Source organism: Hymenobacter miniatus, from assembly GCF_016427455.1.
Classification (GTDB): Bacteria; Bacteroidota; Bacteroidia; order Cytophagales; family Hymenobacteraceae; genus Hymenobacter; species Hymenobacter armeniacus.
In genome coordinates, this window is sequence record NZ_JAELXR010000008.1 from 230,687 (window position 1) to 287,145 (window position 56,459).

A 56,459-nucleotide genomic window follows, 5' to 3' on the forward strand; every position below is an offset into this window, starting at 1 on the left:
TCGAAGGCCAACTGCTGGAAGTGCATGCGCACTTCTTCCACCACTTGGTTGCTTAGGCGCAGGCGCACGTCGTACATCGTGAGCAGGATGCCTTCGATTTCGAGGTCGGTGTTGAGGCGGCTCTGGATGATTTTGATGGTGTTCAGGAGCTTGCCGAGGCCTTCGAGGGCAAAATACTCGCACTGCACCGGGATGATGACCGAGTGCGCGGCCGTGAGGGCGTTGACCGTGATGAGGCCCAGCGAGGGTGAGCAGTCGATGATGATGTAGTCGTACTGCTCGGCGAGGGGGCGCAGGGCCTCCTTCATTTTCTCTTCGCGGTTGGGCAGGTTTATCATCTCCACCTCGGCGCCCACCAGGTCGATGTGGGAGGGCATGAGGTCGAGGTGGGGCAGGATGTTGGTGGGCAGGATGATGTCCTGGGCGTTGATGCCGTCCACCATGCACTCGTAGATGCTGTTCTGGATGTCCTTGGGGTCGTAGCCCACGCCGGAAGTGGCGTTGGCCTGGGGGTCGGCGTCGACGAGCAGGGTCCGGTAGTCCAGGGCGGCCAGGGACGCCGCGAGGTTGATGGAAGTAGTGGTTTTGCCCACCCCGCCTTTTTGATTGGCTACCGCAATGATTTTTCCCATGAGTCTCTCTAGTTGTCAGTTGTTCGTTGTCAGTTGTTAGTGGTTTGTTGCTTCATCGTCAGGTAGTGGGCTTTTTAAGGGCCTTTCAACTAACAACTGACAACGAGCAACCGACAGCTAAAAACTAATAACTTTTGCCGTAGCATTGCACAAAGATACATTCTTTCCCTGTTCGCATGGCCCCTTTTTTGGCTCGTTGGGCTGGCTTCTCGGCTAACTGGTTTGGACTTTCGCTGGGCTTGCTAACGCTGGCCGGCTGCCACGACGCGGCCCGCCCGGCCGCCGACGAGCGCCGCGTGTTTCGCTACAACCAGCCCGAAGCCCTCTCGTCGCTCGACCCCGCTTTTGCCCGCAACCAGGCCAACTGGTGGGCGGTAGGCCAGCTCTACAGCGGGCTGGTGGAGCTGGATTCGACCCTGCTGCCCGCTCCGGCGCTGGCCCGGCGCTATAGCATTTCGCCCGACGGCCGCCTCTACACCTTCGTGCTGCGCAAGGGCGTGCGCTTTCACGACAGCGACGTTTTTCCGGGCGGCAAAGGCCGCGAAGTGGAAGCGCAGGACTTCGTTTACAGCTTCAAGCGCATTCTGGACGCGGCCACGGCCAGCACCGGCGGCTGGATTTTTCGGGGCAAAATCCTGGAAAATCCCGACGGCTCGCCCAGCGACACGGCCTTCGTGGCGGCCAACGACTCCACGCTGCGCATCCATTTGAAGGAGCCGTTTGTGCCGTTTTTGGGCATTCTGACCATGCCCTATGCCTACGTGGTGCCGCACGAAGCCGTGGCCAAGTACGGCAAAGACTTCCGCGAGCACCCGGTGGGCACGGGCCCGTTCCGGTTCAAGCTTTGGGACGAGGGCAACGTGCTGCTCTACGAGCGCAACCCCAGCTACTGGCGGCGCGACCGGCAGGGCAAAGCCTTGCCCTATCTGGACGCCGTGGCCATTAGCTTTCTGCCCGACCGCAAAACCGAATTTCTGACCTTCATGCAGGGCAAGCTGGATTTTCTGTCGGGCATCCGGGCCGGTTCGCGCGACCTGATTATGCACCCGGACGGCACGATTCGGGAGGATTTCAAGGGCAAATTCACGGTGCAGAAGGTGCCGTACCTGAACACGGAGTACCTGGGCATCCAGCTCGACTCCGCTAACCTGACGGGCGAACAGGCCGTGCAGGGCCGCGCCCTGCGCGACAAGCGCGTGCGCCAGGCCTTGAACTACGCCCTCAACAAGCCCGAAATGCTGACTTATCTGCTAAACCGGGTGGGCACGGCGGGCACGTCCGGTTTCGTGCCCAAGGCCTTGCCGTCCTTCTCGGAGAAGGAAGTGCCGGGCTACAGCTACCAGCCGCAAAAGGCCCGGCAACTGCTGCGCGCCGCGGGCTACGGCCCCGGCAAACCGCTGCGCCTGCGCCTAAGCACCGTGCTGGAACGCAAGGAGATAGGGGAGTACCTGCAAAAGCAATGGGCCGACGTGGGCGTGCAGGTCCAGATTGACATCAACCAGTCGGCCGCGCAGCAGGACCTAGTAGACAACGGCCGCGTGGCCTTTTTCGCCAAAAGCTGGCTGGGCGACTACCCCGACGCCGAAAATTACCTGGCGCTGTTCTACAGCCCCAACTTCAGCCCCGGCGGCCCCGATAAAACCCACTTCAAGAACGCGCAGTACGACAGGCTCTACGACGAAGCCCGCCGCACCCAGGACGTGGCCCGGCGCACGGCCCTCTACCAGGCCATGGACCGCATTGTGGTGGAAGAGTCGCCCGTTATCAGCCTGTATTACGACGAAGTGGTGCGCCTCACGCAGAACAACGTGCGCGGCCTCACGCCCAACCCCATGAACACGCTGCTGCTGGAGCGAGTACACAAGGACTGACCCACCTTTTCGCCTTTAATCTGACTCGTTATGCGCTTTCTCCGCCCGTCGATTCTACTGGTGCTGCTGGCCCTGCCGTGGGCGGGCGCCGTGCGTGGCCAAGCCGCTGGTGCTGCCTCCGAAGCTGCCCCGCTGGTGATGGGGCAGACGTTCACCATTGCCTCCAAGGCGCTGGGCGAAACGCGCCGCATCAACGTGTACCTGCCGGCGGGCTATGCCGAATCGACTACGCTGCAGCTGCCGGTGCTTTACATGCCGGATGGCGGCATGCAGGAGGATTTTTTGCACGTAGCCGGCTTGGTGCAAGTCTCGGTGGGCAATGGCACGATGCGGCCGTTCATCCTGGTCGGCATCGAAAACACCGAGCGGCGGCGCGACCTCACCGGGCCCACCACCAACGAGAAGGACAAGAAAATAGCCCCCCGAGTGGGCGGCTCGGCTGCTTACCGTCAATTTCTGCGCGAGGAATTGATGCCGGCCGTGAAAAAGCGCTACCGCACCACCGCCGAAACGGCCATCGTGGGCGAGTCGCTGGCGGGCTTGTTCGTGGTCGAAACGCTGCTGCTGGAGCCCGAACTGTTCAACACCTACCTAGCCTTCGACCCCAGCCTGTGGTGGAACAACGGCCAGCTGGCAAAAGAAGCCAGCAAGTTGCCTTGGTTCACGGCCAAGAGCAGCCAGCCCAAAACCGTGTTTCTGGCTACCAGCCGCGATGGCGACCCGGACGTCGTGAGCCAGCTGGCCAAGCTGCTAAACAGCAAACCGGGTGGGCGCATCACTGCCTATTCCGAGGCCATGCCGCAGGAGTCGCACGCCACCATCTACCATCCGGCGGCGCTGAAGGCGTTTCGCACGGTGTTCAAGCCCGCGCCTTCGGAAGGAAAATGAGCCGGCCCGCAGCTGGGGCACGTCTTATCTGTCGGCCGCGGTGGACTGAACCAACGGGTCGAACTGGTGCCCGAAATAGGTGACGAGCTGCCGCACGTTTTCGGGTTCGCCTTCTTCTACCCGCACCACTTTGAGCTGGCCGTTGGCCTGCCGCACGCCAATGATGGTGCTGGGCAGGTCGGTGGTGTGCTGGGTGTATTGCTCAGCAAACTGGTCGAAATGCGCTTCCTTGGCCTGGCGCAGCAAGTCGTCGACAGCGGCTTTGGACAGCCTAAGCTCTTTCTGGCCCACAAACGGCACGCCGCGCCGGCCTTCGTACAGCACGCGCCCATCGGCAAACACCTGCATGCGGTAGGCCGGACAAGTGCCGAAGCAGGGCGTCCGCTCGAAGGTGATGACCGGGCTTTCCTCGGCCGCGGGCTTGGCGGCAGCCACGGGCTTTGTGCTGCTTTTGGCCTTTTTTACCTTCACCTTCTGGGTTTTGGAGGCGACTTTTTGGGCGCAGGCGGGCAGCGCGAGGCCGAAAGCAAACAGGAACAGCAGCAGGGCGAAATGGCGCATGACGGGGGGGTATAAAAGGAATTGCCGCGTGAATGTAGGCAAACAAAAAACCGGCAGAACGAAAACCGTGCCTATGGTCTTCGTTCTGCCGGTTTTGGCCCGCCACCCATTCCGGATGACGGGAAAGATTACGACTTGCGCTTGGCCTGGGCTTCGCGCTCCTGCGCGGCCTTCATGGCTTCGGCAATGCGGCCCTGCAGGCCGCTGGGCTTCTTGTCCTTGTTCTTGATTTTGTTGGCTTCGAGCTGGGCGCGAATCTTGGTGTCATCTACCAGGCCACGGGTGATGGCCTGCTGCGCGAAAGTGATGACGTTCGACACGAAGTAGTACCAGGTGAGGCCGGCCGCAAAGCTGTTCAGCACGAACAGGAAGATGATGGGCATCAGGTAGCTGTACGTCTTCATCGGGCCCTGCATGGCCGTGTTCATCTGGTTGCTCTGCCAGGTCATCACCAGCGTGGAGGCCGTCATGAGCAGCGTGAACATGCTGATGTGGTCGCCGTACCACTTGATGTAGAAAGGCAGTTTGGCAAACACGTCGTAGGAGCTCAAGTCCTTGGCCCACAAGAAACTCTGCTGACGCAGCTCAATGGCGTTGGGGAAGAACTGGAACATGGCAAACAGGATGGGCAGCGTGAGCAGCGTGGGCACGCAGCCGCTCAGCGGGCTCACGCCGAAGGTCTGGTAGAGCTTCATGGTCTCCTGCTGCACCTTGGTCTGGTCGTCGCCGTACTTGGCCTTCAGCTCGTCGAGCTCGGGCTTCAGCACTTTCATGCGGGCCTGGCTTTCGTAGGTCTTGTAGGTCAGGGGCCAGGTCACCAGCTTGATGAGCACCACCAGCAGCAGGATGATGATGCCGTAGGAGCTGATGTATTGCTCCAGGAAATGGAACACGGGCAGCACCACGAAGCGGTTTACCCAGCGAAACAAGCCCCAGCCGAGGTACACGTTGCGGTCGAACTCCGGCGCCACTTCCTTCAGGGTGTTGAAGGCATTGGGGCCGAAATAGAAGCGGTACTGGCCGCGGCCCTGCTCCACCTCGGCCACCGGAATGGAGAGCGTGCTGCTCAGCGTTTTGATGGTTTTGGGGTCTTCCAGGTTCACGTTCGAATTGAACGCGCCGCCAGCGAAAGGCTGCTGGTCGGCAATTAGGCCGGCCACAAAAAAGTCGTGCTTGTGCGCCGCCCATTTCACCGGTCCGCCGGCTTTGAATTCCTCGGGCTTCTCGCTGGCTTCGGCCAGGGCGCCCTGGTCGCCAGCGGCAAGGTAATGGTTGATGGTGGTGTGGTTGCGGTTCTGCTTGAGGTCCTGCTCGGTCTGGCGCACCTGGTCCACGAAGCTGAAGGTGAGCGGCTCCTGGGCCACGGTGCGCTCCAAGCCCACCAGGCGCAGGTCGTACTTCACCTCAAAGCTGTTGGCGGGCAGCGAGTAGGTCTGCACAATCTGCCCCCCGGCCACGGGCGCCGTGAACGTGAGCACCGACGCGCCGTTGGCTTGCGAGGGTGCAGCCTGAAAATTCAGGTCCGAAAACTTGATGCTTTTGCCGTCGACGGTGCGGAAGCGGGTGTCCATGCGGGCGCTTTTGGCGTCGAACAAATCCAACGGCTGGCCGAAAAAGGTCTTGTACTTCAGCAGGCGCACGGCCGTCACGCGGCCGCCGCGCGTCGAGAGCGTCACGTCGAGGTTGGCGTTGGTCAGGTGCAGGTCCTGGGCCGGGCCGGCCGTGGTGTCGAGGGCGGTTTCGGGCGCCAGCGCGGCGGCGGCCGGAGCCGCGGCTGGCGTGGCCGCCGCAGTAGTGGCCGGGGGCGTTTTGCCGGCGGCTTTCTCGTCCTTCTTCGGGCTGAAGAAAAACAGGTACACGAGGAGCAAGGCCGAGATAAGGAACAGGCCGGTTGCTTGATTTCTATCCATTACGATGTTAAAGTTGCGAAGGGGCAAAGGTACGGCGGGACGCTGCGCTTAATGAAGAATGAAAAAGAGGAATAAATAATTGCAGACGCCTGTCCTCCTGAGCGCAGCGAAGAACCTTATCGCGCTTGGGTAAAAAGAATTACCACAAACCGTTTTGACGTGATAAGGTCCTTCGCTGCGTTCAGGAGGACAGGCGTCTGCAATTGCTTTGAAACCTGCCTACCCCTTGCGGTGCTGAATGGCGGCCCGCACGAAGCGCACGAACAGCGGGTGGGGCTGCTCCACGGTGCTTTTCAGCTCGGGGTGGAACTGACCGGCCACGAACCACGGGTGGCTGGGCAGCTCAATCACCTCCACCAGGCCGGTTTCGGGGTTGGTGCCGGTGGCTTGCAGGCCGGCTTCCTCGAAGCGGGGCAGGTACTGGTTGTTGAACTCGTAGCGGTGGCGGTGCCGCTCGCTGATGTGGTTGCGGCCGTAGGCTTTGGCCGCTTTCGAGCCGCGGCGCAGGTCGCAGGCGTAGGCACCCAGGCGCATGGTGCCGCCTTTCTGGGTGATGTTTTTCTGCTCCTCCATCATGGCAATGACGGGGTTGGGCGTGAGGGCGTCCATCTCGGTGGAGTTGGCGTCGAGCAGGCCCAGCACGTGGCGGGCGTATTCCACCACGGCCACCTGCATGCCCAGGCAGATGCCGAAGAAGGGAATGTTGTTTTCCCGCACGTAGCGCACGGCGGCAATCTTGCCCTCGAAGCCGCGCTCGCCGAAGCCGGGGGCCACCAGCACGCCGTCGCAGCCGTGCAGCAGGCCGGCAATGTTGTCGGGCGTCACGTGGTCGGACTGGATGCTGCGCACCGTCACCTTGCACTCGTTTTGGGCGCCGGCGTGCACAAAGGCCTCGTTGATGGACTTGTAGGCGTCGGGCAGCTCCACGTACTTGCCCACCAGGGCGATGGTCACTTCCTCGGTCGGGTTTTTCAGCTTGCCCAGAAAGTCCTTCCACGCCTCCAAATCCGGCTGCTGGGCGCCACCGGTCAGCTTCAGGCGCTTAATCACCCGCTCGTCCAGGCCCTCTTTGCGCATGAGCAGCGGCACCGAGTAGATGCTGTCGGCGTCGAGGCTTTCGATGACCGAGTTGATTTTGACGTTGCAGAACAGCGCGATTTTGCGCCGCATTTCCATCGGAATCGGGTGCTCGGAGCGGCACACCAGGATGTCGGGCTGCAGGCCGGCCTCGCGCAGGTCGCGCACCGAGTGCTGGGTGGGCTTGGTTTTAAGCTCGCCGGCGGCCTTCAGGAAAGGCAGCAGCGTAAGGTGAATGACCAGCGAATCATTCTCGGGCAGCTCCCAGCGCAGCTGGCGCACGGCCTCCACAAAAGGCAGGCTCTCGATGTCGCCGATGCAGCCGCCGATTTCGGTAATCACCACGTCGAACTGGCCGTTCTGGCCCAGCAGCAGCATGCGCCGCTTGATTTCGTCGGTGATGTGGGGCACCACTTGCACCGTTTTGCCGAGGAAGGCGCCCTCGCGCTCGCGGCGGATGACGTGGTCGTAGATGCGGCCGGTGGTGACGTTGTTGGCCTGCGAGGTGGGCGTGTTCAGGAACCGCTCGTAGTGGCCGAGGTCGAGGTCGGTTTCGGCGCCGTCGTCGGTCACGTAGCACTCGCCGTGCTCGTACGGGTTCAGCGTACCGGGGTCGATGTTGATGTAAGGGTCGAACTTCTGGATGGTGACTCGGAAGCCGCGGGCCTGCAGAAGCTTGGCCAGCGAAGCGGAAATGATTCCTTTGCCGAGTGAAGAAGTGACGCCGCCGGTAACGAAAATGTATTTCGCTGCCGACGCGCTGGGGGAGGGGTTGGAGCGTTCGGGCATGACGGGAGTCAAAAGTACGGCGCCCAAAGTTGGGATGGCGGAAAAAAATGCGCGGCCGGGCCACCAATGCCGCCGCGGCTAGCCCGTGACGGCCCGCAAAAAAGAGGCGGGTATTTCCGCAAACGATTGCAAAAGTTGCTGGGAATTAATACATTTAGTTTATGGCACATTTCATCAATCACCTCGTCCAGAGCTGGGGCCTGAGCCCGGTGCACTACTGGCACTTGCGCCTGCTCACGGCCTTGCTGCTCACGCCGTTGCTGGGCGTGCTCTACGTGGTGCTTTTCGACCGGCCCAAGCGGCCCACGGCGGGCCGCCAGCTGTGGCACCGGTAGAATAGAACGCGCCCAAGCGTTTCGTCATCCTGCTTCGTCGCGCCCGCTGAAGCACAGCGCGCTTGGGCAAGCCGTTTCGTTGGCTGGCGCGGCCGGGTGTTTCTTTGGGCTGGTAAATACAACCCGGCCCCATGTTGCACGAAACCCTGCTCCTCGTTCTCGGCCTGCTGTTCGTCGTGTTTCTGCTGGTGATGCTGGCGCAGCAGCTGCGCATTTCCTACCCCATTTTTCTGGTGTTGGGTGGGCTGGCGCTCAGCTTTGTGCCCGGCCTGCCGCGGGTGGCCATTGCGCCCGATTTAATATTCCTGATTTTCCTGCCGCCGCTGCTCTACGAGGCGGCCTGGACCACCTCCTGGAACGATTTCTGGCGCTGGCGTCGGGCCATTGGGCTGCTCGCGTTTGGGCTGGTGGCCTTTACTTCGGCCATTGTGGCCTACGTGGCGCGGGCCGTCATTCCGGGGTTTACGCTGGGGCTGGGGTTCCTGCTCGGGGGCATCATTTCGCCGCCCGATGCAGTGGCGGCCACTTCAGTGCTGCGCGGCATCAAGGTGCCGCGGCGGGTGACGGCTATTCTGGAAGGTGAGAGCCTGATTAACGACGCCAGCAGCCTGATTGTGTTTCGGTTTGCGTTGCTGGCGGTGTCGTCGGGCGTGTTTGTGTGGCAGGAGGCGGCCACCAGCTTTCTGCTGGTGAGCGGCATGGGGCTGGCGGTGGGGCTGGGCGTGGCCTACGGCTTCTACCTCATTCACAAGTACCTGCCCACCACGCCCAGCATCAACACGGTGCTCACCTTCATGGCGCCCTACGTGATGTATTTGCTGGCCGAGGAATTCCACTTTTCGGGCGTGCTGGCGGTGGTGAGCGGCGGGTTGCTGCTTTCGCACCTGTCGCACCGGGTGTTCGACGCCAACACCCGCCTGCAGGCCAACAGCGTGTGGGCCAGCGTGAGCTTCGTGCTGAATGGGCTGGTGTTCATTCTCATTGGCCTGCAGTTGCCCATTGCGGTGGAAGGGCTGGGCGAATACTCTTTGCAGCAAGGCATTGCCTACGGTTTGCTGATGAGCGGGCTGGTCATTGTCATTCGGCTGCTGTGGATGTACCCGGCGGCGTTCATTCCGCGCTATTTGAGCAAAAGCATCCGCAATGCCGAGCCCAGCCCCGGCTGGCAGGGCACGCTGGTGCTGGGCTGGGCGGGCATGCGCGGGGTGGTGTCGCTGGCCTCGGCGCTATCGGTGCCGCTGATGACCAACGACGGCCTGCAGTTCCCGCAGCGCAACCTCGTTCTGTTCATCACATTTGTGGTCATTTTGGTCACGCTGGTGCTGCAGGGGCTCACGCTGCCGGCCATCATCCGCTTCACCCGGATTGCCGAGCGCGACGACCGCATGCCCCTCGAAGAGCAGGAAGCCGGCGTGCGCCTGCACCTGCGCACCGCGGCCGTGAAGCACCTGCAGCGCCACTACGCCGCCGAAACGGAAGCCAACGAGCTGATTGCCCGCCTGCAGCAGCGCATGCAAACCGAAATCAACCTCACCACCCGCACCCTCAACGCGCTGGAAACCGACCAGGCCGGCCGCGACGCCCTGCGCCAGTACCACCTCGTGCTGCTCGATGTGCTGAACGTGGAGCGCGAGGCCCTGGCCCACCTGCGCCACCACGACAGCTTCGACGACGAAGTGCTGCGCCAGCAGGAAGCCCAACTGGACCTGGACGAGGCCAAGGTGAAGCACATTGAGCGGTAGGGGAGGGCGGCCGGCTGATAACGGAACGTCATGCAGAGCGCAGCGAAGCATCTCGCCTGCTTCAACTAATATCAATTAAATTACTACCACACGCGAGATGCTTCGCTGCGCTCTGCAGGAAGTGCTGATTATTTTTTCCACTCCCTCGCTTGCGTCGTTTCAGGCCGCCGCTATCTTTGCGGCACGCTCCCTAATCGGGGCACTTATCAAGAAAGGCGGAGGGACAGGCCCTGCGATGCCTTAGCAACCAGTAGCAATACCAGGTGCTAAATCCTGTTCTGAATCAGTTTCGGCCGGTTCAGGAGAAGATAAGTCTACAAGATGTTCCCCGACTGCAGCGGTGGTGCTCTTCTGACTTGTCGGAAGGGCTTTTTTTGTGCCCTTTCGGTAAGAAATCTTGAAAGTGCTTAGGTACCCGGGTGCGTTTTCGTCTCAGCCACAAAACGCTCATTGCCTCATGCAAGCCTCCACCCGCCTCATTCAGTCCTTTCCCGTCGACGAACAAACCGGTGCCCTCGCGGTGCCGATATACCAGACCTGTACCTTCGTGCAGGAGTCGCCGGGCGTGCACAAGGGCTACGACTACTCCCGCACCGCCAACCCCACCCGCAGCGCCCTGGAGCAGCTGCTGGCCGGCCTCGAGCACGGCCATTCGGCCTACGCCTTTGCCAGCGGCATGGCCGCCATCGATGCCGTGCTGAAGTTGCTCTCGACCGGCGACCAGATTGTGGCCATCGACGACATCTACGGCGGGGCCTTCCGCCTGTTTGAGCACGTGTACCGCCGTTTCGGCATCGACATCGTGTATTGCGACACCGCCGACCTGGCCCAGGTGCAGGCCGCCATCACCGAGCGCACCAAGCTGGTGTGGCTGGAGACGCCCTCGAACCCCACGCTCAAAGTCTCCGACATTGCCGGGCTGGCCGAGCTGGCCCACGCCGCCGGTGCCTGGCTGTGCGTCGACAACACCTTTGCTTCGCCCGTGCTGCAGCAGCCCATTCTGCTGGGCGCCGATTTGGTGGTGCACAGCGCCACCAAGTATTTGGGCGGCCATTCCGATTTGATTGCCGGCGCCGTGGTGGCAGCTACCGAAGAGCTGGGCAAGCAAATCCAGTTCATTCAAAACGCCTCGGGGGCCATACTGGGGCCGTTCGATTCGTTTTTGGTGATTCGCGGGCTCGAAACCCTGCATTTGCGCATTGCCCGGCACTGCAGCGCGGCCCTGCAGGTGGCCCGCTTCCTGCAAAGCCGCCCCGAAATCCAGGCTGTGTATTACCCCGGGCTGGAATCGCACCCCAACCACGGCCTGGCCCGGCAGCAGCAGCCCGACGGTTTTGGCGGCATCATCGCGCTGGTGCTGAAAGACGACACCGTGGACGCGGCCACGCAACTTGCCACCAGCCTGAACTACTTCAAGCTGGCCGTGAGCCTGGGCGGCGGCAAGAGCCTGGTGTGCCATTCGGCTTCGATGACGCACACGGCCATCCCGGCCGAGCAGCGCCGCGCCGCCGGCTTTGCCGACAGCCTGCTGCGCCTCTCCATTGGCCTGGAGGCCGCCGACGACCTCATTGCGGATTTGGCGCAGGCGCTCGATGGCTTGGGCGCTGCCGCGGCCAGCGCACCGCTGGCGGTGCCCGAAGCAGAGGCCGTGCTGGCCTAGCCGCAACGGCGGGCGGCAGGCTGGCTGCGCGAAGAAGCCAGTCAGTGGCCGCCCGCCGTTACGGGAGCCGCCACCGGGCCCAATGGCGGCCGTTTTATTCGGCCGATTTTTGGGCGCCAAGCATGATTTGGGCCATAAAAGCCTCCCCGACCGTGTCTGTTGCGTAAGTTGCGGCCGATGCTACGTTCCCTGTATTTTCTGTTGCTGCTGACGCTGGGGGCCACCCAGCTGCCGGCTTGCGCGCAAACCGCCACCACCCCGCCGGCCACCGCCGCCACGGCGCCGGGCCGGCCGCTGCCCTGGCTCGATTCGTTGCTGAATAGCTCGGCCATCCTGCGCCAGCACCAGGTGGGCCTGAGCTTGGCCTATGCCGACAGCACGAAGCCGTTCTACGGCTACCAAGAAGCCAAATACTTCACCCCGGCCAGCAACATGAAGCTGTTCAGCTTTTATGCCGGGCTGCACCTGCTCGGTGATTCGCTGCCGAGCCTGCGCTACTTCTCACGCCGCGACACGCTGTTTTTCCAGGGCACCGGCGACCCCACGCTGCTGCACGGCGACGTGCCCAGCCGCCGCGCCTACAGCTTTTTGCTGAACCGCCCCGAGAAAGTGCTGGCCTACTGCGACATCAAATGCGTGACGCCCTTCGGCCCCAGCTGGACCTGGGACGACTATGGCTACTATTTCCAGCCCGAGCGCGGGGCATTTCCCATCTACGGGCACACCGTGCGCTTCTACGCCGCCGCGCCCGCGCCCGCCAAGCCGCGGGCCGGCGGCACGGCCGCCACGCGGGCCGTGGCCCCGGCCATGCCGCGCGTGCGGGTGCTGCCGCGCTATTTCGTGCCGCTGGTGGGCCCGGCCACTTCCGACCTGCTCACGCCAGGCCTCGACAAGGACACCCACGTGTTGCGCGACCCCCGCGAAAACCGCTTCTACGTGCTGCCCTCCACCAAAAAATGGGTCGATGAAACGCCCTTCGTCACCAGCCGGGGGCTGATGCTGCGGCTGCTGGGCGACACCCTGCGCCGGGCCACGGCCAACGCCGCCTGGCGCCCGCGCCCGGGCCCGGATTCTATTCGCACCCTGCACGGGCTGCGCGTCGACTCCCTTTACCGCCGCATGCTGCGCGTGAGCGACAACTTCCTCGCCGAGCAACTCCTGCTGATGTGCAGCACCAAAATCGGCAGCCACGACTCGCTCAGCACCGGCCGCGTGATTCGCTACGCCCGCAAAAACTTCCTCGGCGGCCTGCCCGACCCCGTGGTGTGGGTGGATGGCTCGGGGCTTTCGCGGCTCAACCTCGTCACGCCCCGCTCCCTCACGGCGCTGCTGCTCCGCCTGCACCAAGAGGTGCCCGAGCGGCGCTTGCTGAGCCTGCTGGCGGCCGGCGGGGGGCAGGGCACCCTCCGCAAGCGCTACCACGACGCCGCCGGCCCCTGGGTGTGGGGCAAAACCGGCACGCTGAGCAACAACCTGAACGTGTGCGGCTACCTGCGCACCAAAAGCGGCCGGCTGGTGGCCTTCAGCTTCATGAACAACAACCACGTGGCCGACAGCGGCGACATGCGCAACGAAGTGGAGCGGGTGCTGCGCCAGGTGCGCGACCGCCTGTAGGTGCGGCGCCGGCTTACCGCGTCACCACCACCTTTTGCGACGCGGCAGTGCCCGCGCCTTGTACCCGAAGAATGTACACGCCGGCCGCCAGCGACGATAAATCAAATTCGCTTTCTACCGACGGATGCAGCTCGGCCGTGGGCGTGACGGGCTGGCCCAGGGCATTGAAGAGGGTGGCGCGCAGGTCGTTGGCCACGCCCCCTTCGGGCTTCACCGTGAGGGTGGTGCTGGCCGGGTTGGGGTAGGTTTGCAGCTGCACCCCGGCGGCCACGAAAGTGGCCGTCACCACGTAGGTGGTCACGGGCTCGTTCACCACGGCGTGGCCCGACTGCGGGCCCGTGGCGCCGGCCGGAATCACGCCGTAGTAGGTGGGGCCGGGCGTGTAGGGGTAGGCGCCGGCGTACTGGCTGTTGATGGTGACGAAGTAGGCATAGGTGCCCTGCGGGTACTCCGGCGTGATGCAAAAGCGGCCGTTGTGGCTGTCCAAGTCGCCGCGGCCGGCCACGTATTCAAAGTCTTCGATGTAGTAGCCCATCGGCTTGGCCGCGTTGATGGCCGGGCCGGCCGAGGGAGCGGCAGAGCCGTCGGGCAGGGTGGTGCGGGCCGAGATGTTGCGGAAGCGGTAGGACGTGCGCATGCTCCGGATGGCGCCCGTGCCGTTGGCATTGGCGTAGCCGTAGGCCCCGTAGATGGGGTAGCCATCAAAGGCGAAGCCGATGATGGGGGAGTGGCGGCTGCTGTCGTGGTCGTTGTAGAGGCAGCGCGGGTTGAGGTGGTGGTGGTACTCGCCGTTGCCGGCGGGGTGGCCCAGGCAGGAATCGAAGCTGGGCCCTTCCACCACAATGGCGTTCTGGTTCCACACGCCCGCGTTGTTGTAGCTCATGGCGTCCTTGGCGTTGAAGATGCTCACGCCGTTGCTCCAGATGCCGGTGTGGCCCAGGGGCGTGGCGGTGGCCGTGCCGGTGTTGGGCGTGGGCGTGCGCGTGATTTTGAACACGAAGTTCTGGTTGGTGGCCGAGTTGGGGTTCATGGGCCAGGGGCCGATGGTGTAGCTCGGCACGCCGGTGCAAGTGATGTACACGTTGCCGGCAGAGTATTGTACCCGCTGCACGTTGCTCAGAATGCCACCAAAACCGGTAGCGCCCGTGGTGTTCACCACCCAGGAGCTGACGATGGGGGTGATTTGGGACTGAGCCAGCCCCGGAAGCGCCAGCAGGAAAAACGGCAGGAAGTAAAGGTGTCGTGGCATAGAAAGCGGTTGTGGGCCCGCGCCCAGATGAAGAGGTCGGTTGACGGCACCGGGCACCGGAAGTTTAAGCCCGGCTGCTGCGGCAGCGTATTGACGTGAATGTAAGGACCGCACCAGCCAGAAAGCGCGCCCAATCTGCCAATCAGCCTCCGCGGCCGACGAGGTGCGCTTTTGCCGGTGCCAACCCCAACACGCTCGCCGCTACGGCAATGCAAAACCCCGGCTTGCGGCCTTTGAGTGAAAAGCCGCAAGCCGGGGTCCGGCCAAAAATCTGGTTGTTCATTCCTAGTACAGCACCCGAAACTTGATGGTGTGCTCCACCGCGCGCAGGGCCTGAATCACCTCCTGGTCGTACTGCCGGTCGATGTCCGTAATCACGTAGCCGATGTGCTCGTTGGTTTTGAGGTACTGGCCCAGGATGTTGACGTGGTGCTGGGCCAGCACGTTGTTGATGTTGGCCAGCACGCCGGGCACGTTGGCGTGGATGTGGATGAGGCGGTGGGCCTGCTGCGTGGGCAGCTGAATGTTGGGGAAATTGACCGACTGCTGCGTGTTGCCGGTGTTGATGTACTGCATGATGCGCTCGGGCACAAACTCGGCGATGTTGCGCTGGGCCTCGGCCGTGCTGCCGCCGATGTGGGGCGTGAGCAACACATTGGGCAGGCCGCGCAGCTCGTTTTCGAAGGTTTCGTGGTTGGTTTTGGGCTCATACGGGAACACGTCGACGGCCGCGCCGCCGAGGTGGCCGCTGCGCAGGGCGGCGGCCAGGGCGGGCACGTCCACCACGTGGCCGCGGGCGTTGTTGAGAAACAGGGCGCCCTGTTTCATCAGCGCAAATTCCCGGGCGCCGATGTAGCGGGTGTTTTCCTGGCGGCCGTCGATGTGCAGCGTCACCACGTCGGCCTGGGCCAGCAGCTCGTCCAGGGTGCGGCACTTCACGGCGTTGCCGAGCTGCAGCTTTTCGGCCACGTCGAAGTACACCACCTTCATGCCCACGGCCTCGGCCACCACGCTCAGCTGCGAGCCGATGTTGCCGTAGCCCACGATGCCCAGCGTCTTGCCGCGAATCTCAAACGAGCCGTTGGCCGACTTGTCCCATTCGCCGGCGTGCATCTTGGGGTTCTTTTCCGGAATGCGGCGGGCCAGCACGATGATTTCGCCCAGGGCCAGCTCCACCACCGAGCGGGTGTTGGAGAAAGGCGCGTTGAACACGGCCACGCCCTTTTTCATGGCCCCCACCAGGTCAATCTGGTTGGTACCGATGCAGAAGGCGCCGATGCCGATGAGGCGGTTGGCGGCATCGAGCACGCGCTGCGTCACCTGGGTTTTGGAGCGAATGCCGAGCAGGCTCACGCCCTCGATGCGCGCGATGAGCTCGTCTTCGTCGAGGCCGCCTTTCACTTCTTCCACCTGGTAGCCTTCCTGGCGGAACAGCTCGGCGGCGCGGGCGTCCGGATTTTCCAGCAGGAGCACCTTGATGCGGTTTTTGGGGTACGAAAGAGTCATGGGCAGTCTTAGTTGGTACAAAAACTCGTCGAAGGTGGGCAGCACCTCGTCGGCCTGGGCCACCACGCTGGGGCGGCTAACGTTCTCGGTGTAAGCGTAGAAGCGGTGCGCCAGGCCGGCTTCGCGAATTTGGTAGTCGGTATACCCGTCGCCGAGCACGTACACGGGGCCGTCCAAATCGAGCAGCACCAGCTGGCGGATTTTGCCGCCGTCGCGGCTCAGCACGTTGCCGGGGTCGCAGCCGGTGATGTTGCCCTGCGCGTCGAAGGTGAAGGTGTTGGCCAGTACGTGGTCGGGCGCGATGCCGAACTCGGCCACCACCGGCTCAATAAACTCGCGGAAGCCGCTGCTCACCACGTAAATCCGGTCGGCGAACTGCCGGAAGAAAGCGGCGTTGCGCTGAATGCTCTCGCTCACTTTGGTTTTGAGGCGGGCAATGAGCGGCGTCAGGTGGCGCTCGTTGGCGCCCAGCAGGGCCAGCCGTTTGCTCAGCGACTCCTGGAAGCCGATTTCGCCGGCCATGCCCTGGTCGGTGAGGGCCTTAATCTGGCCGACGACGTTGGCCTGGTCGGGGTGGCCTTGCAGGGCGATGTCGGCCAGCTCGTCCAGGCCTTCGACCTGAGTAAACGTGCTGTCGAAATCGAAAACGAGGTAGGGCAGGGGGGTAGCAGGAGCGGACATGTTCGCAAAGATGGGCGCGGCAGTACCTTGGCGCGGCATTCACGCCCGAAGTATTTTATGAAACCCTTGCTGACTTTGTTGCTACCGCTGCTATTGAAACTGGCTGCTGTTGGGCCGCCAACGGGGAAAGTGACGTTTAGCCCGCTGACCAAAGCAGCGTATCTGGAGGCCAGGAAGGCGGCAATTGTGACGAAGCCGGTCGCAACGTTTCCGCTGAAGAAGCAGAAAGGATGCATTGTGATTCCGACAGTAAAAGGCAAAGTGATTTTTCAGGACAAAGGCGTTGGCACTGATAATGATGACCAAGCGGAGTTCAGTTACCGTGGCCTGGTTGCGAGCCTGAAATACCACGTAGTGGAGGGGCGGTACTGGGAAGCATTTCAGGTGCACCTAGTGGGTGAGAACGGACAGAGGCTGGACCTGCCTAGTTTGCCTGAGTATTCGCCGGATATGCGAAGCATGGTGGTTGCTTCTTCGGGCATTGAAGTTGGATACTTTCCCAATGCCATTCAGCTGTACCGGCTCGAAAACGGCCGCTGGCGGCAAGTCTGGAAAATAGAGCCATCGGTAGACCCAATGAGTTGGGAGCCGGAAGAAGTTCGGTGGCTTTCTAACTCAGCTTTGCTGCTGAAAAAGAAGATGTGGACCGGCAAAAAACCGGGCACGACCTACACCTACGCCAAGCTGCAGGTACACTAAAGCTGCTCCCGAGAGCCCGGCCGTTGCGCCGGTTTTTTTGTGGCGTTGTTTGTGGCTGACGGCGCCGCCGATTTGGCTGGCACTCATCATCACCCAGCACCAAACGGCGGCCCGGCGTCATCGGTCCCGCCAACACCGGGCCCTATTGGCGCGTTACCTTGTGCTATGACGAAAGCTGTTTTTATCGCCGCCGCCGAGCCCAACAGCGGCAAGTCGCTGGTGGCCCTGGGTTTGGTGAACATGCTGCTGGGCAAAGCCCGCCAAGTGGGCTACTTCAAGCCCATCATCGACTACGACCCTGGCCAGGGCCTCGACCCGCACATTGACACCATTGACCAGTACTTCAAGCTGGGGCTGCCCTACGCCGATACCTACGCCTACACGCGCCAGGAGGCGTTGCGGCTGCTGGAAGCCGATGCCCAGGGCGAGCTGATTGACGCCGTCATCCGCAAATTCAAGCACTGGGAAGACACGCGCGATTTTACGGTGGTGGAGGGCAGCGACTTTTTGGGGCCGGGCACCGCCATTGAGTTCGACGCCAACGTGTCCATTGCCAAGAACCTGGGCGTGCCGGTGGTGCTGCTGGTGTCGGGCGAAGGCAAAAGCACGGCCCAGCTGGTGAGCGCGGCGCTGACGCTGCTGCGCAGCTTTGAGGGGCGCGAGGTGCCGGTGCTGCTGGTGGTGGCCAACCGTGTGGCCCCCGCCCAGGCCGACGACGTGCAGGCGCTGCTCCGGGCCCAGCTGCCGGCCGAGGTGCTGCTGGCCGTCATCCCCGAAGAGCCCAACCTGCTGCACCCCACCATGCGCGAAATCCAGGCCGGGCTGGGCGGCAAGCTGCTGTTTGGCGAGGGAGGCCTGGGCAGCCAGGTCGACAACTACGTCATCGGGGCCATGCAGGTGCCGCAGTTTCTGAACTACCTCAAAGACAACGTGCTGATTGTGACGCCCGGCGACCGCGGCGACATCATTGTGGCCGCGCTGCAGGCCAACCAGTCGGCCAGCTACCCGCGCGTGGCCGGCATCGTGCTCACGGCCGGCTCCGAGCCCGACCCGCCCATCATGCGCCTGCTGGAAGGCCTGCCCAACGTGGTGCCCATTCTGGCCGTGCCCACGGGCACCTTCGAAACCACCACCCGCGTGGCGGGCATCCGCTCGCGCATCTCGCCCGACAACCCCAAGAAGGTGCAGCTGGCCATCGGCACCTTCGGGCGGCACGTGGATGTGCGGGCCCTGGAAGAAAAGCTGGTCAGCTTCCAATCCGAGGGCATTACGCCGCACATGTTCCAGTACCGGCTGCTGCAGTGGGCCAAACGCTCGCGCCGCCACATTGTGCTGCCCGAAGGCAACGACGACCGCATTCTGCGGGCCGCCGCCCAGCTGCTGCACCAGGACATTGTGGACCTCACCATTCTCGGCGACCCGGCCGAAGTGGCGGCCTCGGCCAAACGCCTGGGCCTGAGTCTGCCCGCCGGCCACCTGCGCATCGTTGACCCGGTGCATTCGGAGCACTACGCCGACTACGTGGAGACGTTTTACGAGCTGCGCAAAGACAAGGGCGTGAACCACGACATGGCCCGCGACCTGCTGCGCGACGTGTCCTATTTCGGCTCGATGATGGTGTACAAAGGGCACGCCGACGGCATGGTGTCGGGGGCGGTGCACACCACGCAGCACACCATCCGGCCGGCGCTGCAATTCATCAAAACCAAGCCGGGCGTGTCGGTGGTGTCGTCGGTGTTTTTCATGTGCCTGCCCGACCGCGTGGCTGTGTTCGGCGACTGCGCCGTGAACCCCAACCCCACCGCCGAGCAGCTGGCCGAAATTGCCATTTCCTCGGCCGAAAGCAGCCGGGCCTTCGGCATCGAGCCGCGCGTGGCCATGCTCTCGTATTCGTCGGGCACCTCCGGCGCCGGCGCCGACGTGGACAAGGTGCGCCAGGCCACCGAGCTGGTGCGCCAGAAGCGCCCCGACCTGAAAGTGGAAGGCCCCATCCAGTACGACGCCGCCGTGGACCCCCTGGTGGGCCGCCAGAAGCTGCCCGACTCGGAAGTGGCCGGCCAGGCCAGCGTGCTCATCTTCCCGGACCTCAACACCGGCAACAACACTTACAAAGCCGTGCAGCGCGAAACCGGCGCCCTGGCCATCGGCCCCGTGCTGCAGGGGCTGAACAAGCCGGTGAACGACCTCAGCCGCGGCTGCACGGTGGATGACGTGTTTAATACGGTGGTCATCACCGCCATTCAAAGCCAGCAGCAGTAGCGTGGACGCTGCGAGCCCACGCTACATATTACCTTTTGCATGAACATTTTCGTCATCAATTCCGGCAGCAGCTCCATCAAGTACCAACTCTTTAGGTGGCCGGCCGAGCAGCCCGTGTGCAGCGGCCTGGTGGAGCGCATCGGCTCGGACGAAGCCACCATTCGCCACACCGTTTTTGAGCAGGAAGGCGCCACTGCCGAGCAGCGCCTCGTCCTGCCGCTGTCCGACCACGAGGCCGGCCTGCGCGAGGTAGTCCGGCTGCTGACGGCCCAGCCCGGCGGCGTCATCCGGGACCCCGCGGAAATCGCCGCGGTGGGCCACCGCGTGGTGCACGGCGGCGAGGCATTTGCGGCCACCACGCTCATCACGGCCGAGGTGAAAGCGGAAATCCGGCGGCTATTCGCGCTAGCGCCGTTGCACAACCCGGCCAATTACCTGGGCATTGAAGTGGCGGAGCAGCTGTTTGCCCAGGCCCGGCAGGTGGCGGTGTTCGACACGGCTTTTCACCAGACCATGCCCGAGTACGCTTTTCGCTACGCCCTGCCCACGGCGCTGTACGAGGAGCAGCGCATTCGCAAATACGGTTTTCACGGCACCAGCCACCAGTACGTGGCGGCCCAGGCGGCGGCGTATCTGCAGAACCCCGACGCCCGGCTCATCACCATTCACCTGGGCAATGGCTGCAGCATGGCGGCGGTGCGCGGCGGCCAGTCGCTGGACACCAGCATGGGCTTCGGCCCGCTCAGCGGCCTGGTGATGGGCACCCGCTCCGGCGACCTCGACCCCTCGGTGCTGTTGCACCTGCTGGGGCCGCTGGGCTATTCTGCCGAGCAGGTGAGCACCCTGCTCAACAAGGAAAGCGGCATGCTGGGGCTGGCCGGCTCCAACGACATGCGCGACATCGGGCAGGCCCTGGCCGCCGGCGACGCCCGCGCCGCCCTGGCCTACGACCTGTACGCCTACCGCATTCGTCACTACATCGGCGCCTACACCGCCACACTCAATGGCCTGGATGCCATTGTGTTCACCGCTGGAGTGGGGGAGAACGACGCCCTGGTGCGCGCGAAGGTGTGCGCGCGAATGGAGTTCTTCGGCCTGCAGCTGGACGAGGAGAAAAACCAGCAGCGCAGCCCGGGCTTGCGCGACCTGAGCGAGCCGGCGTCGCGGGCCCGGATATTGGTGATTCCGACGAATGAGGAACTGGAAATAGCCCGGCAAAGCGCCGAATTACTAACCGCTCACGCTTGAAAATGCCCCAACGCCTGCTCTTCGTGTACAACGCCGACACCGGCCTGCTGCCCGGCCTCAAGGACGCGTTTCACAAAATCCTCTCGCCGGCCACCTACCCGTGCGCGCTGTGCGCCGTGACGTATGGCGCCACCAGCATGCGGCCCGAGTGGCGCGCGTTCATCAAAAGCCTGCCGGTGCCGGTGCAGTTCCTGCACCGCGACGAGTTCGGGCGGGCTTTTCCGCAGTGGCGCGGGCACCGACTGCCGGCCGCTTTTGCGGTTGCCGAAACGGGGGAGCTGCAGCCATTTATGACGGCGGAGGACATGGCCGGGGCCGACCTCAACGGCCTGATGCAGCAGGTGCGCGAAAAACTGGCTTAGGGCAAGACTGCGCCGTTACCTTTGGCAGGAAAACAGACGGTTTCTGTTCTTTTCTATCATTATTCCACCCGATTTTTCATGAAGTGTACCTTTCTGCTGGGCGCGGCCCTGCTGACGGCCGGCACGGCGGCGGCGCAGTTTCAGGCCCCGGTGCCAACTGGCCCGGCCTACGACGCCCGCACGCTGTTTAGCCCCTCGTTCATCGAGCAGCTGGCCACGCCCACGCGCACGGCCGGTGGCCAGCCCGGCGCCCAGTACTGGCAAAACGCGGCCGACTACAAAATCAACGCCCGCCTCGACGACAAAACGGCCCGCGTGACGGCCAGCGTCGACATCACCTACACCAACAACAGCCCCGACGCCCTGCCCTTCGTGTGGCTCTACGTGGACCAGAACCTGTACCGCGCCGACTCGCGCGGGGCGGCCGCCACGCCCGTGGGCGGCGGGCGCTTCGGCAACTCGGCGCGCGGCTTCCAGGGCGGCGACTCGCTGCAAACCGTGCGCATCGAGCTGCACGGCAAAAAGCTGAAGGCCAACTACCGCGTGAACGACACGCGCCTGCAAATCATGTTGCCCGAGGCCCTCAAGCCCAAGGGCGACAAGCTCAGCATCCACATCGACTACGGCTTCAACGTGCCCGAGTACGGCTCCGACCGCCTGGGCCGCCTCAACACCAAAAACGGCGAAATCTTTGAAGTGGCGCAGTGGTACCCGCGCATGGCCGTGTACGACGACGTGGAAGGCTGGAACACGCTGCCCTACCTCACGGCCGAATTCTACCTCGATTACGGCAATTTCGACTACACCGTGAACGTGCCGGCCAACTTCCTGGTGGGCGGCTCGGGCGAGCTGGTGAACCCCGCCGAGGTGCTGACCAGCGCCCAGCAAAGCCGCCTGGCCAAGGCCGCCGGCTCCGACCAAACGGTCATCGTGCGCTCGGTGGACGAGGTGACGCAGCCCGGCTCGCGGCCCGCTGGCAAGGGCGGCCGCCTGAGCTGGCACTTCCGCTGCCAGCGGGCCCGCGACGTGGCCTGGGCCGCCTCGGCGGCCTTTGTGTGGGACGCGGCCAAGATGAACCTGCCCAGCGGGCGCAAGTCGCTGGCCATGTCGTTCTACCCCGTGGAATCGGCCCAGGACACGGCCTGGAACCGCTCGACGGAGTACGTGAAAAAGAGCATCGAATTCAACTCGAAGCAGTGGTACGAATACACCTACCCCGTGGCCACCAACGTGGCCGGCGTGGTGGGCGGCATGGAGTACCCGGGCATTGTGTTTTGTGGGGCCAAAGCGCGCAAAGCCAGCCTGTGGGGCGTGACGGACCACGAATTCGGCCACAACTGGTTTCCGATGATAGTGGGCTCGAACGAGCGCAAATACCCGTGGATGGACGAGGGCTTCAACACGTTCATCAACATCCTGTCGTCGCAGGCCTTCAACAACGGCGAGTACGCCAAGCTGCTGAACGACACCACGCGCCTGGTGGGCGGGCTGGTGCGCGGCATTCTCGACCCCGCCACCGACCCGCCCTACACCGTGCCCGACGTGACGCAGTCGCGCAACCTGGGCTTTGCGGCGTATAGCAAGATGGGCTACGGCCTGTTTTTGCTGCGCGAGGAAATCCTGGGCGAGGAGCGGTTCGACTACGCTTTCCGCACATACATCAAGCGCTGGGCCTTCAAGCACCCGCAGCCCAAGGACTTTTTCCGGACCATGAACGAGGCCAGCGGCGAAGACTTGAGCTGGTTTTGGCGCGAGTGGGTGTACAACAACTGGATTCTGGACCAGGCCGTGACCACCGTGGCCTACGTGAACCAGGACCCCGCCCAGGGCGCCCTCATCACCCTCGAAAACCGCGGCCAGGCCGCCATGCCCGTGACGGCCGACGTGACCGAAACCAACGGCAAAACCACCCGCGTGAAGCTGCCCGTCGAAATCTGGCAGCGCGGCGGCACCTGGACCTTCCGCTACAATTCCACCACGCCCCTCACGCAGGTGCGCCTCAACGCCACCAAGCTGCTGCCCGACGTGAACCCCGGCAACAACGTGTGGCGCGCGCAGGTGCTGCGGTAGCCATCGTTAGAAACCGAAGGCCGCCATGCTCTGCATGGCGGCCTTTTTTGTTGGCATGCCTTCACCGGCTGGCCACTTTGCGCGGCGCTGGGGCGTCGGCGCCGTCCTGGCGGGCGCGCTTCACCACTTCGAGGCCCACTTTTTTGCCCAGGGCGAGGCCCACGATGTTGTCGGTGCGGAAGTGGATGCCGCCGTCGAAGCGCGACTCGGCGGCTTCGTGGGCTTTGGCGTCGCAGAGCTGGGTTTCCTCGGGAAAGAGGTAGCTCAGCACCGTGCCGCGGGCGCAGGAGAGCGTGGCGTGCCCCGACGGGTAGCCCGGAAACGGCGGCGTGACGGGCAGCACCGGCTGGTAGCTCGGGTCGTACTGGTCGGGCCGAATGCCCCAGTACGAGAACTTGGCGTCCCAGCAGGCCACGCCGGCGTCGAAGGCGGCCACGCTGAGCAGGGCGTAGGCCCGGGCGGCACGGGGGGCGTCAAGGTATTGGCCGGTTTCGAACAGCTTCCGGTTCAGCATCTCGCCCCAGTAGTCGTTGGAAGCCCAGTAGAAGGCCCGGCCCATGGTGGCCGGCGTGCGCTTGGCCATTTTTAGCTCCTGCATGTCGGCAGTGTAGTCGGGCGGCGGACCGGGGCGGAACTGCCGGCCCGAGGTGAGCACAAACGGCCGCCAGTGCCCGCGCATGGGCGCCACGGGCGCGCGCTTGTCGTGCCAGAGGGTGGCCTGGGTGGGCGCAGCGCCTTTCCAGACGGCGTCGCAGCTGTCGGTTTTGGCGCGCTCCAGCACGGCCGCGGCCACGCGCTGGCCCAGCTCGAAGCCGGCGTCGACGTCGCTGGGGTAAGCCACCCCGGCCAAGATGCGCGAGCGGCCGGCGTCGGCGGCCAGCTGGCGCAGGGAGTCGGCCTTGGCCGGAAACAGGGCCGCCAGCACCGCCGAGGCCGCGCCGGCCGCCACGGCGTGCTCCGAAGGGTAGGAGGGGCTGCTGTTGTGGGCCACGCAGGCGGCTTCGGCGTGGCGGGCGTCGGGGCCCGGGCGGCGGTAGGCGTACTTGGCGTGCCAGGCGGCCACGGTGGCGTCGTAGATGGCGATGTTCATCAGGGCCTGGGCGCGCCACATGGCGACGGGGTCGTGCAACAGGCTTTCCGAGATGGCCTGCCAGCGGTAGCCGGGCGCGCCGGCGTTCCAGTAGCGAATCAGCTGCCGGCTGGCCGAGTCGCGCCGCTGGGCCAGGGCCAGCACGGTTTGGGCTTCGGCCCGGGTGGCTTTGGCCGATGGCGGGGGCGGCACCGCCAGGGCCGCGCCCGAGGGGATGACCCAGGTTTTCCACTCGCCGGCGGTGGGCTCCATCTGCGCCCGTGCAGGACCGGCCAGCAGGCAGCTCAGCCCAACCAATAGTACAGTTGTCTTCATAGCAAATAGGAGCAAGGGGTGTATATCAAAAATAACGAATATTTATGACATGCACCCCTTGCTCCTATTTATTTGAATTATAGGCAACAACAAAGGCTTGGTAGGTCTTTAGGATGCCCGGCCGTGGCGGCTTCGCCACTTGGCGTCGTAGCGCGCACCGCCGAATAAATAGAGCATCAGCGCCCGCGAATAGCGCAGAATGAGCGGCGTGAACAGCACCGTGACGCCGGTGATGATGGCCACGTACACCCAGGTGTCGGGGTTGCCGAGCAGGTAATAAATCAGCACGCCCAGCACCAGGAAAGTGCCCACGTTGAAGGCGAAGGTGATGTACATCGAGCCGAAGTAGAAGCCGGGCTCGGGCTCAAAGCTCTGGCCGCACACGGGGCACTGGGCAGGCATTTGGGCAAACTGGGTCACGTTCAGGGCCGAAGTGCTGAAGAGCTTGCCCTGGTGGCAGCGCGGGCAGCGCAGCTTGAGCAGCGCCAGGGCCGTCGAGTCGACGAGTTCGTAGGAATCGGTGGGTTCGGCCATGGGGGAAGCGGGGGAGGGAAGCATGAGGCTAGGGGCTATACGGGAGAAAAGCGGCGGCGCCCACGCGCGGGGCGGGCGCCCACGCGTCAGCGCCATTGATGGCCCAAAATTACCGGGCCGTAAGGTGGGCATTGCGGCCCGATTTCAGGCCTTTACAGGACAAATCAACGCTGCTGCCGAAAGGCTTCCGGCGTGGTGCCCGCGTACTTGCGGAAGTAGCGCACGAAATAGGACGAGTCCTCAAACCCCAGCTCGTAGCCCACCTGCGCCACGCTCAGCGCCGAGTGGCTGAGCAGGCGCCGCGCCTCCGTGATGACCCGCTCGTGGATGAGGGCGCTGGCGGTTTTGTTGAGCACGCGGCGGCACAGGGCGTTGAGGTGGTTGGCCGTGAGGTGCAGCAGCTCGGCGTAGTCGCGCACGCTGCGCCGGGTGCGGTAGTGCTCGTTGAGCAAGGCGCCAAACTGCCGGATTTGCTGCAGGGCAAGGCTGGCTTCGGCCTCGGCAGCGGGGGAGGCGGGATAGTGGCGGGTGGCCAGCTCCAGCACCAGGTGCAGGTAGCTGCGGAAAACGTCGGCTTGGTTGGCGTGGGGTGCGGTGTATTCGTCGAGCAGGCGCTGAAACAGGGGCTGAATCTTGGTTTCGGCCGCCGGCAAGTACAGCACCGGCGGGTGCGCGCTGCCGAAAAACGGGTAGGCGTAGAGGCCGGCGCCGGGGTAGCGGAAGAGGTAGAAATCGGCCGAAAAAAACACCACGAAGCCGCGCGTGTCGGGCGTGAGCTGCCAGCGGTGCACCTGCCCCGGGGCCAGAAAAAACACGCTGCCCGGCCGCAAGTCATACGCGACGAGGTCGACGGTGTGCGTGCCCGTGCCGGCCGTGACGTAGAGCAGCAGGTAGAAATCATGGGCGTGGGCCGCGTTCACGTGCGGAAACCGAACGACGTGCGTTTCCAGCCGCTCGCAGTAGTAGGGCGCGCCGGAGGGCGTGTTGGGAAACGAGGCGAGGGCCAAAACCGGCAGGCCAGTGGCTTTCATGGGCGCAGCTTGAGGCCGTGAAAGTAACCCCGGCGGCGCGGGTCGTACCTTTGGGGCACTGCTGGGGTCTGGTTGGCCCTGACTGGCGGATGCCCCGGCGGCATCGCGTCAACGGGCATGGGCGCTTGGCCGTGGCCGTTGAGTACAAGCTGTTTTCAGCTTGCATCCAGCTTGGTCGACGCCCGCCAGCAGCGACTTGTTGCCCCGTTCTTGTGCACCTTTCCTTGTTGAACCGCTCGGCCGTTTGGGCCGGGCTGCTGGGCGCGTCTGTGCTGCTTGCCGGCTACAGCGGCGCCAAGCCCACGCCAACGGCTGCCCCGCGCAGCCGCACTTTTGTGCTCACCAGCACGGCCACCGTGCCCGTGCCGCCCGCCGGCACCAAAACCCTCGACCTGTGGCTGCCCGTACCGCATGCCGACGCCAACCAGGACGTGCGCAACCTCAAAATTGAGTCGCCGGTGCCGTACAAGATTGAAACCGGCGCCTACGGCAACCAGATGCTGCACCTCCAGCCCGCCGCCGTGCCCACCGCCCCGCTGGTGGTGAAGCTCACCGCCCACATCACCCGCCGCGAGCACCTCAACCTGCGCGCGGGTACGCCTACGGCCAAGGCCAGCAAGGAAAAAGCCGACCCCAACATGGCCCGCTGGCTCGGCCCCGACCGGCTGGTGCCCCTCGACGCCAAAATCAAGCAGCAAGCCCAGGAAGTGGTGGCCAAGGCCGGCGCCAAAACCGACCTCGAAAAAGCCCGCGCCATCTACGAGCACGTGGTGAGCACCGTGACCTACGACAAAACCGGCCAGGGCTGGGGCCGCGGCGACATCTACTACGCCTGCGACGCCCGCCGCGGCAACTGCACCGATTTCCACGCCATCGTCATCGGCTACTGCCGCTCGCTGGGCATTCCGGCGCGCTTCAGCATTGGGCTGCCGCTGCCCGCCGAGCGCGGCAAGGGCGAAGTGAAAGGCTACCACTGCTGGGCCGAGTTCTACACCAAGGAAACCGGTTGGGTGCCCGTCGACGCCTCCGAAGCCGCCAAAAACCCCGACAAGCGCAACTATTTTTTCGGCGCCCACGACGAAAACCGCGTCGAATTCACCCGCGGCCGCGACGTGGAGCTGGCCCCCAAGCAAGCCGGCCCGCCGCTCAACTACTTCGTGTATCCGTACGCTGAAGCCGACGGCAAGCCCCTGGACGTGGCCCGCACGTACGAGTTTGTGGACGTGGCCAAGTAGCGCGGCTTCGTTCTGGCGGGCGCCTCATCCCCGGCCCCTTTCCAATAGGAGAGGGAGCACCGGTTTTGCTCCCATTAAGGGTGAAAGTGAAGAGTTAGGAGTCAAAAACGACGACTAATTCTAACTTTTAATGCAAAGACGGGCTCCTCTCTCCCTGAGGAAGGGGGCTGGGGATGAGGCGTCCGCCAGAACGAAGCTGCGGCCAAACCCAGTCAAACCACTATATTCACCCAGCACCTTTCCTGCTGGTCTCATGGTTTTGCGCTTCCAACAGCCGGCTTCGCCGCTGCGGCCCTTTGTGCAGTACTACATGCTGGTGCACATGCGCTACCACGGCATCAGCCCGGCGCAGGCCGTGAAGCCCATGCCGCCGGCGCCGCAGCAGTGGCTGTATTTCTACCCGCGCGAGGCCATGAACACCTTTCATTACGGGCAGGGGCGCGAAATACCGTCGCCGCGCAGCATCGTGGTGGGGCCGCAGGTGTCGCGGGTCGATTTGCGGTTTCCGCCCGACCACCTCATGGTGTGCGCCGCGTTCTGGCCCGGCGGGCTGCACCGGCTGCTGGACGTGCCGGTGAAGGAGCTGTTTGACTTCTCCATCGACAGCCGCGCGCTGCTGGGCCCCGGCGTGGCCGAGGTGGAAAGCCGGCTGGCCGAAACCACCGACTACGCCGCCATGCTGGCCGTGCTCGAGAGCTACCTGCTGGGCATGCTGGGCCGCCTGCGCCCCCGCGCCGAGCGCCCCCTCGACCGCCTGCTGCCGGTGCTGCTGCCCACCGGCCGCACCACGGCCTCGCTCGAGCACCTGGCCGCCGAGGCCTGCCTGAGCCCGCGGCAGTTTGAGCGCGGCTTTGTGGAGCGCGTGGGCATGTCGCCCAAGCTCTACGCCCGCATCGTGCGCTTCGACCGGGCATTCCGGCTCAAAGAGCGGCGGCCTGAGCTGGACTGGCTGGCCGTGGCCGTGCGCGCCGGCTACTACGACTACCGCCACTTGGTGCGCGACTTCAAGGAATTTGCCGGCGTGACGCCGCCGCAGCTGCTGGCCGCCGAACTGGCCCACACCCAGGTGGTGGGCAGCCCGGTGCATTACCCGGCGTAAATGTCGGTTTTTTACTACCGGGGCGGGGCCGTTGGCCGAGAGCTTTGCTGGCGAACCAACCACTTCAACCCCATGAAAACCTTCTTCCTGAGCCTGGCCCTGTGCCTGGGCACCGCCGCCGCCTTCGCCCAACAGCTGCCCGCCGCCGACGAGGCCGCCATCCGCCAGGTGCTGCGCCGCGTGGATGCCAACTACACCGACCACAAGTTTGCCGACATGGCCACGTATACCACCCCCGACGTGAGCTGGGTCAACATCGTGGGCATGTGGTGGCAGGGCCGGCCGCAGGTGCAACTGGCCCACCAGCAGATTTTCGACTCCATCTTCAAGGGCGTGCCTTTCAAAATGGGCAAGGTGGCCATGCGCGCCATCACCCCGGACGTGGCCCTCGTGAACGTGTACTACGAAGTAGGCGCCTTCTACCCGCCCGACGGCGTGAACCGCGGCACCAACAAAATGGGCGACGACCAGAACCTGCTGAGCCTGATAATGGTGAAGAAGCAGGGCAAATGGCTGCTCACCGCCGGCCACAACACGGTGGTCGACGCCCGCGCCGCCGCCAACGACCCCGCCCTCGCCGCCAAAAAGTAGCCTGCCGCAAAGCGTAAAAAAGGCCGCGCAAACCCAGTCGTTTGCGCGGCCTTTCCGATGGCGACGAAGGAAGAAAACGGGCTACGGCGCCAGCACCAGCTTGCCGAAGTTCTCGCCCGAAAACAGCTTCAGCAGCGCGGGCAGGAAGTTTTCGAGGCCGTGCTCTACCTGCACTTTGGGCATGTGCAGCTTGCCTTCCCGGAGCCAGCCGGCCATTTCGCGGGCCGCCGCCGCGTAGTTGGCGGCGTTGTCGAACACCACGATGCCTTCCATGCGGGCCCGGTTCACGAGGAGCGAAAGGTAGTTGCTGGGGCCCTTCACGGGCGTGGTGTTGTTGTACTGCGAAATGGCCCCGCAAATGACAATGCGGGCCTTGAAGCGGATTTGCTCCAGCACAAAATCGAGGATTTCGCCGCCCACGTTGTCGAAATACACGTCGATGCCCTCGGGGCAGGCCGCGCGCAGACCGGAGCGTACGTTTTCGGTTTTGTAGTTCACGCAGGCATCGAAGCCCAGCACATTCAGGCAGTAGTCGGCCTTGGCCTGGTCGCCCACAATGCCCACCACCCGGCAGCCTTTCAGCTTGGCAATCTGGCCCACCACGCTGCCCACGGCACCGGCCGCGCCGCTCACCACCACGGTGTCGCCGGGCTGGGGCTGGCCCGTGTCGAGCAGGCCGAAGTAGGCCGTCAGGCCGGGCATGCCCAGCGTGGCCAGGTAGGCTTCGAGCGGCGCCAGGCTGGTATCCACTTTCACCAGGTATTCGGGGCTGCGCGGGTCGGTGGCGCCGGGGCCCACCACGGCGTATTGCTGCACGCCGAGGTTGCCGGTCACGTAGTCGCCCACCGCAAAGGCGGGGTTTTTGGACTCCACCACCTGGCCCGCCGTGCCCGCCCGAAACACCTCGCCAACCTCGATGGGCTTGATGTAGGAACGGCCCGCGTTCATCCAGCCGCGCATGGCGGGGTCGAGGGAAATAAAGCTGATTTTTATCAGCAACTGGCCGTCGGTGAGGGCCGGCACGGCCACTTCGTCGAACTCTAAGTTGGCCGACTGCGGCAGCCCAACGGGGCGCGAAGCCAGCTTCACCCGCTTGTTGGTATACGTCATAAAATGCGGTTTAAAGGGGTAGAGACGCAACATTTTGCGTCTCGTCGTTGAACGGCCGGTACCGCACCGTTCTGGCAAAGTAGGCGTCATCGTTCAACGACGAGAGGCAAAATGTTGCGTCTCTACCTCGTTCAAATTAAGCAGCTTTCACCGGCTGGGCCTGCTCCAGCGTTACCAAATCCTCGGCCGTGAGGCGCAGCTCGGTGGCTTCGAGCAGCTCCGTGACCTGGCCCACGCTGGTGGCGCTGGCAATGGGTGCGGCCACGGCGGGCGCCTGCATCAGCCAGGCCAGGGCCACCTGGGCCGGCGTGGCCGATTGCCGGTCGGCCACGGCGTCGAGGGCCGTGAGGATGCCCAGGCCCTTTTCATTCAGGTATTTCTGGCCCACCCCGCCGCCGCGCGGGCTCTTCTGCAGGTCGGCCTCGGAGCGGTACTTGCCCGTGAGGAAGCCGGCGGCCAGGCCGTAGTACGGAATGGCGCCGATGTTTTCTTCGAGCAGGAGCGGGGCCAGGTTCTTTTCGAAGTCCTCACGGTCGTAGAGGTTGTAGAGGTTTTGCAGCGTCTCGTAGCGCGGGAAGCCGTGTTGCCGGCTGGCGGCCAGCGACTCGCGCAGGCGCTCATTGGTGAAGTTGGAGGCGCCAATAGCGCGCACCTTGCCCGCTTTCACCAGCTGCGCATAGGCTTCCAGGGTTTCCTCCACGGGCGTGGTGGGGTCGTCTTTGTGCGACTGGTAGAGGTCGATGTAGTCGGTGCCGAGGCGCTTGAGCGAGCCTTCCACGGCGCGCAGGATGTAGTCCTTTTTCAGGCCTTTGTGGTCGGCGTTCACCTCCCAGCCCACTTTGGTGGCGATGATGACGTCGTCGCGCCGGCCGCGGCGCTGCAGCCACTTGCCAATGATGGTCTCGGACTCGCCGCCCACGTGGCCCGGCACCCACACCGAGTAGCCGTCGGCGGTGTCGATGGCGTTGCCGCCGTTGGCCACAAAGGCGTCGAGCACGGCAAAGGAAGTAGCCTCGTCGATGGTCCAGCCAAAGACGTTGCCGCCCAACATGAGCGGTGAAATAGAAAGGCCGGAGCGGCCCAGTTCACGGGTTTGCATAGCGAAAAAACAGGGTTGGCATGAGGTGCACTAACCGAAAAATGGCGCCGAAGGTTGGGTCCCGGGCCCGCACGTTGCCCCATAACGAAGCCGCTGCCCGGTACCGCTTCGCATCGGAAGCGACGCCGGGCAGCGGCCGAAGGGGTAGGCGCCAGTCGCCTTAGTTTACCTTGTTCAGCAGCTTGCTGAGGGTGCTTTGCAACTCGTCGCCGCGCAGGTTGGTGGCCACGATTTTGCCCTGCGGGTCCAGCAAGAAGTTCTGCGGAATGGCTTGCACGCCGTATTCCTGGGCCACGGCGTTGTTCCAGTACTTCAGGTCCGATACGTGGGTCCAGGTCAGGTTGTCTTTCTCGATGGCGCGCACCCACGCCTCGCGGGCGCCTTCTTTGTCGAGCGACACGCCCAGCACGGTGAACCCCTTGTCTTTGTAGGCGTTGAAGGCCTTCACCACGTTGGGGTTTTCCTGGCGGCAGGGGCCGCACCAGCTGGCCCAGAAGTCAATCAGCACGTACTTGCCGCGCAGGCTGCTCAGCTTCACGGGCACGTTGTCGGGGGTGTTTTGGGTGAAGTCAGGAGCCACGGCGCCCACCGCCACTTTTTGCAAGCGCTTGATTTGCTCGTCGATGCGCTGGCCGCGCGGGGAGTTGCGCAGGTTGGCGCTCAGGCCCTGAAACAGCGCGGCGTAGGGCCCCACTTCCGGCACCGAGCCGCTGGCATCCTGCAACACAAACAAGCTGAAGCGCGTGTCGGGGTGCGCCTTCACGTATGCGGTCCGAATCTTTTTCTGCTCGGCTTCGATGGGGTCGAGCTTGGCTTCGAGCTGCTTGATGTAGGCCGGGTCTTTGCGCGTGGTTTCGGGCTGGGCGCGGTACTCTTTGATGAAGGCTTCGTACTGGTCATCCAACGACTTCAACGAGGCCGTCAGCTTGGCGTTTTCGTCGTTGAGCGGCGTGCCGCGCACCACCAGCCGCTTGGCCGAATCCGGCGTACTGACGGTGATGGTGCCCTTCTCCAGATAGAAAAATTCCCGCGTTCCGTCTTTCGATTTCTTCAGCGGGGTGCCGTTGTGGCTGAACGTGAGCGACGCCCGCCCCGGCTCCGGCAGCGTGCCCTTGAACTCGAAACGGCCGTTTTTCACCGCCGCCGAGTCCGTGGTCCAGACTTTGTTCACAGGGTAGCTGAGGTAGGCCTTGGTCACGCCGGCTTTGGGCCCCACGGTGCCTTTCACCGCAAAGGGTTCGGTTTGGGCCTGGGCCACGCCCGGCAACAGCAGCAATGCGCCGTACAGAAAGTTTTTCATCATCATGAAGTAAAAGAGAAATAAAAAGATACAGGGTTGCAAATGTCTGTTGGTCGATAACTACTTGAGCGCCGCCGTGGTAAGCGGCGTGACGGGCGCGTGCCGCGGCCGGCGGCCCTGCACCTCGGGCATCGAAACGTTGGGCAGACGCGGCAGCACGTAGCGGGCAAAATACTCGGCCTCGTCGAGCAGCGGGTAGCCCGAGAAAATAAAGGCCCGGAAACCCATGTCCATGTAGCGGTTGAGCTTCTCCACAATCTGGTCGGGGGTGCCCACGAGGGCGCCGCCGGCCCCGGAGCGCGCCTTGCCGATGTCGGTCCAGAGCAGCGGCTCCACAAAGCCTTCTGCGTCGGCGTGCTCGCGCAGCTGGTTTTGGCGGTGCACGCCCAGCGACCAGGAATCCTGCGCCCGGCTCTTGATTTCGGCCCCTTTCACGGGGTCAAACTTCGACATGAGCTTGCGGGCGTAGGCGCGGGCCTCGTCCTCGGTTTCGCGCACGATGACGTGGATGCGCAAGCCAAAATCAATCCGGCGGCCGTGGCGGGCGGCGCGGGCGCTCAGGTCCTGCATGGTTTCGTAGAGCATTTCCTCGGTTTCGGGCCACATCAAAAACAGGTCGCAGTACTGCGCGCACACCGCCCGCGCGCCTTCTGAGGTGCCGCCGAAGTAGAGCAGCGGCCCGCCGTTTTGCTGGTAGGGCTTGGCCGGGTCCGCGGGCATGTCGAACTGGTAGAGCTCGCCTTTATGAATGATGCGCTCCTGCGCCCAGGCCTGTCGGAGGATTTCGATGGTTTCGGCGCAGCGCTGGTAGCGCAGTTCGGGCGCTTCGCGCAGGCCGGGCAGGTCAGAATTGATGATGTTGATGGTGAGGCGACCTTCGAGCATGTGGTCGAGCGAGGCCAGGGCGCGGGCCAACATGGGCGGGTGAATTTCGCCGGTGCGAATGGCCGTGAGCAGGTTGATGCGCGAAGTCTGGGGCGCAATGCCGGCCGCAAACGTCATCACGTCTTGCCCCACGGTGTAGGACGTGGGCAGCAGAATATTGGAGTAGCCCAGCCGCTCGGACATGAGCACGATGTCGCGGCAATGCGCCCAAGAGCTGCGGTAGGCGCCGTCGAGCACGCTTAAGTATTGCGTGTCGCCGCCGCAGAGGTCGTCGAACCAGGAAATTTCGGCCACGCGCTGCGGCGTGCGAATGGCGACGGAGGCGATGGGGGAGGAGAGGGACATGTTGGGGTAGCTAGGGGCTAGTGGTAGCTAGCGGTTGGCCTTTTTGTTGAACAAGAAATACAGCCCCAACCCGGCCGCGGCGGCCACGGCCACGTCGCGCGCAGCTTGGGCTTCGCTGTTGGCCAGCAGCCAGGCGCATAGCCCCACGCACACGGCCGCCACGCCTGTCCCGCCCCGCACCCGAAACGGCGCCGGGACGGCCGGATGGCGCCGCCGCAGCACCGGCAGCGCGGCGCAGGTAAGGGCGAAGTAAGACAGCCGAATGATGGTGCTGAGCGTGAGGGCGTAGATAAAGGTGCCCGAAATGGCCAACGCCAGCTTCAGCACCGCCGACACCAGCAGGGCCACGTAGGGCGTGCGAAAGCGCGGGTGGGCGGCGCCAAAGAAAGCCGGAATCTGCCCCTGCTCGGCCAGGGCAAACAACAAGCGCGGCCCCGTGAGCATCAGCGCATTGAGCGTGCCCAAGGCCGTGAGCATGGCCGCCGCGGCAATGAACGCCCCGCCCGCCGGCCCCAAAAACCGCTCGGTGGCCTGCGCCAAGGGCCGCTCGGCCGTGGCCAGGCCCGGCAGGGTGCCGATGCACACTGCCTGCACCAGCAGAAACAGCACCGCCACCGTGGCGATGGCCGTGAACAGCGCAAACGGCACGTTGCGCTGCGGCTGTTGAATCTCGCCCGCCGGAATGGCCGCCACGTCGAACCCCGAAAAGGTGAAAATGAGCAGCAGCACGGCGCCCGAAAAGCTGGAATAGCCAGGCAGCACGGCAAACGAAAACGCCTGCCAATCCACAAAAAACAAGCCCACGGCCGTGAAACCTCCCAGTATCAATATCTTGCTGATGGTAAACAGGTTGTTGACCACCGAAGCGGTGCGCACGCCGATGAGGTTCAGCAGGGTGAGTACCATGATTAGGCTTGCCATGAGGGCGGCGCGGCCCGCTCCGGCACCGGCTGCCGGCCAGAAATAGGCCGCGTAATCCACGAACAGATTGCAGAGCGCCGCGAAACTGGCCAGGCGTGAAACCCACAGTAGCCAGCCCACTTCAAAGCCGACCAATGGCCCAAACGCCTCCCGGGCGTACAGATACGGCCCACCCGCGCCGCTAAACCGGCTGCTGACCTCGGCAAAGCACAAGATAATCAGGGCCACGATGGCCGCGCTGGCCACGTAAGCTACCAGGCTGTAGGCGCCCACCAACGCATAAATCTTGGCCGGCAGCCCCAAAATGCCGGCCCCGATGGTGATGTTGACGATGAGGGCCACAAAGTCCCAGCGGCGAATGCCGCGGACAAGCTCAGGCCGGGAAACAGCCGCAGGGGCGGGATGCATGCGAAACGAGAAAAACTGTTGAAAACAGGCCACAAACGGGCCTCACTGCACCAAATCAGGCAAGAGCGAGGCAACAACAACAAGGGCGGTTTGCAAGCAGCTTCACGAGCAGCAACGAGACGTAAGGGGAAGCGAAAATGGCCAGCAGGCCATAGAGGCCGCGCGCAGGCGGCGAATTGGGCGCAAATATAGCCCGCGGCGCCAACGGTGGCTGGCTCGGTGGTTTCAGCGCGAAAGCTTGCTGCGCGGGCACTTGGCGAGGCTTATTGCCGACAGAGTTGCGCTTGCCCGGTGCGCACTGCCTAGGTGTAGCCCAACCGTATGAACATCAGTATCCAAGAAACCCGTTCGGCTGAATCCTGACGCCTACGCCACGCGCCGGGCCGTGCTGGCGGGCAGCCACTTGCTGCACCGGCACACCGAGCAGGCGTGGCAGGGCGCGGGCGCCAGCTTCGCCACCTGGCCGCACTCGGTGCAGGCGTAGTCGCCGGGTTCGGCAATGAGGGTAAGGGGGGCGGCTAGCTGTTCGGGAATGATGGGCAGGCCGGGGCGCACTTCGTCGTCGGGGTAGAAGTAGGCACTGACCTGGCCAGTGGCCTCGATGTAGGCCAGCCGCACCTGGCCCAGGTGCTCCACCTGCAGCTGGCGTAGCTCGCCAAATAGCTCCTTGTGGGTCAGGTTCTGGTTGCGCAGGGCGCGGTCCACGATGGCGCCGTCGGCGATGAGCCGGACCGGCGTGCCCTCCAGCCAGTCGCTGAAGCGCGGGTAGTACTCGGTGAGGCGGTTGAACAGGATGTAGAGCAGCATCACCACCCCAAACACCACCGCAATGTGCGCCAGGGCCACGTCGTGGTAAAACATGGCGTCGCCCGCCGCCGAGCCCAGCGCCAAGATGATGCTCAGCTCAAACAGCGACAGCTGCCGCACCCCGCGCCGCCCCGTGATGCGCAAGGCGGCCAGCGTGAGCAGGTAGGTGAACACGCAGCGAAAGGCCACTTCAAACAGAAACGCCGGCGGCGCATCGGCCGACCACAGCAGGCGCTGCCAGTCGAAGGGCGTGATGGTTTCGGCAAGCAGGGGCATGGGCAACAGCAGCGAATAGTGTCACAGACACTTACTCACTTCGTGGCAATTTGTTCCCATACCTGGTAGCCGTGAGGGGGGAGGGTTGCCGTGCGGTTTTGTTGGGAAACCGAAGGCGCGCGGCCGTCGAACACAGCCGCGTAGTGCCAGCCCAGCGAATCGGGCGTGGCTGGCAACGTCACCCGTTGCGGCGTGTTACTCAAATTCACGGCTACCACAATGCCTTCCAGCTCTTGGCGCCGCTCGAACAAAACGGTGGAAGCCGGGCTGGGCAGCAGCCGGAAGCGAGAGGCCGCGTCGAAATTGCGCAGGGCCGGGTGCCGCTTCTTGAGTTGCAGCAGCGTGGTGTAGAAGCCCTGCAGCGGGTAGCCATTCCACGGAATGGTGTCTTTGTCGAAGAACCGCAGGCGCTTTTTCAGGGCCGCTTCCTGGCCGTTGTAGAGCATCGGAATGCCGGGCCAAAGCATGGCGAGCACCGCCTCGGGCAGGGCGTTGGGGCCGAGGCGCTCGTACTCTCTGCCGTCCCAGGCGTTGATGTCGTGGGTGCTGGTGAAGGTCATCAGGTTCACGCCGGGCGGGTAGGTGCGGCGCTCGGCGGCCCAGTAGCGGGCCAGTTCGGCGGTGGGTTTCTGGCCGCGGCCCACGCTGTCGAGCAGGCCGTGCAGGCTGAGGGCGTAGGTGGCGTCGAAGGCTTGTTCGAGCAGGCGCGTAGTGGGGTCAAACTCTTTCCGCGAAATGAACGTGGGCGGAAACAGCTCGTCCCATTCGGCCAGCATAAAGACCGGTTTGGTTTTCTCCAGCTCGCGCCGCGTGTCGTTCCAAAAATCGGTGGGCACCAGCCCGGCCACGTCGCAGCGAAAGCCGTCGAGGTCGGCGGTTTTCACCCAGTAGGCCATGCTTTCGGTCATGTAGCGGCGCAGGGCGGGCTGGCGGTAGTCGAGGTCGATGACGTCCTGCCAGTCGGCCACCGGCGGGCGGAAGTTGCCCTTGGCGTCGCGGGTGTACCACTCGGGGTGCTCGGTGGTGAGGTTGCTGTCCCAGGCCGTGTGGTTGGCCACCCAATCGAGAATGACGTGCAAGCCCAGCTGGTGCGCCGTGCCCACAAAATGCCGCAGGTCGGCCAGCGTGCCCAGGTCGGGGTTCACGGCGCGGTAGTCGCGCACGGAGTAAGCGCTGCCCAGCGTGCCCTTGCGGTGGCTCTGGCCGATGGGATTGATGGGCATGAGCCACACAATGCCCACCCCCATGCGTTGCAGGCGCGGCAGGTGCGCCTCAGCTGCCCGGAAGGTGCCTTCGGGGGTGAACTGGCGCACATTTATCTGGTAAAGGCTGGCCGTGGCGGCCCAGGCCGGGTGCCGCACGCGGAACGCCGCTGCGTCGGGTACGGCCGCGGCCGGCGGGGCCGCGGCTTGTTGTTTGGTGCCCGCGCCGGGGCCCGACTGGCAGGCCCCGAGCGCAACCAGCAGCCCCGCCAGGGCGCCCCAGGCGCGGAAAGCAATGGGAATTCTCATGCCGCAAAGTAAGACAAACCGGGAAAGCCCACCGGGCTGCATCTTTGCGGCAGCCGGTTGGCGCTGAGGCCTATGCAAGTCCCGATTTCCTTCATGACGGTGGCGCTGTTTGCCGTCATCGCGCAAGCGTGCTTTGCGGCCGGGTTGCTGGCCGCCTCGCCGTTCAATCGGGTGTCGAACCGTTTCCTGGCCCTGCTCATGGGGGCCATTGCGCTGTGGGTGCTCGATGGGTTCTTGCGCGTGGCGGGCCTGTACGGGCAAAACGCCAACCTGTATTTCTCGCCCATCTACTACTCGCTGGCGTTTGGGCCGCTGCTGTATTTCTACGTGCGCAGCCTCGTCAACCACGGCTTTCGGTGGCGGGCCGGCTACTGGCTGCACTTTGGGCCGGTGCTGTTGCAGGCGGCGCTGTATTGGTGGCTGCGCTTCCAGCCCTACGCCGTGCGCAACGACTTTTGGCAGCACGTGCACCGCCCCGTCACCTACCGGCTCGAATTCATCGGCACCTGGGTTTCGCTCATGGTGTACCTGTTCCTGAGCCTGCGCCGGCTGCGGCACTACAGCCACTGGCTGGAAGACAACTTTTCCGAGGTGTCGCGCCTGCGCCTGCGCTGGCTGCTGGTGCTGCTGGGCGTGGTGAGCGGGCAGTGGCTGGTGGAGCTGGTGCTGCGCGAGTTTTTCGGCCTGTACTACCGCTACGATTATTCCACCGAGCTGCTGGGCGTGGTCGTGTTTGTGATTGGCATAGTGGGACTGCGGCAGGCCGACATGCGCGCCGTGCACTTCGCGCCCGAGGAACATCCGGAGCAAGTGCCGGCCGAAACCAGCCCGGTCGAGCCGCTGCCAGTGGCCGCCGAGCCCGCCGCAACCGACCCCGCGCAAACCATCCAAACGGCCAGCCCGCCTGCGGCGCCCGACCCGCGCATCATGGAGCGCATTCGCCGGGCGCTGGTCGACGACAAGCTCTACCAAAACCCCACGCTCACCCTGGCCGAGCTTTCGGCCCATACCGGCCTGCCGGCGCGCCTCATTTCCTTCACCGTGAACGCCGGCTTCGGCCGCTCCTTCAACGACTTGGTGAACGGCTACCGCGTGGCCGAAGTGCAGCGCCGCCTGGCCGCGCCCGATGCCCGGCGCTACACCCTGCTCGGCATTGCTTTCGAGAGCGGCTTTAACTCGAAGACGACGTTCAACCGCATCTTCAAGCAGATGACCGGCCGGTCCCCGCGCGAGTACCAGGCCGAAGCCTGAGGAGGCGCCCAACCCCGGTAAAACGGCCCATATCTGGTATCGGGACGTGCCATATCCGGATGTGGGGCGATGCCGGGTGAGGCAGCGGGCCACCTTTGGGTCGTACTGCAAACGCCCCGCTCATGTCCCGTTTCCTGCTGCTATCCCTCGGCGCGCTGGCCCTGTGCCCCGCCCCGGCCATCGCTCAAATCGCCCCGCCTTCGGCCTGGACCGACCGCAGCCGCGCCCTGCCCGACGAGCTGCGCCGCCTGCCGGTGGGCCTCGCGCTGTGGCACACGCCCAACCCCGTTTGCCCCGAGCCCAACCCCGCCGTGCCCGGCGGCTACGTCTGGAAACACAGCACCTGCGTGCGCGCCGACGAAGCCGACCTCAAGGTGGTGAGTTGCGGCAGCTACATCTGGTACAGCGCCGCCGGTTGGCAAACCAACCTGCGCGAAACGCCCGCCGAATTCGCCGAGCTTTTCAACTGCCCCGGCGGCAAGCTGAAAAAGGGCGTCACCTACACTTTCGTCCGCAACTACCGCTACGCCGCCAGCGCCCGGCAGCTCTACGGCGGCGATGCGCTGTGGTTCATCATCGCGAAGGACGCGCAAGGACGCCTTTACAAGGGCTATGGGCTCATCGAAACCGAGGCCGACCCGTGCCCGACGAAATAGCGCCGAGGCGCCCTCATTCTGATGTCGAAAATCAGCACAACGTGCTCTGTATCACAATTAATCCAGCTTGTTTTTGTATGAAAAGCCTGTTCATTCTCGCCGTTTTTCTTTTTCTAAGTGCCGCGTGTCCGGCCAGCACTGCTTATCGCCTCGACCCGGGTACCCTCACCTGGACTGGCCACGCTGAGGCCGGTAGCTGGGCGCCGCAAGGCACCGTCCGGGTGCGTGAGGGCCGCGTGGAGGCCGACGGCCACGCCGTGCGCGCGGCCCGCGTGGTGGTCGATATGACGACCATAACCCACGAACAAGCCCAGCTCGCCGAACACCTTCGCGGCCCCGACTTTTTTGACGCGGCCAGGTTTCCCACGGCGGTGTTTGAGCTCACGAGCTTCAAGGAGGGCCGGGCCAGCGGCACGCTCACGCTAAAAGGCATCACCAAGCCGGTGGCGTTTCCCGTGACGGTGGAGCCCGCGCCGGGCGGCCTGCGCCTGCGCGGCACGGCCACGCTCGACCGCACCCAGTTCGGTGTGAATTATAATTCCACCTCCTTCTTCCAAAACCTGGGTAGCTACGCCATTCGCAACGATTTTCAGGTCACGTTCGACCTGCTGGCCCGCTAGTTGGCCACCGGCCGCCAAACGGCCGGCCGCGCCGCCCGTACATTCCAGCGCGGCCCACCCACGGGGCTGATTCAAGCGCCTACCCATGACCAACGCTTCGTATTGGATGCCGGCGAACCGGCGTTGGCGCGGGCACACCCGCTGGGTGCTGATTGGAGCGCTGCTGGCCTGGGCCACCTTTGGCGCCCTGGCCTGGGCGGTGCTAACCACTGGGTACCTGTGCTTTGATGAGCCGCTGCTCTGGTTCTGGCACCGCCATGCCACGGCCGCGCTCGACGCCTTGGCCGTGTTTCTGACCATTGTGGGCAACACCGGGCCCATGGTGGGGGCCGGGGTGCTGGGGCTGCTGGCGCTGCTGCGGCGTCGCCACTGGCGCGCCGCCGGCGAGTGGGCGCTGGCGGTGGGTGGGTCCATGGTGCTCACGCAGCTTATCAAGGCGGTGGTGGCCCGGCCGCGGCCCGCGCTGTGGGCCAGCATTCGGCCCGAAACCACCCTCAGCTTTCCCAGCGGGCACGCCATGGACACGGCCGCGCTGGCCACGGCGCTGGGCCTGCTGCTGTGGCAGGCCCGGGCCCACTGGTGGGTGCAGGGACTGGCGCCGCTGTTTGCGCTGGCCGTGGGCTGGGCCCGCGTGTACCTGGGCGTGCACAACCCCTCCGACGTGCTGGCCGGCTGGAGCAGCGCCGTGGGCTGGGTGCTGCTGGTGCACCTGCTGCTGAGCCGGCGCCGAACCGACTTAAACGGCTCTATCTTGGCCGAATGAAAGCATTCCTGTTTTTGCTGGTGCTCACGCTGGCCGCTTGCTCCAAAGACGCGTCCAAGCCGACGCCTGCGCCGGCTACGTCCATCACCTACACCGATGCGGCGGGCAAAACCTCGACCCTGACCAGCTACAACGTGTCGCTCGTCACGCCGCCCCCTTCCTCCTCGGGGCAGGAGCGGCGCATGCTGGTGCTGCGCGCGGGCCTGCCCGATGGCTCGACCCTGGAGCTGCTGTATTACTACGTGGGCAAGGGGTTGCCCAGCAGCACCGGTCCGGTGCCACTCGATGTTCCTGTACAGGCCTGCAACTATCCCGCCGGCGGCACCTCCAACGGTGGGCCGTTTTACAACGGCCCCACCACCACGGGTGCGCTCACCGTCGACAATCTGATGCCCAATTTCTGCAGCGGCAGCTTTGCCGGGCCCATGGCCATGGGTGGGGCCAACGTGCGGCTGGTGTTTCAGCGGCTGCCGTTCTAGCGCCGGGGGCGAGTCGGGGTTAAGTGGGCGTGGCCGGATTGCGGGCCTCGTACCACACGCAGCGCACGCCTTCTTCCACAAATTTGTTGCCTTCGCGCAGCCCAATTTTGGCCAGAATGCGCCGGGAAGCCAGGTTTTCGGCGTCGGCGTAGCCACAGATTCGGGGCAGGCGCATGGCCTGGAAGCCGTGGTCGAGCCAGGCCTGGGCGGCTTCGTAGCCGTAACCCTGCCCCCAGAACTGCGGCCGAAATCGGTAGCCCAGGTCGTAGAAATCCTGCTGCCCGTTGATGGGGCCGTCCACCAGCTTTAGCCCCGCCCACCCCATGAATTCGCCGGTTTCGCGCAGCACCACGGCCCAGCGCCCGATGCCCTTGGCGGCGTATTGCGCCTCGATGAAGCGTATCATGTCCAGGCTTTCGGCCGGGTCCGTCAGCAGCCGGCCGCCAATGCCGCCCAGATAGCGGTGCACGGCCGGGTCGGAATCGAGCGCAAACATGCCGGCCGTGTCGGCGTCGGCGAGCGGGCGCAGGTGCAGGCGGGCGGTGTCGAAGGGCTGCATAAGCTTGCGGAGGCTAGGGGAATTGGTTAATGCGTTGGGTTATCGCCGAATAAGGATTTCAGTGTGGCTTCCAGGGTTGCGGCAGCGGCCGGGTTGCTGGGGTGCGGGGCATTGGCGTCGATGATGCGGCCGTCGGGGCCCACGAGCCAGCATTGGGGTACGCCTCGCTGCTCCCACAGCTGGCGCAGGGCGGGGTTGGCCAGCTGGCTCAGCAGCTGCGCCTGGTTGGGGGCCTCGGCCAGCCGGTCGGCCGCCACGGCCCGGCGCCAGGCCGCGGCATTGGCATCGATGGACAAGCTGACGAACACCAGTTGGGCAGCGTGCGGAGCCATCTGGGCCTGCAAGGCGCGCAAGGCTGGGGCATCGGCCCGGCATGGCTGGCACCAGCTCGCCCACACATCCAGGTACACGAGCTTGCCTTGAAAGTCGTTCCAACGCACGGGCCGGCCCGCCAGGTCCGTCATGGTAATTTCCGGTGCCGGCTGCCCCGGGCGGCTGCCGGCCAATAGGGCGGCGCGTCGGGCCACCGCCGCCGCCAGCTCCGGCTGGGGGCCCAGGGCCTGAAAATCGATTAGCCGGGAGCCGAAGTCGCCGGGGCTGCCGTGCCGCAGCATCTCATCCAGAATCTGGGCCAGCAGGTACTGGCGGGTGAGGCTGGTGGGCATTGCCCGCCGCACAGTGTCGTAGGCCCACGAAAACTGCCGGGGCACGAATGCGGGAAAAGGCAGTTGCTGCCGCCGCTCGCGCAGCAAATACGTGGCGTAGCTGCGCGCAAACGCCCGGTAGGCCACGTGCGCCAGCAGCGAATCCTGCGGCAGCGGCAACTCGGTCAGGAACCGATAGTATGCCTCGGGCATGCGCCGTACCACGCTGCCTTGCGGCCAGCTCCGGTATTCAAACCGATAAACCGACGCCAGCAGGGCGTGTCCCCAGTCGTAGCGGATGGCGGCTACTTCCTGGCGCCGCAAGGCCGGGGGCAGGGGATGCTGGCGGTCGGCGGCGCGCAGCACTGCTTCCGCACGTTGGCGGTAGCGGTCGGCCAGGGCACGCATCCGGGCGGGGTTGCGGGGCTCGGGCCGTCCCTCGGGTGCGTCGTAGAAATTGGTGGTGCGGGCCCGTTGCTGAGCGGCGCGGTAGAAATTAACGCTTGCGTGACGCCCCGCAAAGCGCAGGCTTGGGGCGAAGCGGCGGGCATCTACGGTCATCGTGAGGGTGTCGCCGGGGCTCAGCCACACGCCTGCGGAGTGGCGCACGCGGGTCGGACGGCCTAAGCCCCATCGAGCCGTCAGCGGCTGGAATAGGCTGTCGAGCACAAAATGAAACTCGCCTTGTGGGCCTAGCCGAACCTGTTGCAGCACGGGGGTGGCGTCGAGCGGGTTGCGCGGCCACGCCAGAAACACCACCGAATCGGTGGAGTGCAGCACACGGCCCTGCAGCACGGCCGGCGCCGTGGTTTGGGCCGCTACCGACCCGCTACCAAGCGACCACAAGCCCAAAAACAGCTTTTGCAGGAGGTTCATTGGCCGTCCGTTCATCAATTACCGCGTCACAATCAGGCGCTGGTGCTGGCCGGCCACTTCGGCCGTGTACACGCCCGGCGCGGCGTTGCGGGCGTCCCAGCGCAGGGCGTGGGGGCCGGGCTCGTCCGATAGCGCTTCCGTGAACACCAAGTGCCCCAGGCTGTCAAAAATATTGAGAAAAGCATCGGCGCGCACGGAGCTGATTTCCAGCTTGCGGTTGCGACGGTCGGGCTGAACGGTGGCGGAGCTGGTGCGCCGGTGGCGGGTGTAGTGCAGCGTGGTGCCGCCGGGCCCGAAGCTGCGGGCATCCGGCGCTTCCAGCGTCAGGGCGTCGGGCGCCGCATCGGGGGCGGTTGCGGTCAGGATTTTCAGGCCGCGCAGGCTCACGGCCACGCCGGCATTCATCAGGAAGTGCACTTCCAGCTCATGCTTCACCGGGTCGTAGGAGTAGCCTTCGGCGGGCACGGGTTTTTCGTCGAAGAAAATGGCCGTGGGCGGCGCGGCCACCCGCTGCACCAGCAGCCGCAGAAACCGAAACACCGGCTGGCCCGGGTATTCGCCGTTGCTGCTCAGTATCACATCGGTTTGCGTGGGCGTGCAGAAGCCGCGGGCCGTGAGGGTTTCGTACTGCCGCCGGGCCAGCGCCTGGGCCGAGTGCCCGTCATCGTCGTACATCGTAAACTCCGATTCCGACGCGCTGGGGTCGGGGTAGTAGCGCAGCAGCAGGGTGTCGGGGCGGTAGAGGGCGGTGCTGGGCCGGTAAGCCGTCATGGGCAGGAAGGCGCCGCCGCGCACCAGCAGAGGCGTGTGGGCCAGCGGGGCGGGCACGCCCACCACGCTACTGCCGGTGTACGTCTGGTTGGTGTAAAAATCAATCCAATTTCCGCTGGGCAGCAGCACGTTGCGCCGCCGCTGGCTGGGGTGGAGCACCGGGGCTACCAATAGGTTAGGCCCGAGCAGGTATTGGTCGTTAGCAAGTGCCAATGCCTTGGTGACCGGCGAGTCAAGTGGCGCACTTGTATCAATATCCCGGTAGAAATGCTCTTTTTTCGGCGATTTTTTCGGCTTTTCCCAGTCATTGGCGGCTGCTACCTCCACTAAATAATCGGCTTTTGATGGTGGCGGTGGCGGGACAACAGGATAACGATTGTTGAAATCCATGGCCCGCACCAGCGGCAGGCCGCGCGCCGTGTTTTGCCAGGCCAGCGTGTACAAATAGGGCAGCAACTGATACCGCAGCTGCACGGCGTTGCGCACGCTGCTCTTGTACGGGTCAGGGTAATAGTAGGGCTCCGGCGGCACGCCCGAGCCGTGGGGCCGCAGGATGGGGCAGAGGCTGGCCATTTGCAGCCAACGGGTGTACAGCTCCGGGTCGATGCCGCCCACGCAGAAGCCGCCCGCATCGGAGTGCATGTAGCCCACTCCCCCCTGGCCCATGCCCAGCATCACTGGAATCTGGGCCTGAAAACCGCTCCAGGAGCGATTGATGTCGCCCGACCACGGAAACACGCTGTTGCGCTGCATGCCCGCCCAGCCCGAGCGCGCCAGGTTGAACACCCGCTCGTCGGGAAAGTCTTTCGCGTAGCCTTCGGTGAAAATGCCGGCCCAGCTTTGCCCGAAGGCGTTGTGCACGGCGCGGGCCGGGCCGGGCGCGTGCCGCATGGCTTCGGGGTGGTTTTCGGGCTCGCCCAGGTCGCTCCACCAGCCGGCGGCGCCTTCCTGGTGCAGCTGTTTGTAGTAGCCCCACAGCCAGTCGCGGGTTTGGGGCTTGAACACGTCGAGCAGGCTGGCCGGCCCGGCCCAGAACGAGCCCACCGTGAACGGCTGGCCCGCCGCCGTGGTGCCCACCAGCCCCCGCGTGCGCACCGTGGAGTCGTTGCGCGAAGTCCGCATCACATAAGGCTCCGAAATCAGCACGGTCTTCACGCCCTGCTTATTCAGGCGGCTCATCATCCCGGCGGGGTCGGGGAAATTGCGGCGGTCCCAGGCCAGGTCGCCCTGCCGGGTGGTGCCGCCAAACCAGTACAGGTCCAGCACCAGCGCGTCGAGCGGGAAGTTTTCGCGGCGCATGCGGGCGGCCACGTTCTGCATCTCCGCGTCGCTTTGATAGCCAAAGCGGCTCTGGATGAGGCCCAACGCCCAGCGCGGCGGCAGCGGCTGCCGGCCCGTGAGGGCCGTGTAGCGTTCCAGGATTTCGGCCTGGTTGCGGCCGGTTATCACGAAGTAGGAGAGGGAGGTCAGTCCCTCGCCACCGTATTCCAGCACGTTTTTATCGGCCTTGCCCAAGTCGAGGTAGCCCGGCGCGTGGTTGTCGAAAAACAGCATGTAGCCCCGGCTGCTCAGCACCGTGGGCAGCGCGATGTTCAGGTTGGGTTCGTTGTTCTGCGAGCCGTAATGCGCTTGGTTGTAGAGCTCCAGCCGGTGGCCGCGTCGGTCCAGCGGTAGGGCGCGGGAGCCGGTGCCGTACAGTCGCTCGCCCGGCGCCAGGCGAAAGCGCACGGCCAGTCCGCTGGGTTCGGAGGCGGACGCCAAGCGCTGGAAAATGCTTGCCACCTCGCTATAAAGCATATCGGCGCCCTCTCGCCAAGTAATGTTGAGCGTGCTCTTATCCACCATGACCGTACCATGGTTGGTACGCAGATTCACAGCGCCAAGCGTAGCCGACGACGGGTTGGCCAGCAACATCTTATGCTTGCCATCCGGGGCATTAACCACTACCCCGTCGGGGCCGAACTCGCGTGAATTTTTCACGACTGCTGTAGAAGGCTCCGTTGTCTGGGCCTGGCCGGGTGCGAAATAGCTGACTTTTATGACACCGTAGTTCCATTCTTGTATCTGCCGAATGCTTCCATCGGTGGCGCGAATGGTCAGAATGCCTGATTCTCCATCAAATGAGTGCGACTTGTACCGCCCGCCCGGCACCGCCCGCGCCGGCACCATGCGCCGCCCAAACGGGTCCGCCGCTGGCCGGCCGTTGTCGGCGCGCTGGGCCTGCGCCGCCGGGCAAAGGGAAAACTGTAGCGCCAGCCACGCCGCCGCAGTAGAAGCCAAGTGTCGTACCTTCATGCGGTCAAATAACGCACAAGCTGGCAAACCCGCCACCATTGACAACCCGTTATCCCTGCTTTCCAAGGGTTCACGGGGCGGCCGCTTGCCGGCGGGGTGCGTGCTGCAAAATGTTCTGGTCTGCCCACAGAGCTGTTTCTCCGTGATAAGATTCATTCTTTTTGCCTCATGTCGCCCAAGTCACCTGCTTCCCCATACGCCGCGGTATTCATTGATTTTGAGAATGTTTATTATTTTCTCAAGAATCACTTCCACGACCCGCCCGACCTGAACGACTACGTACTCGACATCGTGCGCAGCCTGCGCGAGCAGTTGGCCGCCAAGGGCCTCGACTCGCTCATCAGCTACGCCTACGCCGACTTCGAGCGCCTGGCCACGGCCCCGCAGGGCGCCCTCTACCTCATGGGCGTGAGCACCCGCAACGTGCTCGGCACCGACCACAAAAACGCCGCCGACATGCAGCTCTGCATCGACGCGCTGGAAGTGATGTACACCCGGCCCGACATCGGCACCTTCGTGCTCGTGGCCGGCGACCGCGACTACATTCCCGTGCTGCAGCACCTGCGCCGGCAGGCCCGGCAGGTGCTGGTGGCCGGTTTCCGCGAGTCCGTGTCCGGCGACTTGCTGCAGAACATCGGCTCCGCATCCTTCATCGACGCCCGCGACCTGCTGGGCGCCGAACGCATTGAGCAGCTCGAAAAGCGCCGCACCGACCGCCTGCGCCTGCAGGAAGAAAGCCGCCGCCTGCGCGAGCAGGGCCTAGCGGGCGTGCCCACGGCCGCCGCCCTGGCCGCCCGCGAAACCGCCAAAGGGCCTCAGGTGGGCTCCATTCCCTCGGCCAGCGCGCCCCGACCGGTGGTGCCCGCGGCGCCCCGGGTTGCGTTTCGCACCGCCGACGAGGTGCCCGATTTTGCCCCGGTTCGGCCCTTGGTGCGCGACATCGAGCGCCGCACGCTGGCCTTCATTCTCAACGAGTTTCAGAAGCTGGAAGCCAAGCAGCAGCGCCGCGTGCCCGAGCTATGGCTGGGCCCGTTCATGCGCCTGCTCACCGACGAGCTGCCCGAGCTGCCCGACTACGAGCGCCGCGACCTGCTCAACCACCTGCGCGACGCCGGCACCATCCGCATCGAAAAGCGCGAGGGCGAGCCGCATCCGTTCTCGGTCATCGTGGTGAATTACAACCACCCCGACGTGCAAGCCCTGCACCCCGGCGGAGAATAGGGCGCCGGGGCCGCCGGCCCTCGGCGAAGGCCAAAATGTTGTGATGGTCAGGGTCAACAAGGCCGGGCGTTGCGGGTTGCTAAGGCATCTTTCATCCGCCAACCCTTCCACTCCCCACACATGAATGCTCCCCAATCGCAAAGCAGCCTCGGCAACAGCCAACTGGATACCACGCTGGGTGCGCTGCGCGGCGGCCTGCCCAGCGCCGCCGGCATCGCCGGCGAAAACATCACCGGCTGGATAAAAACCTTACAAGGCAACGCCCCGCTGGCCGACATCGCCGCCGAGCTACAAAGCCTCCACCAGGCGCTTCGCAGCGGCACCGCCGATGCCGCCACCCTTGCCCAGCACCTGAGCAGCCTTGGCGAGCTCACCACCCAAGCGGCCGACTCGGCCACCGCCGATGCCCAGGACAAGCTGCGCGAGCTGGGCAACGTGCTCAGCACCGCCGCTGGCCAGCTGCGCGGCTAAGCCACCGCTGCCGGCCGGCAGCGGTGCTGGTGTGCCCCGGCCGCCGGCAGGACTTTTGCGAACGGACGTCCGCTGCGTCTCTTTGAAAAGAGCCGCTCCCATGCGGCACGCGGGCATATCTGCCGATGGGTTGGCTTTTTGGGGGCTTGGCGCCGTACCTTCGTGGTCCCAAGCCAGGGTTTGGCGGCGTGCCGTGCCGGCTGGGTTCATTTTCCATTTCTCTCTTCTTCTCATGAGCTTTATTTCCGAAGTAGAATCCGGCATCAAGTCCCTGTTCACCGCCACCGGCAACGGCTTCCAGATGGACCCCAGCGCCGGCTACAGCCACATCGACCACTGGATTCAACAGCTGCGCTCCATCGACCAGCCCGTGCTGCGCCCCATCGTGGCAGAACTGGAAACCCTGCGCCGGCACATCGACGGCAACAACCCCGCCGGCATGTCGCAGGCCTTCCAGAACCTCGGCGAGCTCACCGCCCAGGCGGCCCTCACCACCCACAACTTCAGCGGCGAAGGCGACAAAGCCCGCGAACTCAGCCAGAAACTCATCGCCGCCGCCGGCAACCTGCGCCACCTGGCCAGCACGGCCGTTGCGCGCTAGCACGAGGTAGCGACGTATACTTGCGTCGCTACCTCGTTCACCAAACCTGATAAGCAGTAAAAAAGCCCGCTGAATGATTTCAGCGGGCTTTTTTACTGCTTACTTGCCTAGTACCCCATGGCCTTGTCGTCGCCGCGCGGGTCGGCGCCGCCTTCCAGCGTGCCGTCGGGCAGCACGTGGATGATGTCGAGGCGGCCCCAGGGGAGACGGGGGTTGGGGCGGTAGCCGCGGGCGCGCAGGGTGTCCTGGGCGGCGGGCAGCAGGGCGCCGGCTTCTACGTCGAGCAGGTCGGGCAGCCACTGGTGGTGCAGGCGCGGCGCGGTCACCACTTGCTGGGCGTTCAGGCCGTAGTCGACAATGCCCAGAATGCTCTGCAGCACGCTGGTGATGATGGTGCTGCCGCCCGGCGACCCCGTGACGAGGGCCACGCGGCCGTTGCGGGTGAGGATGGTGGGCGTCATGCTGCTGAGCATGCGCTTGCCGGGCGCAATAGCGTTGGCCGTGCCGCCCACCAGGCCGTAAGAGTTGGGCACGCCGGCTTTGGCCGAGAAGTCGTCCATCTCATTATTCAGCAAAAAGCCGGCGCCGGGCACCACCACTTTGCTGCCGTAGGCGCCGTTGAGGGTGGTGGTGCAGCTCACGGCGTTGCCCAGCGCGTCCACGATGCTGTAGTGGGTGGTTTGGTCGCTCTCGTAGCTGGGCAGGTTGGTGCCGGCCGTCACCTCCGAGCTGGCCGAGGCCCGGCCGCGCGAGCGCATGGAGCCGGCCCGCTGGTGGTTGTAGTCCACGTCGAGCAGCTTTTGGGTGGGCACGAGGCCAAAGTCGGGGTCGCCGAGGTAAGTGGCGCGGTCGGCGTAGGCGCGGCGCTCGGCCTCGGTGATGTAGTGCACGGCCAGGGGCGTGTGGTAGCCGGCCTGGGCCAGGTCCACGGGCTCCAGCATTTGCAGCATTTGCAGCAGGGCCACGCCGCCGGAGCTGGGCGGCGGCATCGTAATCACGTCGTAGTCGCGGTAGCGGCCGCGCAGGGGCTCGCGCCACTTGGCGCGGTAGCCATCGAGGTCGGCCTGGCTTACGAGGCCGCCGCTACGCTTCATCTCGGCCAGCAGCAGGCGGGCGGTTTCGCCGCGGTAGAAGCCGGCGCGGCCCTGGTCGCGGATGCGGGTGAGGGTGCGGGCCAGCTCGGGCAGACGCAGGGTGTCGCCGGCTTGCCAGTCGCCGCCGCCGGGGCGGACGTAGGCCGGCACGTTGCCGGGGTTGTATTTCTGAAAATCGGCGCGGGTGCGGTTGAGGCCTTCGGCTTCCTTGGTGGTGAGCACGAAGCCCCGGGTGGCCAGGGCCACGGCCGGCTGCAGCAGCGTGGGCCACGAGAGCTTGCCCAGCTGCTTGTGCAGCGTCACCATGCCGGCCACGGTGCCGGGCGTGCCCACGGCCAGGGGGCCGGCGGTGCTCAGGCCGGGCACGACGTTGCCGGCTTTGTCGAGGTACATGTCGCGCGAGGCGGCCGTGGGGGCGGTTTCGCGGAAGTCGAGCGAGCCAGCCGACCCGTTGCGGTCGCGGTAGAGCAGGAAGCCGCCGCCGCCGATGTTGCCGGCCACGGGCAGCACCACGGCCAGGGCAAACTGCACGGCCACGGCCGCGTCGTAGGCGTTGCCGCCGCGCTGTAATATCTGGGTGCCAATTTTAGAAGCCTCTGGGTGGGCCGACACCACCATGGCGTAGCGGGCCAGCTTGGGCGCCGCGGCTTTGGGAACGGGCGTGCCCAGCGAGCCCTCGAAGGCCCGCGATGTAGACGTAACCGGCCGCTCGGCCGAACAAGCCATCAGCAGGGCCAGGGAAATAGTGAGTACACGTTTCAGCATTGGGCAAAATAACGGGAATAATGCCGCCCTTGCTACCGTGCGCCGAAAATCAAAGCCCAGCCATGGCAAAACCTCGGCGATTAAGCCCCTGTCCTCGGCCAGCAGTTTTGGGGCCTTACATTTGGGCAAAACCATTTTCACCCATGGCTAAGTCGAAACCCACTGCGCCCACGGCTGCCCCGGCCACCGTTGCCGCTACTTCCAACGCGACGCCTCGCGCCCGCCGCCCTGCGCCGCTGGCCCTTGTCAAGAACGACGCCTGGCTGGCGCCCTTCGAGCCCGTGCTGCGCCAGCGCCAGGAGCGCCTGCAGGCCCGGCTGGCCGAAATCGAGCAGTACCACGGCTCGTTGCTGAACTACGCCACCGCCCACCAGCAGCTGGGTTTGAACCACGACGCCGGCCGCGGCGGCTGGGTGTACCGCGAGTGGGCACCCGGCGCCGAAGCGCTGTCATTAATCGGAGATTTCAACCACTGGGACCGGCAGGCCAACCCGTTGCACAAGCTGGATTTTGGGGTGTGGGAGGCGTTTTTGCCCGATGCCGAATACGACCAGCGCCTCGCCCACGGCAGCCGCTTCAAGGTGCACGTGGTGGCCAACGGCCAGGGCAAAGACCGCCTGCCCGCCACCCTGCGCCGCGCCGTGCAGGACGAGCAGACCAAGGATTTTGCCGGCCAAGTCTGGCGCCCCGACACCGAATTCCGCTGGACCGACCAGAAGTTCCGAACCGCCACCGCCGTGAAGGAGCCGCTGATTTATGAAGCCCACGTGGGCATGGCCACCGAGGAAGGCCGGGTGGGCACCTACCGCGAGTTTGCCGAAAACGTGCTGCCCCGCATTGAGGCCGGCGGCTACAACACCATCCAGCTGATGGCCGTGCAGGAGCACCCGTATTACGGCTCATTTGGCTACCACGTGGCCAATTTGTTCGCGGCCAGCTCGCGCTTCGGCCCACCCGAAGACCTGAAGTTTCTCATCAACGAAGCGCACCGGCGCGGCATTGCCGTGCTGCTCGACACCGTGCACTCGCACGCCGTGAAAAACGAAGCCGAGGGCCTGGCCGATTTCGACGGCTCCGGCAACCTCTACTTCCACAAGGGCGAGCGCGGCAACCACCCCGGCTGGGACAGCAAGCTGTTCGACTACGGCCGGCCCGAGGTGCAGCAGTTTCTGCTCAGCAACGTGCGCTTCTGGCTGGAGGAATACCACTTCGACGGTTTCCGCTTCGACGGCGTGACCAGCATGCTCTACCACCACCACGGCGAGGGCGTGGCCTTTGTGGGCTACGACAACTACTTTGGGCCGGCGGCCGACGAGGACGCCATTCTCTACCTGCAGCTGGCCACCACGCTGGCCCACGAGTTCAAGAAAGGCAGCCTGCTGGTGGCCGAGGACATGAGCGGCCTGCCCGGCCTGTGCCGCCCCATCAAGGAAGGCGGCGTGGGCTTCGACTACCGCCTGGCCATGGGCATTCCCGACTACTGGATTAAGCTGCTCAAGCACACCCCCGACGAGCACTGGCCCCTGGGCGAGCTGTGGTACACCCTCACCAACCGTCGGGCCGGCGAGAAAACCATTGCCTACGCCGAAAGCCACGACCAAGCCCTGGTGGGCGACAAAACGCTGGCCCATTGGCTGTTCGACGCGGCCATTTACACCCACATGCACGCCGTGGACGGCGACCCCGGCGCGGCGCGGGCCCTGGCGCTGCACAAAATCATCCGGCTGCTCACGCTGGCGGCCGGCGGCGAGGGCTACCTCACCTTCATCGGCAACGAGTTTGGGCACCCGGAGTGGGTCGACTTCCCGCGCGAAGGCAACGGCTGGGGCTACCACTTTGCCCGCCGCCAGTGGAGCCTGGGCGACAACCCGGACCTGAAATTCCATCAGATGGGCGCCTTCGACAAGGCCCTGATTCACTTGGCCAAAGCCCGCCACCTGCTGGCTGCCGGCCCGGCCACGCTGCTCAAGCACGACGAGGAAAATCAGGTGCTGGCCTTCGAGCGCGGCGGCCTCGTGTTCATCGTGAACCTGCACGTGGAGCGCAGCCTCACCGACTACCGCTTCTGGGTGACGCAGGAGGGCAAGTACCGCGTGGTGCTCTCCTCCGACAGCGCCCGCTTCGGCGGCTTCGACCGCCCCGATGAGTCGTTTGAGTACGAAACGTATGAGCACCAGCTCAGCCTGTACCTGCCCAGCCGGGTGGCGCTGGTGCTGGCGCAGGCGTAACGGAGGCGTAAGGCGACAGCGCCGACAGCCCCTCGCCAACCCCTGTAACAAAAAAACGCCGCTTAATGAGGAGCCCGGCGCGCTGATGGGGCCGGCCCCCGCGGGGTGGCGCATGGGGCGAGAGTGGGCATCAGCGGTTGAGCTTGAGGATTTCGGAGCCGGCCAGCAGAAAGGCGCCCGTGCCGTACACTTCCCAGCTGTCGGCTGAGAAGTCGCGGCGCGGGTCGGCACCGATGGGCTGCACCCAGCCCACGCGGCCTTCCGGCGACACCACTTTGCTGAGGGCCACCCAGGCTTTTTGCACGGCGGGCAGGAAGGTGGCGCGGTCCAGAATGCCGTTGTTGAGGCCCCAGGCCATGGCGTAGGTATCAAAGCCCGAGCCCGAGGTTTCGCCGCCGGGGTAGGCGGCGGGGTCGAGCAGGCTGGAGCGCCACAGGCCGTCGGGCTGCTGTAGCTGCACCAGCCGGGCACTCATTTCCTTAAACAAGCTCAGGTAGAAAGGCCGCGAGGGGTGATTGGCGGGCAGCTCCTGCAGAATTTGCACCAGGCCGCCCATCACCCAGCCGTTGCCGCGGCTCCAGAAAATGCGCTGGCCGTTGCTTTCCTTTTTGCCTTCGCCGGCCGCGTTCCACAGGTAGGAGGCATCGCGGGCAAAAAGGTGCTCCGCGTGGTTGAACAGGCGCCGGTAGGTTTGCTGGTACAGCGTGTCGTTCAGGGCCAGGTACTCGGGCTTGTTCTCCATCAGGCCCAGCTTCACGAGCACGGGCGGGCCCATAAACAGGGCGTCGCACCACCACCAGGCGATGCCGTTTTTCTGCACCTCGGGGCCGGGCACGGTGCGAAATTTCTCCACCACGGCCAGGGTGGGCGCTAGCATGCGCCGGTCCTTCTTGAGGCGGTAGAGGTTGAGGTAGGTCTGGCAGATGGCGATGTCGTCGGCGTGGTCGTAGCGGCGGTCGGGTTGCCAGTGGGTGCGCTCGCCCATGGCCAGGAGCGAGTCCAGAATCAGCCGGGATTTGGTGGCCTGATAAGCGGCAAACACCCCGGAGTAGAACGCCCCGTTGGTCCAGTCCCTCACTTGGTGCTTGGGGTGGGCCAGCTGCCAGCGCGTCGCTTTCAGCAATTGCTGCTTGATGAATTTGGGCTTGAACACGGCCTTGTCGGCGGCGCTGAGTGCCTGGGCGTGGCCGGCGCGGCCCAGGCCCAAGGCCAGCAGCAGCCCGCCCGCCAGCGGACGAAGAAAACGGAGCATAAAGATGGGGTGGGGAAGTGAGGCTGGTTGGAAAGGGGCCAGCGGCGAATTTCCAACCGCAATACTAGGCGCCGGGGGGAATAGGGCAGGGAGGCATTGAGGCAATTGGCTGCCCGCAACGCAACAAAGGCCGCCCACGCCCGGCATTCCCGCGGCCCGACGGGAGCTTTACCTTCGCACTGTGGCCTGAATAGCACCGCGCCACCCGCAGGTAGTCCCCGTCGGCCCTTCGCGTCGCCTTGCCTTCTAACCTTTCTCCGTTCGTGTTCATGCTTCCTTCGTTTTTACGTGGCCTACTGCCCCTGCTGACTGCCGCCGGCCTGGGGCTGGCCGGCGCCCCGCCCGCCACGCCGCCCGCCCACACCTTTGCCCTGGCCGCCGACCAGTTTCTGCTGGATGGCAAGCCGTTTCAGATGATTTCGGGCGAGCTGCACTACCCGCGCATTCCGCGCGAGGCTTGGCGGCAGCGCCTCAAAATGGCCAAAGCCATGGGCCTGAATACGGTGGGCACCTACGTGTTCTGGAACGCCCACGAGCCCCAGCCGGGCCGGTACGATTTTGCCGGCAACCACGACGTGGCCGCCTTCGTGCGCATGGCCCAGGAAGAAGGCCTGTGGGTGGTGCTGCGCCCCAGCCCCTACGTGTGCGCCGAGTGGGAATTCGGCGGCTACCCCTACTGGCTCCAGAACATTCCCGGCCTGAAGGTGCGCAGCCAGGAGCCGCAGTACGTGGCCGCCTACCGCCGCTACATGCAGGCCGTGGGCAAGCAGCTGGCCCCGCTGCAGGTGAACCACGGCGGCCCCGTGCTCATGGTGCAGGTGGAAAACGAATACGGCTCCTACGGCGCCGATAAGGAGTACCTCGCGTTAAACAAAAAGCTGTTTGAGGAAGCTGGCTTCGACGGCCTGCTCTATACCTGCGACCCGGTGAAGGACGTGGCCAACGGCCACCTGCCCGGCCTGCTGCCCGCCGTGAACGGCACCGACAAGCCCGGCCAAATCCGCCAGCTGGTGCGCGCCAACCACGGCGGCCAGGGGCCCTACTACGTGGCCGAGTGGTATCCCGCGTGGTTCGACTGGTGGGGCACCCAGCACCACACCGTACCCGCCGCCAAGTACTCGCCCGGCCTGGATTCGGTGCTGAAGGCGGGCATGTCCATCAACATGTACATGTTTCACGGCGGCACCACCCGCGGCTTCATGAACGGGGCCAACTACAAGGGCGACGGCACTGCGTACGAGCCCCAAATCAGCAGCTACGACTACGACGCGCCGCTCGACGAGGCCGGCAACGCCACCCCCAAGTTCTTGGCTTTCCGAAGCGTCATTGCCAAATACCGGCCGGCCGGCCAGCCCCTGCCGCCCGTGCCCGCGCCCCGGCCCAGCGTGGCCCTGCCGGCCGTGAGCCTCACCCGGACGCACCGCCTGCTCGACCGCCTGCCCGCCCCCGTGGCCAGCGCCACGCCCCTCACCTTCGAGGCGCTGAAACAGGCCTACGGCTATGTGCTCTACCGCGCCACGGTGCCGGGCGGCAGTCCCCAAACCTTAAAAATCACGGACCTGCGCGACTACGCCGTGGTGCTGCTGAACGGCCGGCGCGTGGGTTCCCTCGACCGCCGCCTTCGGCAGGACAGCCTGCGCCTGGCCCTGCCCGCCGGCCCGGTGCAGCTCGACATTCTGGTGGAAAACATGGGGCGCATCAACTTTGGCAAATACCTATTGGAGAACAACAAAGGCATCACCCGGAGCGTGCGCCTGGGCGAGAAGGAGGTGCGGGGCTGGCAGATGTTCGGCCTGCCCTTCGACCAAGCCCCGGCGGTGCCCAACGCCAGCGCGGCGGCTCCGACGGCCGACGGCGCCCCCGTACTGCGGGCCGCCACGTTCAGCGTGGTCCAGCCCGCCGACACCTATCTCGACATGCGGCAGTGGGGCAAAGGCGTGGTGTGGGTGAACGGCCACCACTTGGGCCGCTACTGGGCCATTGGGCCCCAGCAAACGCTGTACGTGCCCGCCGAGTGGCTGAAAAAAGGCACCAACGAAATTGCGGTGCTGGAACTGCTCAAGCCGCAGCAAGCCCAGCTTTCCTTCCTCAACCACCCCATTCTGAGCGAGCTGCAGCCGGGCGTGACGAAAGCACCGTAGATACGCCAACTGTTGCTTATCTACACATTCTGACGGCACTTCACCACCACAAAGCACCAATG

At 64.9% G+C, this 56,459-nt stretch carries 45 protein-coding genes and 1 riboswitch (1 of these 46 cut by a window edge); of the genes, 24 read left to right on the plus strand and 21 right to left on the minus strand.

Annotated features, from left to right (window positions below; translation table 11 throughout):
- Window positions 1-632: the 5' portion of a ParA family protein gene (locus tag JAO73_RS14430; protein ID WP_190927367.1), read on the minus strand. The gene continues 175 nt to the left of window position 1, outside the view; the window shows 632 of its 807 coding nt (coding positions 1-632); its start codon is at window positions 630-632; its stop codon lies beyond the left edge, outside the window.
- A gap of 176 nt (window positions 633-808) precedes the next feature.
- On the opposite strand from JAO73_RS14430, the gene JAO73_RS14435 reads away from it, so the two are divergent.
- Together JAO73_RS14435 and JAO73_RS14440 are read left to right on the plus strand one after the other, a co-directional pair.
- Window positions 809-2,503, plus strand: a complete 1,695-nt coding sequence (locus tag JAO73_RS14435) for an ABC transporter substrate-binding protein (RefSeq protein WP_198977765.1) — start codon at window positions 809-811, stop codon at window positions 2,501-2,503.
- A gap of 30 nt (window positions 2,504-2,533) precedes the next feature.
- A complete protein-coding gene (locus tag JAO73_RS14440; protein WP_198977766.1) occupies window positions 2,534-3,391 on the plus strand; it encodes an alpha/beta hydrolase in 858 nt (285 codons plus the stop codon).
- 24 nt (window positions 3,392-3,415) lie between these two features.
- On the opposite strand, the gene JAO73_RS14445 is transcribed toward JAO73_RS14440, so the two are convergent.
- From JAO73_RS14445 to pyrG, 3 genes are all read right to left on the minus strand, one after another.
- Window positions 3,416-3,952 (minus strand): DUF6438 domain-containing protein, encoded by a 537-nt coding sequence (locus tag JAO73_RS14445; protein ID WP_190927364.1) that lies wholly within the window; start codon window positions 3,950-3,952, stop codon window positions 3,416-3,418.
- Between the two features lie 128 nt (window positions 3,953-4,080).
- On the minus strand, window positions 4,081-5,862 hold the full coding sequence (gene yidC / locus JAO73_RS14450) for a membrane protein insertase YidC (RefSeq protein ID WP_198977767.1): 1,782 nt from the start codon (window positions 5,860-5,862) through the stop codon (window positions 4,081-4,083).
- Between the two features lie 219 nt (window positions 5,863-6,081).
- On the minus strand, window positions 6,082-7,728 hold the full coding sequence (pyrG, locus tag JAO73_RS14455) for a CTP synthase (protein WP_198977768.1): 1,647 nt from the start codon (window positions 7,726-7,728) through the stop codon (window positions 6,082-6,084).
- A gap of 161 nt (window positions 7,729-7,889) precedes the next feature.
- On the opposite strand from pyrG, the gene JAO73_RS14460 reads away from it, so the two are divergent.
- From JAO73_RS14460 to JAO73_RS14475, 4 genes are all read left to right on the plus strand, one after another.
- Complete coding sequence (locus tag JAO73_RS14460) at window positions 7,890-8,063, plus strand: hypothetical protein (RefSeq protein WP_190927361.1); 174 nt, start codon at window positions 7,890-7,892, stop codon at window positions 8,061-8,063.
- 131 nt (window positions 8,064-8,194) lie between these two features.
- A complete protein-coding gene (locus JAO73_RS14465) occupies window positions 8,195-9,805 on the plus strand; it encodes a Na+/H+ antiporter (protein ID WP_198977769.1) in 1,611 nt (536 codons plus the stop codon).
- 200 nt (window positions 9,806-10,005) lie between these two features.
- A riboswitch (SAM riboswitch) is annotated at window positions 10,006-10,120 on the plus strand.
- Window positions 10,121-10,262: 142 nt separating this feature from the next.
- On the plus strand, window positions 10,263-11,465 hold the full coding sequence (locus tag JAO73_RS14470) for a trans-sulfuration enzyme family protein (protein ID WP_198977770.1): 1,203 nt from the start codon (window positions 10,263-10,265) through the stop codon (window positions 11,463-11,465).
- Window positions 11,466-11,642: 177 nt separating this feature from the next.
- Window positions 11,643-13,079 (plus strand): D-alanyl-D-alanine carboxypeptidase/D-alanyl-D-alanine-endopeptidase, encoded by a 1,437-nt coding sequence (locus JAO73_RS14475; RefSeq protein ID WP_198977771.1) that lies wholly within the window; start codon window positions 11,643-11,645, stop codon window positions 13,077-13,079.
- Window positions 13,080-13,092: 13 nt separating this feature from the next.
- Here the strand turns inward: JAO73_RS14475 and JAO73_RS14480 are convergent, their stop codons facing one another.
- Together JAO73_RS14480 and serA are read right to left on the minus strand one after the other, a co-directional pair.
- Window positions 13,093-14,328, minus strand: a complete 1,236-nt coding sequence (locus JAO73_RS14480; protein WP_198977772.1) for a T9SS type A sorting domain-containing protein — start codon at window positions 14,326-14,328, stop codon at window positions 13,093-13,095.
- Window positions 14,329-14,613: 285 nt separating this feature from the next.
- Complete coding sequence (serA, locus tag JAO73_RS14485) at window positions 14,614-16,515, minus strand: phosphoglycerate dehydrogenase (protein ID WP_198977773.1); 1,902 nt, start codon at window positions 16,513-16,515, stop codon at window positions 14,614-14,616.
- A gap of 57 nt (window positions 16,516-16,572) precedes the next feature.
- Between serA and JAO73_RS14490 the strand changes: the two genes are divergently transcribed.
- From JAO73_RS14490 to JAO73_RS14510, 5 genes are all read left to right on the plus strand, one after another.
- Window positions 16,573-17,214 carry a hypothetical protein gene (locus JAO73_RS14490; RefSeq protein WP_198977774.1) on the plus strand — a complete coding sequence of 214 codons (642 nt, stop codon included), beginning with the start codon at window positions 16,573-16,575 and terminating at the stop codon, window positions 17,212-17,214.
- A gap of 165 nt (window positions 17,215-17,379) precedes the next feature.
- A complete protein-coding gene (pta, locus tag JAO73_RS14495; protein WP_198977775.1) occupies window positions 17,380-19,473 on the plus strand; it encodes a phosphate acetyltransferase in 2,094 nt (697 codons plus the stop codon).
- 39 nt (window positions 19,474-19,512) lie between these two features.
- Window positions 19,513-20,721: an acetate/propionate family kinase gene (locus JAO73_RS14500; protein WP_198977776.1), complete on the plus strand. Its 1,209-nt coding sequence runs from the start codon at window positions 19,513-19,515 to the stop codon at window positions 20,719-20,721.
- Window positions 20,722-20,723: 2 nt separating this feature from the next.
- Window positions 20,724-21,083 carry a hypothetical protein gene (locus tag JAO73_RS14505; protein ID WP_198977777.1) on the plus strand — a complete coding sequence of 120 codons (360 nt, stop codon included), beginning with the start codon at window positions 20,724-20,726 and terminating at the stop codon, window positions 21,081-21,083.
- A gap of 78 nt (window positions 21,084-21,161) precedes the next feature.
- Window positions 21,162-23,153, plus strand: coding sequence for a M1 family metallopeptidase (locus tag JAO73_RS14510; protein ID WP_198977778.1), 1,992 nt, complete (start codon window positions 21,162-21,164; stop codon window positions 23,151-23,153).
- A gap of 61 nt (window positions 23,154-23,214) precedes the next feature.
- Here the strand turns inward: JAO73_RS14510 and JAO73_RS14515 are convergent, their stop codons facing one another.
- The 3 genes from JAO73_RS14515 to JAO73_RS14525 form a co-directional block, all read right to left on the minus strand.
- The gene (locus JAO73_RS14515; protein WP_198977779.1) at window positions 23,215-24,558 is read right to left on the minus strand and encodes a phosphatase PAP2 family protein; all 1,344 of its coding nucleotides are present in this window, start codon (window positions 24,556-24,558) and stop codon (window positions 23,215-23,217) included.
- A gap of 108 nt (window positions 24,559-24,666) precedes the next feature.
- Complete coding sequence (locus tag JAO73_RS14520; RefSeq protein WP_223827766.1) at window positions 24,667-25,092, minus strand: DUF983 domain-containing protein; 426 nt, start codon at window positions 25,090-25,092, stop codon at window positions 24,667-24,669.
- A 164-nt stretch (window positions 25,093-25,256) separates the two neighbouring features.
- Entirely contained in the window at window positions 25,257-26,123 is an 867-nt protein-coding gene (locus JAO73_RS14525) for a helix-turn-helix transcriptional regulator (RefSeq protein WP_198977780.1), read from the minus strand.
- Between the two features lie 224 nt (window positions 26,124-26,347).
- On the opposite strand from JAO73_RS14525, the gene JAO73_RS14530 reads away from it, so the two are divergent.
- From JAO73_RS14530 to JAO73_RS14540, 3 genes are all read left to right on the plus strand, one after another.
- Window positions 26,348-27,358, plus strand: a complete 1,011-nt coding sequence (locus JAO73_RS14530; protein WP_233169213.1) for a transglutaminase-like domain-containing protein — start codon at window positions 26,348-26,350, stop codon at window positions 27,356-27,358.
- A gap of 253 nt (window positions 27,359-27,611) precedes the next feature.
- Window positions 27,612-28,457 carry a helix-turn-helix domain-containing protein gene (locus JAO73_RS14535; protein ID WP_198977782.1) on the plus strand — a complete coding sequence of 282 codons (846 nt, stop codon included), beginning with the start codon at window positions 27,612-27,614 and terminating at the stop codon, window positions 28,455-28,457.
- A 72-nt stretch (window positions 28,458-28,529) separates the two neighbouring features.
- Window positions 28,530-29,048, plus strand: a complete 519-nt coding sequence (locus tag JAO73_RS14540) for an SgcJ/EcaC family oxidoreductase (protein WP_198977783.1) — start codon at window positions 28,530-28,532, stop codon at window positions 29,046-29,048.
- An 81-nt stretch (window positions 29,049-29,129) separates the two neighbouring features.
- Here JAO73_RS14540 and JAO73_RS14545 read toward each other — a convergent pair whose 3' ends face one another.
- The 7 genes from JAO73_RS14545 to JAO73_RS14575 form a co-directional block, all read right to left on the minus strand.
- Complete coding sequence (locus JAO73_RS14545; protein ID WP_198977784.1) at window positions 29,130-30,158, minus strand: NADP-dependent oxidoreductase; 1,029 nt, start codon at window positions 30,156-30,158, stop codon at window positions 29,130-29,132.
- A gap of 136 nt (window positions 30,159-30,294) precedes the next feature.
- A complete protein-coding gene (locus tag JAO73_RS14550; RefSeq protein WP_198977785.1) occupies window positions 30,295-31,257 on the minus strand; it encodes an aldo/keto reductase in 963 nt (320 codons plus the stop codon).
- Between the two features lie 160 nt (window positions 31,258-31,417).
- A complete protein-coding gene (locus JAO73_RS14555; RefSeq protein ID WP_198977786.1) occupies window positions 31,418-32,563 on the minus strand; it encodes a TlpA disulfide reductase family protein in 1,146 nt (381 codons plus the stop codon).
- A gap of 54 nt (window positions 32,564-32,617) precedes the next feature.
- A complete protein-coding gene (locus tag JAO73_RS14560) occupies window positions 32,618-33,787 on the minus strand; it encodes an LLM class flavin-dependent oxidoreductase (protein ID WP_198977787.1) in 1,170 nt (389 codons plus the stop codon).
- 27 nt (window positions 33,788-33,814) lie between these two features.
- Entirely contained in the window at window positions 33,815-35,116 is a 1,302-nt protein-coding gene (locus JAO73_RS14565; RefSeq protein WP_198977788.1) for an APC family permease, read from the minus strand.
- A gap of 366 nt (window positions 35,117-35,482) precedes the next feature.
- Window positions 35,483-36,199, minus strand: coding sequence for a DUF421 domain-containing protein (locus JAO73_RS14570; protein ID WP_198977789.1), 717 nt, complete (start codon window positions 36,197-36,199; stop codon window positions 35,483-35,485).
- A gap of 35 nt (window positions 36,200-36,234) precedes the next feature.
- Window positions 36,235-37,710 (minus strand): alpha-amylase family glycosyl hydrolase, encoded by a 1,476-nt coding sequence (locus JAO73_RS14575; RefSeq protein WP_198977790.1) that lies wholly within the window; start codon window positions 37,708-37,710, stop codon window positions 36,235-36,237.
- Between the two features lie 72 nt (window positions 37,711-37,782).
- Between JAO73_RS14575 and JAO73_RS14580 the strand changes: the two genes are divergently transcribed.
- The 5 genes from JAO73_RS14580 to JAO73_RS14600 all read left to right on the plus strand — a co-directional run bounded on the left by JAO73_RS14580 (window position 37,783) and on the right by JAO73_RS14600 (window position 41,479).
- Complete coding sequence (locus JAO73_RS14580) at window positions 37,783-38,961, plus strand: helix-turn-helix domain-containing protein (protein WP_198977791.1); 1,179 nt, start codon at window positions 37,783-37,785, stop codon at window positions 38,959-38,961.
- A gap of 122 nt (window positions 38,962-39,083) precedes the next feature.
- The gene (locus tag JAO73_RS14585; protein WP_198977792.1) at window positions 39,084-39,617 is read left to right on the plus strand and encodes a hypothetical protein; all 534 of its coding nucleotides are present in this window, start codon (window positions 39,084-39,086) and stop codon (window positions 39,615-39,617) included.
- Window positions 39,618-39,694: 77 nt separating this feature from the next.
- Window positions 39,695-40,237: a YceI family protein gene (locus tag JAO73_RS14590; protein ID WP_198977793.1), complete on the plus strand. Its 543-nt coding sequence runs from the start codon at window positions 39,695-39,697 to the stop codon at window positions 40,235-40,237.
- 85 nt (window positions 40,238-40,322) lie between these two features.
- Window positions 40,323-41,000 (plus strand): phosphatase PAP2 family protein, encoded by a 678-nt coding sequence (locus JAO73_RS14595; protein WP_198977794.1) that lies wholly within the window; start codon window positions 40,323-40,325, stop codon window positions 40,998-41,000.
- The gene (locus JAO73_RS14600; RefSeq protein WP_198977795.1) at window positions 40,997-41,479 is read left to right on the plus strand and encodes a hypothetical protein; all 483 of its coding nucleotides are present in this window, start codon (window positions 40,997-40,999) and stop codon (window positions 41,477-41,479) included. Before JAO73_RS14595 ends, JAO73_RS14600 begins: the two co-directional genes overlap by 4 nt.
- A gap of 19 nt (window positions 41,480-41,498) precedes the next feature.
- On the opposite strand, the gene JAO73_RS14605 is transcribed toward JAO73_RS14600, so the two are convergent.
- From JAO73_RS14605 to JAO73_RS14615, 3 genes are read right to left on the minus strand one after another with little or no spacing between them, the layout of a single operon-like run.
- The gene (locus JAO73_RS14605) at window positions 41,499-42,038 is read right to left on the minus strand and encodes a GNAT family N-acetyltransferase (RefSeq protein ID WP_198977796.1); all 540 of its coding nucleotides are present in this window, start codon (window positions 42,036-42,038) and stop codon (window positions 41,499-41,501) included.
- 26 nt (window positions 42,039-42,064) lie between these two features.
- Window positions 42,065-43,558, minus strand: a complete 1,494-nt coding sequence (locus JAO73_RS14610) for a TlpA family protein disulfide reductase (protein WP_198977797.1) — start codon at window positions 43,556-43,558, stop codon at window positions 42,065-42,067.
- A gap of 18 nt (window positions 43,559-43,576) precedes the next feature.
- Complete coding sequence (locus JAO73_RS14615; RefSeq protein ID WP_410504993.1) at window positions 43,577-46,780, minus strand: TIM-barrel domain-containing protein; 3,204 nt, start codon at window positions 46,778-46,780, stop codon at window positions 43,577-43,579.
- Window positions 46,781-46,792: 12 nt separating this feature from the next.
- On the opposite strand from JAO73_RS14615, the gene JAO73_RS14620 reads away from it, so the two are divergent.
- The 3 genes from JAO73_RS14620 to JAO73_RS14630 all read left to right on the plus strand — a co-directional run bounded on the left by JAO73_RS14620 (window position 46,793) and on the right by JAO73_RS14630 (window position 48,917).
- Window positions 46,793-47,845, plus strand: coding sequence for an NYN domain-containing protein (locus tag JAO73_RS14620; protein ID WP_198977799.1), 1,053 nt, complete (start codon window positions 46,793-46,795; stop codon window positions 47,843-47,845).
- A gap of 120 nt (window positions 47,846-47,965) precedes the next feature.
- The gene (locus tag JAO73_RS14625) at window positions 47,966-48,316 is read left to right on the plus strand and encodes a hypothetical protein (protein ID WP_198977800.1); all 351 of its coding nucleotides are present in this window, start codon (window positions 47,966-47,968) and stop codon (window positions 48,314-48,316) included.
- 232 nt (window positions 48,317-48,548) lie between these two features.
- Window positions 48,549-48,917 carry a hypothetical protein gene (locus JAO73_RS14630; protein ID WP_190927322.1) on the plus strand — a complete coding sequence of 123 codons (369 nt, stop codon included), beginning with the start codon at window positions 48,549-48,551 and terminating at the stop codon, window positions 48,915-48,917.
- 107 nt (window positions 48,918-49,024) lie between these two features.
- On the opposite strand, the gene ggt is transcribed toward JAO73_RS14630, so the two are convergent.
- A complete protein-coding gene (gene ggt / locus JAO73_RS14635; RefSeq protein WP_198977801.1) occupies window positions 49,025-50,776 on the minus strand; it encodes a gamma-glutamyltransferase in 1,752 nt (583 codons plus the stop codon).
- 143 nt (window positions 50,777-50,919) lie between these two features.
- Between ggt and JAO73_RS14640 the strand changes: the two genes are divergently transcribed.
- Complete coding sequence (locus JAO73_RS14640; protein WP_198977802.1) at window positions 50,920-53,004, plus strand: alpha amylase C-terminal domain-containing protein; 2,085 nt, start codon at window positions 50,920-50,922, stop codon at window positions 53,002-53,004.
- Window positions 53,005-53,134: 130 nt separating this feature from the next.
- On the opposite strand, the gene JAO73_RS14645 is transcribed toward JAO73_RS14640, so the two are convergent.
- Window positions 53,135-54,256 carry a glycoside hydrolase family 88/105 protein gene (locus tag JAO73_RS14645; protein WP_198977803.1) on the minus strand — a complete coding sequence of 374 codons (1,122 nt, stop codon included), beginning with the start codon at window positions 54,254-54,256 and terminating at the stop codon, window positions 53,135-53,137.
- A gap of 269 nt (window positions 54,257-54,525) precedes the next feature.
- Here JAO73_RS14645 and JAO73_RS14650 point away from each other — a divergent pair, with 269 nt between their 5' ends.
- On the plus strand, window positions 54,526-56,397 hold the full coding sequence (locus tag JAO73_RS14650) for a glycoside hydrolase family 35 protein (RefSeq protein WP_198977804.1): 1,872 nt from the start codon (window positions 54,526-54,528) through the stop codon (window positions 56,395-56,397).
- The last annotated feature ends 62 nt before the right edge of the window (window positions 56,398-56,459 follow it).

Bases quoted from the DNA above. Each gene is read 5' to 3' on its own strand.
- JAO73_RS14470 (WP_198977770.1), top strand. From the start codon at position 10,263: ATGCAAGCCTCCACCCGCCTCATTCAGTCCTTTCCCGTCGACGAACAA.
- JAO73_RS14575 (WP_198977790.1), bottom strand. From the start codon at position 37,710: ATGAGAATTCCCATTGCTTTCCGCGCCTGGGGCGCCCTGGCGGGGCTG.
- JAO73_RS14565 (WP_198977788.1), bottom strand. From the start codon at position 35,116: ATGCATCCCGCCCCTGCGGCTGTTTCCCGGCCTGAGCTTGTCCGCGGC.
- JAO73_RS14475 (WP_198977771.1), top strand. From the start codon at position 11,643: ATGCTACGTTCCCTGTATTTTCTGTTGCTGCTGACGCTGGGGGCCACC.
- JAO73_RS14525 (WP_198977780.1), bottom strand. From the start codon at position 26,123: ATGAAAGCCACTGGCCTGCCGGTTTTGGCCCTCGCCTCGTTTCCCAAC.
- JAO73_RS14440 (WP_198977766.1), top strand. From the start codon at position 2,534: ATGCGCTTTCTCCGCCCGTCGATTCTACTGGTGCTGCTGGCCCTGCCG.
- JAO73_RS14605 (WP_198977796.1), bottom strand. From the start codon at position 42,038: ATGCAGCCCTTCGACACCGCCCGCCTGCACCTGCGCCCGCTCGCCGAC.
- JAO73_RS14580 (WP_198977791.1), top strand. From the start codon at position 37,783: ATGCAAGTCCCGATTTCCTTCATGACGGTGGCGCTGTTTGCCGTCATC.
- JAO73_RS14630 (WP_190927322.1), top strand. From the start codon at position 48,549: ATGAGCTTTATTTCCGAAGTAGAATCCGGCATCAAGTCCCTGTTCACC.
- serA (WP_198977773.1), bottom strand. From the start codon at position 16,515: ATGTCCGCTCCTGCTACCCCCCTGCCCTACCTCGTTTTCGATTTCGAC.
- JAO73_RS14465 (WP_198977769.1), top strand. From the start codon at position 8,195: ATGTTGCACGAAACCCTGCTCCTCGTTCTCGGCCTGCTGTTCGTCGTG.
- JAO73_RS14545 (WP_198977784.1), bottom strand. From the start codon at position 30,158: ATGACGTATACCAACAAGCGGGTGAAGCTGGCTTCGCGCCCCGTTGGG.
- JAO73_RS14585 (WP_198977792.1), top strand. From the start codon at position 39,084: ATGTCCCGTTTCCTGCTGCTATCCCTCGGCGCGCTGGCCCTGTGCCCC.
- JAO73_RS14645 (WP_198977803.1), bottom strand. From the start codon at position 54,256: ATGCTCCGTTTTCTTCGTCCGCTGGCGGGCGGGCTGCTGCTGGCCTTG.
- JAO73_RS14560 (WP_198977787.1), bottom strand. From the start codon at position 33,787: ATGTCCCTCTCCTCCCCCATCGCCTCCGTCGCCATTCGCACGCCGCAG.
- JAO73_RS14640 (WP_198977802.1), top strand. From the start codon at position 50,920: ATGGCTAAGTCGAAACCCACTGCGCCCACGGCTGCCCCGGCCACCGTT.
- JAO73_RS14510 (WP_198977778.1), top strand. From the start codon at position 21,162: ATGAAGTGTACCTTTCTGCTGGGCGCGGCCCTGCTGACGGCCGGCACG.
- JAO73_RS14615 (WP_410504993.1), bottom strand. From the start codon at position 46,780: ATGAATCTTATCACGGAGAAACAGCTCTGTGGGCAGACCAGAACATTT.
- JAO73_RS14500 (WP_198977776.1), top strand. From the start codon at position 19,513: ATGAACATTTTCGTCATCAATTCCGGCAGCAGCTCCATCAAGTACCAA.
- JAO73_RS14620 (WP_198977799.1), top strand. From the start codon at position 46,793: ATGTCGCCCAAGTCACCTGCTTCCCCATACGCCGCGGTATTCATTGAT.
- JAO73_RS14460 (WP_190927361.1), top strand. From the start codon at position 7,890: ATGGCACATTTCATCAATCACCTCGTCCAGAGCTGGGGCCTGAGCCCG.
- JAO73_RS14490 (WP_198977774.1), top strand. From the start codon at position 16,573: ATGAAACCCTTGCTGACTTTGTTGCTACCGCTGCTATTGAAACTGGCT.
- JAO73_RS14480 (WP_198977772.1), bottom strand. From the start codon at position 14,328: ATGCCACGACACCTTTACTTCCTGCCGTTTTTCCTGCTGGCGCTTCCG.
- JAO73_RS14515 (WP_198977779.1), bottom strand. From the start codon at position 24,558: ATGAAGACAACTGTACTATTGGTTGGGCTGAGCTGCCTGCTGGCCGGT.
- yidC (WP_198977767.1), bottom strand. From the start codon at position 5,862: ATGGATAGAAATCAAGCAACCGGCCTGTTCCTTATCTCGGCCTTGCTC.
- ggt (WP_198977801.1), bottom strand. From the start codon at position 50,776: ATGCTGAAACGTGTACTCACTATTTCCCTGGCCCTGCTGATGGCTTGT.
- JAO73_RS14550 (WP_198977785.1), bottom strand. From the start codon at position 31,257: ATGCAAACCCGTGAACTGGGCCGCTCCGGCCTTTCTATTTCACCGCTC.
- JAO73_RS14505 (WP_198977777.1), top strand. From the start codon at position 20,724: ATGCCCCAACGCCTGCTCTTCGTGTACAACGCCGACACCGGCCTGCTG.
- JAO73_RS14520 (WP_223827766.1), bottom strand. From the start codon at position 25,092: ATGGCCGAACCCACCGATTCCTACGAACTCGTCGACTCGACGGCCCTG.
- JAO73_RS14445 (WP_190927364.1), bottom strand. From the start codon at position 3,952: ATGCGCCATTTCGCCCTGCTGCTGTTCCTGTTTGCTTTCGGCCTCGCG.
- JAO73_RS14625 (WP_198977800.1), top strand. From the start codon at position 47,966: ATGAATGCTCCCCAATCGCAAAGCAGCCTCGGCAACAGCCAACTGGAT.
- JAO73_RS14650 (WP_198977804.1), top strand. From the start codon at position 54,526: ATGCTTCCTTCGTTTTTACGTGGCCTACTGCCCCTGCTGACTGCCGCC.
- JAO73_RS14555 (WP_198977786.1), bottom strand. From the start codon at position 32,563: ATGATGATGAAAAACTTTCTGTACGGCGCATTGCTGCTGTTGCCGGGC.
- pta (WP_198977775.1), top strand. From the start codon at position 17,380: ATGACGAAAGCTGTTTTTATCGCCGCCGCCGAGCCCAACAGCGGCAAG.
- JAO73_RS14600 (WP_198977795.1), top strand. From the start codon at position 40,997: ATGAAAGCATTCCTGTTTTTGCTGGTGCTCACGCTGGCCGCTTGCTCC.
- JAO73_RS14540 (WP_198977783.1), top strand. From the start codon at position 28,530: ATGAAAACCTTCTTCCTGAGCCTGGCCCTGTGCCTGGGCACCGCCGCC.
- JAO73_RS14435 (WP_198977765.1), top strand. From the start codon at position 809: ATGGCCCCTTTTTTGGCTCGTTGGGCTGGCTTCTCGGCTAACTGGTTT.
- JAO73_RS14595 (WP_198977794.1), top strand. From the start codon at position 40,323: ATGACCAACGCTTCGTATTGGATGCCGGCGAACCGGCGTTGGCGCGGG.
- JAO73_RS14610 (WP_198977797.1), bottom strand. From the start codon at position 43,558: ATGAACCTCCTGCAAAAGCTGTTTTTGGGCTTGTGGTCGCTTGGTAGC.
- JAO73_RS14570 (WP_198977789.1), bottom strand. From the start codon at position 36,199: ATGCCCCTGCTTGCCGAAACCATCACGCCCTTCGACTGGCAGCGCCTG.
- JAO73_RS14590 (WP_198977793.1), top strand. From the start codon at position 39,695: ATGAAAAGCCTGTTCATTCTCGCCGTTTTTCTTTTTCTAAGTGCCGCG.
- JAO73_RS14535 (WP_198977782.1), top strand. From the start codon at position 27,612: ATGGTTTTGCGCTTCCAACAGCCGGCTTCGCCGCTGCGGCCCTTTGTG.
- pyrG (WP_198977768.1), bottom strand. From the start codon at position 7,728: ATGCCCGAACGCTCCAACCCCTCCCCCAGCGCGTCGGCAGCGAAATAC.